The following is a 55210-nucleotide window of genomic DNA, read 5'->3' as shown; positions in this document are numbered from 1 at the left end:
GTCTCACTCGCTAAAGGGTGTGTTTGGTGAAAAAGCCACAATAAACTTGGTTCAAGGCGCTGAACACTATTCAACCCTAGTACAAGCTGAACTGTAGTTCACACTCAAGATTGACGCTTTTGGAGTTGTACAGATTCTGGATAATATACTGATTTCGTTTAAAATAGGCACTCGAAGGAAGAGGCGTCTTTGGCTCGGTCACCTCGGCTGGAGGCAGTCGGATGTTCGACCGGATTCATCAAGAAAATGCATGCGGCATCGCCCCGAAATTCGACGTATGAAATTCATATGCGGCAAGATCCGTTATTTCGGTCAATCGATGGCTAGTGGGTCTGGACAGACTTTGTTCGAACTTGGCGGACTTCTACAGAGATTTGGTATCAACCACATCCATAATGCGGAGGGAGATATCATGGGTTATCAAGATTGACGTGGGTGCGGAAACCCAGGAAGTTTTGAGTTCCTAGTGTCACAAATGAGTACGTTAAGTGGTACGGTAAGGATCAATCTCAACAGACTTCCCCCAAGAGAACTTTCTGAGCGAACAGGTTACACACATGATTATCGAAGTTCGTCGCTACACACTAAAACCCGGACGTCGCGAGGAGTTTATCGAGTTCTTTGAGCAGGAGAACCGTGTTGCACTGCGCGACGCCGGGATGCTGGTCTTTGGTCCTCTGCGGGATCTGGACAATCCTGACAAAGTCCACTGGATGCGGGCATTCTCGTCGCTCGAGGAGCGAGACAGAATCAAAGATAGTTTCTACAAAGGACCGGTATGGAATGAGCACATCGAGCCCTTGGTAATGCCCTTAATCCTCCATTTCGAGGCGGATGTGACCGAAACAACAAACGGGTTTGAGAGTTTCGGGGGTGGCGTATCTCTCTGAATTCCCGGGCCCACAATCCGAAGGGCTCACAGAAGAGAACGAGACACGCTCCGCAACACCGATTGTTGCCACTGGCGTGTACGCGGTGAGTGGCGATAACCCGAAACAGACCGTGATCGCATGGCAAAATTACGTCGCCAATACACACCCAACTAACCGGAAGCGAAGACGACATTAGATTTCGAATGCAAGTCGCCGCTGTCCCGCAGTTCGTGAGTTCGACAGGCCTCCTTTCTCGCTAGTGCAGCGAATGGCAGCAAAGCGGGCTGCGACTGCAGCAATCGAGCACCATGCTCAAGGTCGGCTCTGGGCCGTCCTCGTGATCAGCTACTATCGAGGCAGGGGACTTTGCCGCAACGGCCCCGAGGTCGGCTTCGAGCCCATTAGCAACGGTTGCTGCACGATGCACGAAGGTCAGCTTTTCAAAGATCGCTATTGACTTAGAGTTACTCTAACCCGCTACCCAATGGTGAGAGGAGCACTTGCGAAGATGAGAATTGCTGAAGCTGTGGAAGCCTGTGGGCTATCAATCGATTGCCGACAACTCTGAGGTCCGGATAGCGGTTATCCGCGACCAGTTTCAGCATCGTTCGGCGGTCGAATTTGGCGTCAGTGCAGACCGGATTGTGATTTTCGAAACCTATACCGAAGCCGCTCAAGCTGTTCGCCAAGCCACTGTCGACGCCTACGCTAGCGTCGGTCGAGCGCATGGCGGCTTTATCGAGCAGAACCCGGAATGGGGTCTGGAACTGATCCTTGTGCCAAATTCGGAAAAACCTCCTGCGTTTGGGTCATTCGCTTTTGGTTTGAACGACACAGAGCTTCTGAATGAAGTCGATGCAGCTCTTTCGCGATTCCTCGGGACCGATGCCCACCGGAAGATGGTCGCTTCTTTTGGTTTCTCTACTGCCGAAGTTGATATGGTGGCTGTCTGAAACGTCGAAAGCTGACTTTGGCCGCGGCACGCAAAGACCTGCCCTTCCGCATCGATACTGCCCAAATACCTTGAAACGAGCCCAGGGGCCCCAGTGCTGCCCGATGCGCGAATGGTGGCTTTTGAGAGGCTTCTACAAAAGTTGCTTGACCTCCATCGCAATGTTGCAAGCTAACAGTTCAGCAACGAACAATAGAAGGGTGTTGTGTCTCGACCGTTTGCGAAAAGCCACTTTTGCTGTGGCACTACACCCACAATGTGTGAAACACATTCTTCACCAGACCTATGCCGGCAAGCTCCCAGTCCGCCATCTTGCTGACCACCTGATGGGTCCCATCTTCAAAACCTTGCAGATGAAAGATCAGGGGATGTCCATTCCATCAGAAATCAACTCAACCGATGCTGCCTTACGAAAACTTTGCGACAGAGCCGTCATCAGGATCTGTTGCGAAGTTTTGACTGGCGACAGCGATAGCATTGTACCGTCGGGTTAAGCGGCCAGCTCTGCAAATTGACGAAACGGACAGACTCCGGGCGTGATTTGACCTTTGCGGATCATGTGTGCCACTTCGATTCCGTCGAGGGTTGCCGCCGCTGAAGCGAACGCCTTGAACCCTAGCATTGGCCGGGTGCGTCTTTTGATGAAACGATGGTCCTGTTCCACGATGTTATTTAGGTATTTCCGCCTCACCATCTCAATCGGGATCGGGCAGCCAAAGCTTTTCAGCATTTTGTTGATCGCCTTGATACCAGCTGTGTTGGCTCCGCTTTTGTCGATGACAATCTTTCGCGGTAGACCATTGACCTCCAACATCCGGGCGAAGAATTTGGTGGCGGCAGGCTTGTTCCGACGGTGTGAAAGCATGAAATCGAGAGTTTTGCCGTGTTTGTCGACCGCTCGGTAGAGGTAAACCCATGATCCCTTTACTTTAATATACGTTTCGTCCATTCGCCAGGAGCGGTCGCATTTGCCTTTGCGGCGGCGTGCTGTTTCAGCGATTGCGCAAGAGTATCGTGTTACCCAGCGGTTCAGCGTGGTGTGGTCGACGGAAACCCCGCGCTCTGCCATGATTTCTTCCAGATCGCGGTAGGAAACGCCGTATCGAACGTAGAAGAATACTGCGAATAGGATCACATCTTTCGGATACTGCGCACCTTTGAAGGAAATCATGAACTGGCTTTCGATTTGATACGACCGACGAGTCATTCACTCGTTAATTCCGAAAGCGTCAATGGCAGAAAGTTTGCAACGGAACCGCCAAGATACACGCCGCGCAGACCCGTAAACACCAAGCCCTACGGGGCGCGTGCCGCGCGTGTTGACTGGTCTGCTTTCCCGGCGTGTTCGGGAGCCGCGAATTTTCAACAGGAGACAGACATGAAATACATTCGCAAAAAATCAAAACAGCTTCGCAAACTAGCAGCTCGCCGCCTAAGAGCCGTGAGAAAACAGCTTCAGAAAATCGACTTGAGCCTCAGCATCGAGGTCAACTTGCTGGTCATCAAGATCACTTTTACGGCCAAACGCCGGGAGCCTTAACCCCCGGCATGGCTTTGCCAGACAACAGCAATTTTGTTACCTCTCGTCGCCATTGACTGCCTTTTATTCGCCGCTGCTAACATTTGTTGTGGAAATCTTAAGAGCCATACCTTACATAGATTAGTGACATGACTGGCCCCTCTGCACGTAAGTGTACGGGTCAGTTCTCATTTTCAGAGCCTAAATCATTGGCACCTTACCACAAACCGTTCCTCACAACCGATCAGCAAATTGCTCTCCTTCGCAGTCGTGGGATGGCAATAACGAACGAAGATAAAGCTAAAGCGCGTCTTGCGCGCATTGGGTACTATCGGTTGAGCGCGTATTGGTATCCTAACCGAAAGTCCGTTCAATACCTTGATCCTGCTGACAATCGGACGAAGACCGGTATCCTCGATGATTTCCGCGATGGTACGACTTTCTCCGACGCTTTGGATTTTTACGTCTTCGACAAAAAGCTGCGTCTCATTGTGCTAGATGCACTTGAGCGGGTCGAAATAGGTATCCGCACCGACATTGCAATACTGCTCGGGGTTCATGATCCCTGGGCTCACCGCAACCCCACCCTTCTGCACGGTAACTTCAGCCGTCCGAAAGTTTCACTTGCCCGTATCGCGCAAATCCAGAGCCAGGCAGCGCAGACACCAAGGCCCACTAAACAGGCGATAGCGCAGGCCGTAGGTGTTTCTTCGAAGACCGTTAGTTTCGTCCTCAAAAATCCTGCCAAAGCCAGCGAGTCTAAATTGGACGAATGGTTGGCGCGGCTAGACAGCAAGTTCAGGAAGTCCAAGGAAGATTTCGCAAAGCACTTCAAAGCGAAATACCCAGGCGATGTTCCTCCAATCTGGGTCGCTGTTGAACTTTGGGATTTTGGAACACTGTCTCACTTTTATAGCGGTATGAAGGTCGCTGACCGGGACAGTATCGCTGCCCTGTATGGCCTCGCTTCGGGTGATGTTCTTGAATCTTGGTTGCGAAACCTCAACGACGTTCGGAACTTTTGCGCCCACCATTCGCGTCTGTGGAACCGAAACATGGCGGCTCAGCCTTCATGGGTTGGGGCAGGCGATGTTCCTGACTTGGATCACCTCGTCGGCCAGACACATAAACAAACGAGATTTTACACCTCGGCGGTGATGCTTCAGTTCTTGTTGAAGCGCATTAACCCTTCCAGCAAGTGGGGCGAGCGATTGATTGAACATGTCGCCACTTTGCCCAAAAACCCTTATGTAACGCTGGATAGTGCCGGGTTCTTCGATAAGTGGTTAGAAGAGTCCATTTGGAAATAAGAGCCGTTGACGCTGTTGAATGTCTGCAATGATGTTCCGGGCAAATCCCGCGCCTTTGGGCGCGTGACCGCGTGCTAGTCGGACGCCGGCACACCGGCCTCCGACCCGAACCAATCACATCCTTTCTCCCTTCGGCCTGGTGCGGTGAATCTGTCTCGTCCCGAGCCAGCTTAACCGCGGCCAAATGGTCGCCAGGACATGCTTGTTTCGGCCCACAGGGTAACGCCCGCTTTTGCAATAGGTCTGGGAGATCCGCGCGGGGCGCGCGGCTCGCATTGATTATTGGACAGGGCAGGGGATCGACGCGCTAACGCGCGCTCACCCCGGCCCTGGCATTGTCCAAAAGTGGGGCTGCTGTGACCGGCAGGCCGGTCCCATCATTCCTGTCCGCCCGCATCCTGCGTCGGGCCGGTCAAGAGGCAAGCGCCGCGCCGCGCGCGTCGTCTCCACGTCAAAAAACCCGGTTCCTCCCACGCGCAAGCGCGCGGTTCCCTCCCAATTTTTTGCCGCTCCGACCCCATGACAGTCCCGCCCCAGGTCACAGGCTGGGCTTTGCCCACCCTGTTCTGCCAGCCGATAGATACGCGATCTATCAGCCAACAGAACAGAGAGGTCGCGCCCATTGGCGGAAAGCTGGGAAACACCGGCAACCGCATCGCCACGAAAGAAAGAGTTGTTATGACTGAATATCGTCTTGGATCGTCCGAATTGGTACACACACCCGGCCTAGTTGCTTGGGCCATCAATGGTTATCACTTCGCAGATGATCGTCCGACACTGCTGAACAGCATGTGCCAGAGTTTCCCGACAGTCCCCAACACCGCCATCGAACAGCTTTTGTCCAAGGCCGTACCTTACACGGTCGAGGATAAAACGGTCGTTTTCAGCGTGGACGAATAGTCCTGATCTGAATCGACCACCGCGCGACCTGCGCACGAAAGGAGGTGAACACCATGAGCATTGAATTGATCGAACAGCGTAAGCGTGAAGCCTATGCGCTGATCAAAAAGGGAGGTCTCTCCGCCAAGATCGGCCTCGCCTTCTTGAAAACTCAAGCTGCCGCCTAAGCGGCCTCGCTCTACCCCGCAAGGGGTAGGGCACCAATAACAAAAACTTAGCTTTGAGACAAGGACTTGCCCAATGAGCAAACTCGAAACATTCACCGCACCGGAAACCATCGAAACCGTTGCACTGTCCAACCTGTACTTGTCAGACATCAACCCGCGTCAGGACGTTGCTGACGAAGGTATTGCCCTGCTGGCTGAAAGCCTCGTCACGTGTGGCCTGATCCAGAACTTGAGCGGACTGCGCGACAAGGACGGTAAAGTCGGCATCGTTGCAGGTGGTCGCCGTTTTCGCGCCCTCAACATCGCCGTGGCTGAACGCCCCGATCTGGCAAGTGTGCCAGTCAAGATCACCGATAACCCATTTGTTGCCGAGCAATGGGCGAACGCTGAGAACACGGCGCGAGAGGAACTAGACCCGATTGACGAAGTTCGCGCCTATGGAAAAATGGGTGAAAAATCTCTGTCTGTTGCCAAGATCAGCAACGCATTCGGCGTGACCGAGGGCCATGTACGCCGCCGCCTTGCTTTGGCTGGCCTGCCCAATCCCGTCTTGGATGCTGTTAAGGCCGGTGAAATCAGCCAAGGCATTGCCAAGGCCATGACCGTAAGCACCGAAGAAGAAAAGATTCTGGAAGTGCTGGAACGCGCCAAGGAAAGCCGTTGGTACAGTGAGCATGATGTAAAAGCTGCACTGACTTCGGAAGCGATCTGCAGCGAAAACCGAAAGGCTGTTTTCGTCGGTCAGGACGCTTATGTAGCGGCTGGCGGTACGATCACCACAGACCTGTTCGAGAATGAAACCCTGTTTAACGAAGGTGAAATTCTCGAAACGCTTTTTGCTGAGAAGCTGGCCGAAGAAGCGGCCAAACTGCGGGAGGCCGAAGGTTGGGAATGGGTTGAAACCCACGATGAAAGCTACATTCCGTATGGCTACACCGAGGGCCAGAACTTGCAGCGGCTCGAAAAGGTTCGTTTGGTCTACACCGAAAAGCAGGCAGAGCGATTTGCCGAGCTGGACGAGCTGCTACAGAACGAAGTCTTGGACGAGGATGGAGAAGCGGAGTTGGCGGCGCTGAGAAACCACACCGTTCCATTTTATTCCGACGAACAGCGCAAGTTTGCCGGTGTTGTTGTCTACGTTGACAGCAACGGCAAGGTTAGCACGTCATCCGCATACGTTGCCGCTGAACATGTGGCGGCTGCTGTTGAGGCCGGTGTGCTAGCCCCTGTCAAAGCACCGAAAGCCAAACAAGAAGCCAAACCTGCGTTCTCGCAGAAGTTCATTGACGACATGGTTGCGATCCGTCTTGGAGCCATTCAAACGGCCATGCTCGACAAGCCTGAGTATGTTCTGAGCTTGTTTGCCTTCTATGCGACACCGGCATCCGACCACACCAACATTTTCGGCCTCGGCCATGGCTGGGCAGAGCGGAACACGCCCGAGATTGACGACCAGTTCAATCTTGATCCGCGCCTTGGCGGTGAGCGCGATGACGCCGCCGAGGAAACCTATAACCAGTTTCGGGAAATGGCAGGTCAAGGCAGCGTCGAAGCCTTTAAAGCATTCCGTGATCTGGGCAAAAAAACCCGCAATGGTGAAATCACAGCATTTCTCGCGCGCCGGTTCACGACCCAGCGTCCCGACTTCATGGCTGAAATCGCGGCTGATGTTGGCGCAGACATCCGGTCAATCTGGACGCCATCTGCTGAAAACTGCTTCAAGCGGCTCAAGGGTGTGCAGTTGGATGAACTGTACAAAGACCTTCTGGATTTGCACATGGATACCGACGACTACCGCGCGTTCAGCAAGTCCAAAAAGGGCGAGAAGAACGAAGCGATGCACAAACTGTTCAACGATCCAGAACACCAGAAGGCTTTGCGCGTCACCGCCGAACAGAAAGCCAGAATCGACGCTTGGGTTCCTGAGTGCTTCTAAAACAATCGGGGCAGGGCGCATTGCGCCCTGTTCCAGACGGTGCGAGAATCGCCAATAAGCTGAGTTACAGACCGGAAATACAAGGACTGTTAGACATGACAAATACAACCGCAGTAACAAAGGTTGAAAAAGCCGCCCGCCGCGTCTGGAAGTCCGCGCAGATGTATATTGCTTTCCACAAGGACCAGAACAAACGCCAACGCGATGAACCGAAGTTTTGGCCGCCGAAGAACGGCAGCGCGTCAATTCATGGTGCCCCCGCCGAGCAAGAGGCGCTGGTTGTGGTCAAAGCCGCTGACCCAGAGGACACCCAGGATGTGCAAATCAAGCTGCACCCTAATCGGATCGTTGTGCGCCGCGATGCTGAAATCTGGTGGCAGGGGGTTGCTGTTGATGACCATTCTGTAACTGTCCGAATGGCAGACGGCACAATCATTGAGGTTCACCATGATGGTTCTGTCAAACGCCGTGCCGCCGAAGATGAAACCCATGTCGAAGCAGATGGCAGCATTTTCAAATGGACCGAACACGCTGAGACGACAATGACAGGCGACGGGATCGAGATGACCCGCCGCACTGAGGACCGAATTACTGCAATCACCTATGACGGTGTTGTCGATCGCGCACGCGACCGCTAACCCACTGAACACACAAACACCGTAAGAGGACGACGAATGATCGAAGCCAAAACGACCGATGGGGTCAACGTGAAATTCAAGCCGTCGCAAGTAATGGATTGGAGCGTCAACAATTCAGCGGAAGCGACGTTAGAAGACCCGGAGTTGGAAGTCGTGTTTTCGCGCGGTTTGACTGAAGAACTTACTCAACGCGTATATTTCTCGGAGTCTGATGCCGCGCGGGTGGCGCTGGCGCTAGTCAAACACAAGTGGCCGGAATGGTCGCGCCCAAGCTCCGACTAACATCCTTTTTCCTCTCGTGGCGAGAGTTACTGACCCGCTTCGGCGGGTCTTTTCTTTTGCCGGTGTCCAGGCTTTGAGGTTCCTTTGGTGTCCCTTGGCGCCTGGGGCTTGCGCCCCATGCGCCCGCGCGACTGGCCGCTTCGCTTTGATGGCCGCTACAGCGACCAAAGCCACCTATGCCGATTGTCCGTTGTCAGCCTTTTGGCCCGTGAACGCCAACTCAAGCGCGTCATCTGGCAGAGGTCGTTGCAACGCCTTGGCCTCGTCAGCAGATCCGTTCAGCCATATCTCAAACTCTTCTTCAGTTCGCAGCAGCACCGGCATGGCCTTTGGATGGATCGGTGCAACTATGCTGTTGGGTTCTGTGGTTAGGAACGCCATCGCTGTGACTTGCCCTCCTGAAGCCTGCAGTTCGGCATCGGCCTTTTTCCGTAGACCGTCTTTTTCCCAATCCCATCGGCGCATAACTCCGGCAAAAGCAAATGGCGGTCGTTCCGTCTCGCCAGCAAGACGAAACCAGCTCGCCGCCTTAATCGGTTTGCCTGTCGCTCCGGGAATCTTCTCGGTCGGGTGGTATTCCGAAAACGAGGATGCAGGGACAAGGCATCGTTGGGATCGGTCGTTTATGACATGCTCCCAAGGCCAACCGTCGAGATTCCGAACATTTGTCAGCCACGTCTCGTATTTTTTGTTTTTGAACCTGACCTTCTTCCAGCCCCACCGGGCGATACGCAATGATCTGTCACCAGTGTCATCAGCAGTCACGATCACCGATTGCCCATCTGGAAAGATTGCCGGTTGCGCCGATGCGTTGCCCAGCTCATCACGCGCGGCAGGCACGTCGAACAATTGCCGCATGGCTTCTTGCGTGGTCGTGTTCGAATACAGGTTGCACATTCAGACAGGCTATGCGCGCAGTTCGCTTTGGACAAGGTTGCGCGTGTTCTTTATCTGTTCTCATTATGCCTGCTTCGAATCCACCAATACGCGCGCATCCCGGCAAGCCGTTTCGCACCATGAAGGACGCGGCTCTGTCGCACCAGGTCTTGACCCTACGGTGCAACCTTTGCCGCCGCCGAGTGACCTATCTCGCCTCTGATCTCGTTGAGATCGTCGGCCACGACTGGCCGCTCCATATCCCCCCGTTTGCATGTCATAAGGATGGCCGGGAATACGTGCAGGTCGAGGTTTGGAACCCACGAGCTGAAGACATTGGCCGCGTTCCCGTTCGTCGCCCTGGCCGCGTCATACAAACGTGGCAAACAGTCATGCTCGGAGATTGACGGATACATTGAAAATCCGGCCCTTCGCCTCCGCCGACAGGAAAGGGCGGCTTGCGCCACCAATGCGCCTTTAATCTTTGTTCCGCAGGTCATTCCGTTTCGGGAAGGCCACCAGCTCGCGGATCTGCGCACTGCGCTTGTGTCAGATCGACTTGCTTGCGCCGCGTTGCACAATGGTCATGTGTATCGCGCGCATCCGCCCCAGAAGTTCTTGCCTTTAACTCGGTCTGACAGCCTCAAACCCGTTGCCAGTGAAGATCCTCGCTCACGTGTTTCTTTCAAGATGAACATAAGCGGGGCAGTCGTGGTAGCCGCGCAGCCCCCGTTCCGGGCGCTCCGCTTCAACAGGTAATTTCCCCTGCGCCTTCAGCGCATTCCTCGCGGGACAAATTACCTGCTGACAACCCCTTTATGCCCGCTTCTTCCATGTTCATCGAAACACTCAAAAGCGAGGATCAAACAATGGCAACTCAAACTCTGAAACTGAACGTCAAAGCCGGTGAAAAAGATGGCAAGAACTTCTGGAACAAATGCGGGGTTCTCTTTGTAATCACCGATGACGAGAGCGGCGAAATCAAGTCGATCACTGTCAAACACGATATGTTCCCCAGCGTTGAAATGGTGGCCTTCCCGAAACGGAATGACGAAGACGATCAAAACTGAGGGAAGGGCAGGGCGGCGCAAGCCGCCCTTTCCTTTGCTCCGGCTTCGGGCCGGACCCAAAACCGCATTTTGGGCGCTTTTGGGGTGTCGCAACACTCTGCTGTTTCACGCTGGTTGACCCAGCGTAATCACAACTAAGTTTCACTTTGCATTTATGGTTGATCAGTGACACCCGCGTATCTACTCATACGCGAGTCAACAATATTGACCACTCTACGAAGCCGCCACGGCGCTTAGGCTCCTTTGACCCCCTCAAGGCGGCCTTGATCCTTTCCCCCAACCTCGGATCGAGCTGTGGCGGCTTGCACACCGCTACAGCTTTGTACAGTAGGTAGCGCTACACACGCTGCGCTGTTTTTGCGAACCTGACCTGAAAGCATCTACGATCTAGTCCAACCTTCATCCAGCTTTTCAAATACCTTTTCCAACCAGTTGTCGTACCAATACCATTTGCCAGAAACTGTGACACCGTATCCCTTGCCAGGGCTCCGCGCGTCGAGTTGATTGACCAGCTGCGTATGGTCGTAAAGGCCAAAATTTGCGTGACCAGCTTCTTTGGCCTTCTCGACAATGGCGGATGGCAAGTATTTGGGCCGCTCTGTTTCTTTCAGCAAAACGCGCTCTACGTTCGTTGCCTCTGGTGACCCTGCCTTGACGAATTCATAGGCAATGTCTGATTTCGATGCTTTGCCCGCGACCTTTGGCACGAATGCAACCCGATAGCGAAACTTCGGATCCGCTTGTTCTGCTTCACTTAACCCGCCGTGAAATTCGTCCATTGCAGTTACGACGTTCTGGGGCAGGTCTTTTCGGATCAAACTGGATCTCTGCCCGCCGTCAAAAGTGACGAACTGAAGTGCAATAGGCAGGCGCTTTTCTAATCCAAATTCCTTTCCGAATAGGCTCTTGATCGCGTCATTAAAGTTAATGCAACAGGCTTGGAGTTTAGCGCTAAGCGCATCGTCTATGCGATTCGTTGATTGATGCTCGATCTCGTGCCGGATCTCCGACAGGAACTTGAGGTTGTCAACGACGCCGCGTTCGAGAGGGCATCCGCCGTGGGAGATGCACTGTCCAAGCTCCCAGTATTTGTCGGCCCCGTGCTTGGTTTTTTGCACTTCGCCGTTCCGCTTATATCGATAGTCTACCCCTTCGCGTTTGTAATAGGCGTGCATAAGGTAGGTCCACGCGATGATGCTGGTGACAATGAACAACTCGGCTCGGAAAAAAAGACCCGCGCTGTTGAAGGTATGGACAGCGGCAATCATGGCTTCACGCGCTTTGATAAGCAGCTCGTCACCGCGTAGGTGAAGCCCCGTTGCGGGGTCAATATCCGGCCATGCCTCCAAAAATGCGTCCAGTTCCGCATCAGTTGCTGCCTTAACCGTGACGTGCTTTTTCCCATTTTCGATGTCAGAAATACGCGCTTGGTTGATTGATCGCGTTGGCCGCGAAAAGTAAGCGTGAATATCTTGTGGTACATAGTCTTTAAGCAGCATTGCCTTAACTATGGAAACTTCCCATTTTTTCAAAGGCTTTCTCGGTCTGCGGGCCAATGGTCTGATGCCTTATGATTGTCTGTGTTCTAATGCTTTTTGGTTCTGCAATTCTAAGCTGATTAGGGCAGCTTCTCGGGCCAAGGTCAAAGGGACAATATGAAAATGAGTTGCCGGGACAGTTGGTGATGTGAAGGTCAATGTCATCTGACATTCAACACTGCGGGCAAATCCCGCGCCTATGGGCGCGTGACCGCGTGCTAGTTGTAGCGGCTTGAGATTATCCGAGCTTGGGCGCGAGATCATGGGCATTTTTGGCTCAGATTATTTGAGACCCAAAATCTCCACTGGCTCACAATAATTGCGACTGAGCGCAGATTATCTGAGACGGGTTCACATTGCTGAGACTCAAATCCATTGTTCGTTAGTTTGAGCCACCAAGCCTAAGCGCCTGCCAAAGTGAAGGGTCGCGTACCAGCTTTGGTTGACGCTTTTCACCTGCGTAGCGAAGTCTCTGATAAGGTGTGTTGTGGTCATGCAAAGCCCACCAAGTCAGCCCAATCCCTTTCGGAATCGCACCCTCGTACACAGCAGAGGCCCATTGCGCGCGATCTTGAGCCGAAACTCCGCTCTTTAAGGGGCCTTGGACTGGATATGGGCCCCAAACCCCAAACTCGGTCAACATGACGGGCACCCTCTTTGATCTGGAAAACGCAGCGGCTGCTTTGACATCCTTTGCGACCTTGCGCGCAATGGCTTTATCAAACGTCATACCGCCAGGACCCGTTTTATGCGTGAAGTCGTGTGGTGCGTAATAGTGGAACCCATAGATAACCTTCTTGCGCGGTAGTTTTTTCATGAGTTGCGAAGGCTTACGCTGCCGTCCGATAACACTCTTGTAGATACCCTCGACAATGACGACGCGATTTGGGTCGGTCTGCTGAACCGCATCTACCAGCGCCAAATGACTGTCGTACCACTGTTTCAGAGCGCTCGACCCTCTGTTGTGGTATTCAGGCTCATTCATGACGCTGAAAGCAAGCTGGCTGCTGCTGATCGACTTGGCCTCAATCGCTGCATCGCGAAGCATCTGTTGATAAGTTGCTCTGACCGCGTCCGATTTCTCGTAGGCATCGTAGATTAGGCTGGTTCGCAGACCTGGAGCATCCCATCCGCCAATTTGGTTACGTGATTTGAACGCAACGACAAACACAGCGTTTGGAAAGCGAGAGGACAAGGATCGAACCTGAGACGTAACTGTCCTCATGCGGGATTTCAATTTGTTGGGGTTATATCGGAAACCGTTGTTGATTTGCAGAACATCATCAATGCAGATCACGTAAATGATGTGTCGCCATCCATCTGCCAAAGCTCGGGACATATCGGCATTGGTATTCGCGCCTTGTCGGCACTTTGACCAATCACCCGCTGTATTCAGCCCGACTCCTTTTAAGCCACTTGCGAGGCCCGGCGGGATACCGTTGGAGGACCACACATCCGCTGTACCAACGAACGGAAAGGCCAGGAAGGACAATAAAGCAAAAAGCCGTACTACGAACATTTTCAACTCCTATAATCTGCTGAGAATTACCTGGTTTGCTCAAAAAGGTCGGCGAAATAGACAACGATGGGAGGAGCTGATGAATTCAGCTTGATTCGATACAGCCCGAGCTTGATCTTGCCTTTGCCACGAACCGACAGCGTTTGGCCTGACCACTGATACACGCGCTTGCCGTTCACCTTGACGAGAAAATAGCCATCGCTTTTCTCCGACCATCGGGCATCGACTTCAATCTGGTGCCACCTGCCGCGAAGCTGAGAACTGGGAATAATCGTTTTGACGAGGCTTTCATAATTCCAGTCGGCGCTTTCAACTCGCTTGCGCGCCATCAAGCCACCGTTCTTGACGTAGAACTGGAACGGGTGATACTTGCCGCCCATCGCTGAAAATTGGGTCACAATCACCTGCTCAGATCCAGCCGTCGAGAAGCCTTTCGGGAAATACATACCCCAAGAGTATTTGCTAACTTTGCCAGGACCATAGGCATTCTCTTGCGTCAGCTCGACACGCTGGTTGTTGCGTTTGCAGTCGTCCCACTTTTTCTCGCGCCCACAGTCCCCATACCGGAGTTCCATGCGAACGGCCTTTGGATAGACGCCTCCAGGAGGGCTACTAACTATTTGCATCCCATAAGGTTTTGCATTCGTCCATTTTTCTCGCTTCGCACCTCTAAATCCTTTGCGAATGACACCTTTTGGCCCTTGGCCAGACTTGATCTCGCGCACAATTTCTTCTGAGAATACCGGTGGAGATGAGGCCATGTACGCGGTGAACGTCAGAACAATACCAATAAACAACGAACAATATCTGCTTTTCATTGAGCCCCCCTGCTCAATTTATTCTGACGATCCTAGCACCAATGGATCCAAAAATCTTCCTCGATACAGAATGCTGGGGTTTCAAATGAACAAACAACCCCTGCTACGCACTACTGCAACCAGAAAAACGCCCGTTATTCTGGCGGTGACGATGTGCTGCGGATTTCTAGCTTCGCTGCACCAGAAAACCTGATCCGGAAACCTATGACCGCATTACCCCTGTAGTTTAGCTTTCCTGCCACCGGTCTCACGACGCTGATCTGAGTCTCAGCAATGTGAGCCCGTCTCAGACAATTTGCGTCCAGTCGCAAGAATTGTGAGCCAGCGGAAAATTATGGTCTCAGACAATCTGAGCCGAAAATAGCGATGATCTCGCGCCCAAAGATTTATGATCTCAAGCCGCTACAGCTAGTCGGACACCGGCACACCGGCCTCCGACCCGAACCAACCACGTGCGAACTCCCTTTGACCTGGTGCGCCGGAATCTGTCTCTCTGAGCCAGCTTGCCGCCGCGGTCAAATGGTCGCCTGCCCATGGTTGTTTCGGCCCTTCGGGTAACGCCCGTTCGCTTCGCCTTTTGCAATAGGTCTGGGAGATCCGCGCGAGGCGCGCGGCTCGCATTGATTATTGGACAGGGCAGGCGATCGACGCGCTAAAGCGCGCTCACCCCGGCCCTGGCATTGTCCAATAGTGGGGCTGCTGTGACCGGCTGGCCTGTCCCATCATCCCTATCCGCCCGCATCCTGCGTCGGGCCGGTCAAGAGGCAAGCGCCGCGCGTCGTCTCCATGTCAAAAAACCCGGTTCCTCCCACGCGCAAGCGCGCGGTTCCCTCCCATTTTTTTGCCACTCCGACCCCATGACAGTTGTCGGGCGACACATAGTTTTACCATTGCCACGCCGCTAAGCCATTGATTTTGAACCGGGTGGAGGCGGGCCGTTACACTGACTTTGCCATTCACGACTCAAAGGTTTTCCATTGCTGAACGCGGCCGTTCGTTCTCGGCGCAGCAAATACCAGAAGAGCCCATAGCTGCCGTCGACCGAGCTTCGGACTTTCGCTCCTGCGGCAGGTCGCGAACCGCATTTTCCAGGCATTCGAGACTGGATGGCCAACGGCGGGTGAGCGGACTTTGCCGCCTTTTGCTCCTGCAGCTATTGCTGCCGCAGAAAACGCTGCGCTCCCGCAGCGCGAGATTTTCTGCATCGCGGCGAATTTACGGTTTGCGGTCATTCAGCCCTGTGGAAATCGGCGGAGCTCAAACCGCCTTTTCGCCGCAATTAAGTGGGGCAAACGAGACGCGGACAAAGCGCGCATTCGCAGCGGATGCTCGAAAATCAGATATGTCAGGACTGCCTCGACAACGTTATTCCGCTGCCATGGACATTTCCAGCATCCGAAAGCATTCAACGATCCAGGCAATGGTCTTCCGAATTGCGGGGGTGTGGGAAAAGTCCTGCTGGACGAGTGTCCAATAGTCTTCATGCAAAACTTCAATATGCCCGGATAGACGGACAAGACGTGGATGCGCATCACCTTTGAAGCACGGCAGGACCGCAACCCCAACGCCTGCGGCGGCTGCCGCTGCCATCAGGTCGGTATTCTCCATCCGCGCCGCAGGGGAGCGGCCTCGCATAGTGTCCTGCAACCATTCCATTGTCATGTAGTGCTCCTGCTCTGACGTGAACCCAAGCCAAGGCAAAACCGCCAGTTCAGAGGTGGAGAGCGGTAGGGTGCGGTGGTGGCTGAACGCAGCAGCACCATAGACCGCAGCATTGACTGAACCGACGCGGCGCGTCACGCCCGCTTTAGCATCCGGGAGGTCATGAAATAGAAAAACATCTGGGGCTGGACCTTCCTCGTGCGAAACAGTTTCCGACACCATTAGTTCAATTGTCGGTCCGTCTTTCAGCAGGTGAAGTCCCCGTGCCAAAACGGCGGCAGAGGTTTGGCCTGCGGCAACACGGACCAATTCGTTTTTACCCGTCGCTAATTCCAGCGAGCGTTGTTCGACCCGCAGTGCCGCGCTTTCTACGATGCGCGCATCGGGTAGCAGGTTGGCTCCGGCAGGCGTCAGCCGGTGTCCGTCATGATCCCGCTCGAACAGCGGCACTCCAATATCTTGCTCAAGCTGACGCAGCCGCCGAGCGACAGTCGGCTGCGTAACGCCAAGACGCTCTGCTGCTCGCCGCAGGCTGCCCTCTTGGGCGATTGCAAGAAAAATGCGCAAGTCTGACCAATCCATGAAACGTATATGTAACGCATGGCACGAAATTTCGATATTATTTTTCCGCTTCACCTGTGGAACCAAGTAGGTATTCGCCACCACGCAGGTTCCCCATGTCAAAGCCTCTTCTTGTCACCCTTAGTGCCATGTCCTGCTGGGCCTTGCTCAGCGTTGTCAGTCGCATTCTGCTTATGCGGTTCGAATTTGATCCTTGGATGTTCAGCTTTATTCAACTGTGTGCAGGCGGGGCAGCGTTGATCGTTTTCAGCGGGCGGTGCCTATTTGACCTTACGAGCTTCAAGCGCCCGGCAACCTGGGTACTTGGTACGCTCAGAGTTTTATCCGCCTCGCTATTTACCACGGTCCTGGGCTGGATTTCAGTGCTTGAAGCGGGGCTGATCGGGACGCTTAACCTGCCGGTGATTGCCCTAGCTGTGTGGGTTCTAAACGGGCAGCGGGTTTCCTACCGAGAAGGTGCCGGGCATCTGCTGGTGCTTTCAGCCATCGTATATCTAATCGCTGATCTTGACGGAGCAATACGTGACATAGTCGGCTGGCTCATGGTTTTGAACGCAGTTTGTCTGGCTGCGATCACGCTCATCTCCGAACGCCATCCCGACAATATCAGCGATAAACCCGGCACGCGGGCCAGATTTACCGGTGCAGTCTTGTTGGTGACAGCGGCATTGTTTGTGCTAGGGCGTTTTGTTCAAACGGGTCCGTCTTTCGGTACGGTGGACTGGCCAATGCTGCTGTCTGGTGCCTTTGTCGGCGTTTGCCTGCGAGCGCCCGCGATGTTCTTTGTTTTCTGGTCGATCCGCCTAGTTGGGGCCTTTCGCTACACTGCGTCGGTAGTTTTGTTGCCCCTGGTTGGTTTTCTGTTCGAGCAAGCGGCAATATTTGCAGGTCTGTTCGAAGACTTCCGTTTCGAACTTGAAACACTTATCGCGTCGGTAGTGGTGCTCTGCGGAACAGCGCTTGTTCTTGCCGCCAAAGAAACAGCGCCAAAAGCGATCCGAAATGGTACAACTTCATCCGAGTGACCATCGGCAAGAGCGGGCATTTCTACGCTTTGCGGCACTGTGCAAGATGGGGCTCTACTAAGGAATTCGGCACGGACTGCGGGTCCAGCTTAACCATCCCCAAATGCAGCAGGCAGCAACACATACGCTGCTGCTATTCTGCTACTACCTGATGTAACCCCATTATCGGCTACAGCTCATCGGGCTCTGTCGGGCACCTCTTCCGGCTCACGTTCAATCAGGGTTTCAATCTCTTCCATGATAGGATCAGGCAGAGCGCCGAAGCCAATAGCTGCTGCGAGATCTTCGATCTGACCAACGGTGCGCGCGCCTGGAACGGGGATCACCCGGCCGCTTCTGGCCCATAGCCAGCTGATCGCGCCCTGCGCCAAGTTCCTGCCGCCAGTTGTCAGCAACTCCCGCACGGCCTCCAGCTGCGTGAGCATGGCAGGGTTCGGCCGCGCGTCGGCAAAGTAGCCGGTTTTCGGATTGGACGTGCTGCGAATGTCGTCGGCGCGCATGACGGCATCCGGCCCGTATTTGCCGGTGAGCAGCCCCATCGCCAGTGGTGAACGGATCAGCGCTGTCAGACCGTTTTCCTGCGATGCCGCCTGAATGCGCGGCGGGTTGACTAGGACGTTCGCCGCATGCTCGACCGCCAGAAACGCCTTGCGCGGCGCGACTGCGGAGACGCTTTCCGCAAAATCGGTGCTCCAGCCGTAGGCGCGCAGCTTGCCAGCCTCCACGGCCTTGTCCATTTCGTCGAACATGGCCTCAGCCTGCGGAACGGACAGGCTGTTCTGGTGCAGCAGCAGCAGGTCTATTCTGTCCCGCCCCAGCCGCGACAGGCTGCGGTCGATGGCGGGCAGCACCGTTTCCGGCGCAATCTCGTCGCCGGTAAGCTGTTTGCTGTCCTCGTCGATGGCAATCCCGATCTTGGTGGCTATCAGCGCATCGGGCCGGTCTTTGAGCGCTCGGGCAAGCAGCCGTTCGGCGTGGCCCGCGCCATAGGCGGGAGCGGTGTCGAAAAGTCTGATCCCCCCGGCCAGTGCCGCGTGTATGGTGCGGATGGACTCCGCGTCATCGGAATTGGCGTAGCCCAGCGGCTGATCGCCGGAGAACATCGGCCCGCCGATTGGCCAGCATCCCATGCCAAGCGGGTTTATCTTATGATCCAGAAAGCGCATTCCAAAAAACCCCTCTAACAGCTCACCCATAGGACCATCAAAGCGGCTTCCTTTCCATGAAACGTTTTGCAATACTCATTTCATGGATGAAATGAAGCTGGATTGGGATGATCTACGCCTGTTTCTGGCGGTGGCACGCGAAGGCGGGCTGGCCGCCGCAGCTGCATCGACCGGCAAAAGCCCTCCGACACTCGGCCGGCGCATGCTGGCGCTGGAGCGGCGGCTGGGCCGCGACCTGTTCCGGCGGTTGGCACGCGGATACGAGCTGACCACGGATGGCCGCGCGCTTGTGGAAACAGCCGAGGCACTGGAAAGCCGAATCCTGTCTCTTACCGCAAAGGCCGCAAACTCGGTTCCTACGGTCAAGATCTCGGCCGGAACCTGGGTGACATACCACCTCTGCGGTAGAATCCCGGAAATCACCGGTCCTGACCGTATCAGGCTGCGGTTCATCGCGGCGGATGAGATGGTGGACATCGGCCGCCGCGAGGCCGTCATCGGCATACGCAACCGCCGCCCGGAAGGCCCCGGCTTGGCGGGGCGCAAGTTGGGTCGTGTGCGGTTTGCTGTGTATTCAGGCGCGGGACCTGATGCGCCTTGGGCGCGTGTCCTGGGCACAACGCCCTCGGCGCAGTGGGTAGAAGCCAATACCGGAACGGAGGTCGGCATCGAGGTCACCAGTCCGCGCACCGCTCTTGACCTTGCGCTCGCAGGGCAGGCCCGTCTGGTCCTGCCCACCTTCATCGGCAGCCGGATGGATGTGCTAACGCAGATTTCGCCGCCGATCCAGGAACTGGAACACGATCAATGGTTGGTGCCGCATCATGAGGACCGCTATTTGCCCGAGGTGCGCAAGGTGATCAACCGCGTCGACAGGGTTTTGCGCGACACCTGCTTGCAGCCGTGACGCTAACTATCCCATCCGGGCTCTCTTCCTCGCTGCGACATGCATGAACGGCTGGTTTTCACGCCGCGCAGCCAAGCCGAAAATGATGCGGTCGCGGCGATTTTCGTGCTGCGAGCGCGCGCAGCAAGATTTTGACACTTCCGCTGTGGGCTCAGAGCGGACATACTCTGCGGGACGCTTCGATCAGTGAAAGAGAGCCCTTACCAGACCTTCATCGGCGGCTTGAGCTTCGCACGTGCAGCAGGTCGCGAACGGCGCAAATTCGGCGATGCAGCGAATTTCACCGAACCAGTCGTTCGCCTGTCGTCGCGTTTCTGCTAGTCGGCTGAGATCAAAAATTTATCGTCATAAGTAACCATCAATAAATCGTTGAAGGAATTAGCTGATTGTCGCCATATCGCTTCTGGCCCATATTTCATTCATGACGAAAATGATGCTTTTGGTACTGCTGTTTTGGGGCGGCGTGACAAGTGCCCAAACGTGTAATGGGCGCTACGCTGATGCCGACAGTCTCATCAAGAAAGCCTATTCAAAATACGGCACGTTGTATTCTGGAGGACCTAACTACGAAAGTGTTGGGCCGACGTTAGAGATCTACCGTTTGCTGATGGGGTTGCCGGACAGCGGCATGGCAATCCCGCGTGAGTACGGGGCGCCATTCGTTGACCCACCAGGGGGGCGAGACCCGGTGTTCATTCATGAAACACTGGCACGGTCCTTGCCACGCATCCATGATCCGAACTTCCAACGCGATGGACCAGAAGGATCAACGGACAGTGAAGTTCTACTAAATTTGCTAACAACCATAGGGCCATTTCCGGGGTGGTGGCTGACGCCGAATGCGTCACATTTAACCGAAATAGAACGGGTAATCGCAACTCATGCAGAAGATGATGTGCTCGATTGGTTGCTCACCGTGCAGGCCGCATCGGCACGCCCGCATACGCTGTCATGGGGGTTACAGAACACTGTCCGGGATGGGCGTGCGCAAGCTTCACGAGGGGTATTAACCCATGCGCTTGCACAATATGGGCAAACCGAGAGTTTCCCGTGGTTTATTGCCGTGCTGTTCAGCCGCGAAGATCATCGATGGGAATACAGATTGTCCCAGGCTCAGAAATACACTTTGCGGGCCGTCGAAGCGCGATTGAAGCAATTGGACCGGGCCGTGGGTGATTGTACCGCCGATGTTGCCGAGTATGTGGCTCACGCCATCGGAAGCTATGAAACGCTCCGCCAGTCGATCAGCCCTTATTTTAGGTCGCGTTCGGGATTGGTGAAAACACAGCCGTCTCCCGTCGTTCTGAGGCGCATGGCAGCCGTGCAGCTTGCTAAAATCATGGTAAGTCGGCAACCGTACCGACATTCTTGGCTGGCGCCAGAACCGCTGCGCGCGTTGGCAAATGACCCGAAGTTTGATCAGTGGCTGAATGTCGGATTGAGCTACCGTGCTCAAACCATAGAAGACCTTATAGAAATAAACAAAGATGTAGCGCTGGCCCCCAAAACAATCAGATTTCTCAACATTCTTTCGATTGACGATCTGTTGAGATTTGCCCGCAGTAGACAAGATTTTGACATCGAGCGCCGCAACATTATCACCGCGGCTTTTATGCGCCTCTTTGCATTAGGCCGCGATGACGAAGCCGTCTCCTTGATGGACGAGCTTGTGTTCCTCTGGCCCGAGCGAAAAAACACGTTGAGAGAAGCTTGGCATCAGGATGGTGAAATAGGCTACCGTCTCGCGCGCATCGTATTGGCTCTACCCGAGCCGCGTACGTTGTTGGTACCGGAGTGGAACGGATGGCGCGACCAAGGATCCTTCGAAGACACCATGCAAGACGATTTCAGACTTGTTGCTTGGACAGAAGCGCGCAGATCGCGCGACTTACCTATTTCCATACGCACGGGGGGCTTTCTCGAACGTGATTTCAGGGTCTGGATGTCAGCAATCGGCAGCAACTCTTTTGCGGGTTGGTCAGTCCAACGGCGCGCTTACAGGCGCGGGATTACGTTCCCAGATGTTTTGACTGATGTGCAGCCTATTCTTCCAGAACGAAAGGGGCTTTATCACCAAGAAAACCATGGCCCCGCCGCGTTTGCTGGTTGGGATGAACTCTCGCAACTTGGGCCGGAAACAGGGGTTGCCAACCGCATTGGGCAAGAGTTGATCCGCAACGCTCGTTCACGCACCTCCGGGATATTGAGAGGTTATTTTGCAGATAGGGAAACGCTTGCTTCCGAGATGGAATTTGTGATCAGGCAGGGCCGCCGGATGATCGATGGCAAGATGAATGGCCGCCCAATTGGGCAAGTTGCCTTTGAGATTCTTCATGGGCCTTTGGCGAAAACAAAGGCCGCTGCCCGTACAAATTATTGGTATATTTGCAGAGAAAGGTGCGAACCTTGACAGAACTATTACCACAGTCCAGCGCATCGTGAATTCGTACTTCCAAATTTTTTGCAACTTACCTGAATGGCCAGTTTTCTCACCACACGGCGGCATCGAAAACTAAGCCCATGCGGCATACTTCGTGCTGCAAGCGTGTGCAACGTCTTCAATAAGGGCTCATTGCGGACATTCTCTGGGATGTCCCCCAACTGGTCGACTGAGCCCATACCTGCTGTCGACTAGGCTTCTATTCTTTGCATGTGCGGCGCGACGCTAACCGCGCATTCTGGATGTTCGGTGCCAGGTAACGAATGGTGGGTGAGCGGACAGAGCCGACTTTCGTTTTCTGAGCTTCGCTGACGCAGCATCGGTTCGCAGGCACGGCACATCTATTGTTGCGGCGCGGCGTGCGTCACCGATCCGGTCATTCGCGAGCGTCGTTTTGACTTGAACCGAGACCGTACTTTTGCAGCAGCTTGATCCGACAAACCAGACGCGGAGAGGCTGTGTGGAAACGCGCGGAATCCAATCTATTTCTGAACTTTTGAGTGTTTGCAGGGTCGTTTGCCTAGATTTTCATTGCCGGTCTCTGAACAACCTTGGAGGATGTTTTGGCTCGTCCAAGTCGATTGTACCGGTATTTCGGCCAGTTTTTGATCGTAGAGACCGCCTATGCCTTCATCGCGGCGATCAAGGCAGGCGTTCCGATCAGGTTCATGACGCGGGTCATATTGTAAGCAAGGACGTGCAGCGCCATTTCCGTTGCGACGTTCTTCAACCTGCGCATTTTGAAGTGTGTCGCCCCCATCCATGATTTGATCGTGCCGTAGGGATGCTCGACCGTCATGCTGCGCACTGCGAGTTGGGTTGGATCTTTGGCCAGCCGTTCCTGGGCGCGCTCCAGCACGTCTTCGTGTTCCCATCTTCGGATACGTCGCTGCTGGCTTTTGGTGCATTTGTCTTTGATAATGCAGCTCTCACAGTTGTTTGCCCAATAGACCCTGATGGCCTTGCCGTCTTGCGGCCCAGTGAAGCGATACGTGAGCCGCTGCTGAGCCGGACAGATGTAAGTGTCTGTCTCCGCGTCATACGCGAAGTCCGCCTTATCGAAGTGGCCGCGTGCCCGCGCATTTGAGGTCTGAGGCTTGGGCACCACGACCGAGATGCCCGCCTTTTCGCAAGCCAGGATTTCCTCGCTCTTGTAATAGCCCTTGTCGGCGACGGCCTCAATCTGGTCAGAGGCCATCGCATCACGTGCGGCGGTTGCCATCATCGACAGAGCGTCACGGTCGTAACCGTGCATGGTCACTTTATGGGCGACAATCAGGTGGTTCTCGGCATCCACTGCCGTTTGCACGTTATAGCCAACGACGCGCGGCATGCGGGGTGTCGTCGCCATGGACCGCGCGTCCGGGTCGCTTAAAGAGACCAGTGTTTCCCCACTCTTATCCATCCGTTTTTCAATGGACCGATATCGCGCGGCTTCTTTCTTGAGATGTTCCACCTTGCGCAACGCACGCTCCATGCGGGCTTCCGGTATCACGCCGCCGGTTTGTTCAAACACCTCATCCGCACGATCCAACTCACCGATATAGCGTTCAATAGCAGCATCAATCTCGCTCAGCTTCTGGCGCAGCTTGCCGCGCGTATAGTTCTTGGCCTTCGCATTCATCGCCTTAAACCGACTGCCGTCGATGGCAACGAGCTTGCTGTCCAGCAAGTTCATGCCGCGACATAGAGCAACGAACTGCTGGCAAACCTTGCGGATTGCAGGGCCGTTTTCAGGGAAATTGATCTCCCAGATCAATTTCTGATCCCTCAAACTCCTTGCGGAAATCAGCAATCGTTTTGAAGTCTGGTTGAAGGCGACCCGTTAACCAAATTAACTCCGGATTGCGGCCGCATTCCCGTTCCAAGCGCCGCGACGACTGGATCTGGTTCAGATACCCATAGACATAAATCCGCAGCATCAAACCGGGATGATACCCTGGGCGGCCAGTCGCAGAGGGCGAAGTTTGGAAACCTAAATCTGACAAACTGAGCATGTCGACGAGTGCATCAATCGCCCGAACCGCGCTCTCATCGGCGACATAATAATCCAAGCACGCGGGCAATAGTGCCGCCTGCTGCCGATCAACACCCTCAATGAAGTGACCCATCAAACAACTCCGAACTGCTCAACGCAATTATACCAGAAATCACTTAAATCAGGGAGTTTTCACACAGCCTCCGGACAAAGCTGCCTTTGGGAATTTGCTCAGATAGCGATCTGCTGACCGGATCCCAGTTCTTTGCTTTTTCTTACGCTAATTTCTAATTATCGGTTCGCGGGGCGCATGGGTGATAATTTCTGGTGCGTTTGAAGTAACGATCGCGGTTTCCCCAACCGCCATAGATAGACCGGTTTCACGGTCATTCAGGATCATGTGTGTGAAGAATGTCATGTTCTCTTCGAGCACAAGGGGATTGCCCTTAAAGATCAAGGGTTGTTCCATCCATGTTGGTGGCCACATTGCACCCATCGTGTATCCAGCAACGGTAAGCACAGAATCATGTTCTCCGCGGTCTTCAAGAACGGTTTTGTAGGTATCGAATAACTCTCCAACAGTTCTGCCGGGGCGCAGGATCGCTTGAACGGCGTCCAACGCCACCACGGATGTCTCGTGCATCTTAAGGTGCCGGTCCCGTATTTCGGGGCCAGTTAACACGACCCCCATGCATGCGACATGGTAATGTCGGTACGCGAGCCCAAGTTCGAGTGTAACCTGATCGTTCTTGCCCACATGTTTGCGTCCGCTTGTATAGCGCAGGTTCAGCGCTGAATCTCCGCTTCCAAAGGGTGGGATGTGGGCTGGTAAGTCTGCATCATGTCGAAAAAGTGTGTCATAAAACGTGGCATAGATATCGCCTTCGAACGCGCCTGGGTATGTTGCATCGATCACTTTTTTCATGACCGTGTCCATTACTTCGCCCGCTTTACGGAAATAGCTTAGTTCTTTCGGGCTTTTGACCAATCGTAGTTCTCTGATGAAATCGGGTGCCACCGAAAGCTCACACCAACCCTCCAGCTTTTCCTGGGTTTCAAGAAACAACCGCGGTGTCAGTCCCATGGTATCCACTTGGATGCCGATCCTTTTGCCCTCCATACCCAGTGCGCCCAACATGTCGCGGATGTGATCGGCACGGGATAATCCGTCTCCATCGGGTGAAATTCGCACATCTTCGCAAATTGAAGAATAAGAGAGATTTCCCAAATCAGCGGGCCTGGCCAGATGGGTCAAAGACCCGTCTGTGCCAATATACATGCATCCAAAAATACAAAACCCGTCGGTCTCATAGCCGCTCAACCAATACATATCTTCTATTTTGAAAAGCAAAAGACCGTCTAGACCAAGCTCTTGCAATCTTGTCCGGGTTCTTTGCTGGCGCTGAGAGAATTCCTCTCGGGTGAAGTGAATATAGGGTTTGGGCATGGTTCCACCAATTCTATTCAAGGCCATTATGTGTGGCGTAATCGGAGTGAATGTACATCAGGTGGAAGCAATGGCAACTTGTACATATGTGGCGATAAATAGTTTGTGGGAGCCGGGTATTTAATATCTCATTGTCCTGAAGATTGGTCTATAATGGGATGTACCGGCTACTTCTCCATGTTGCAGAAATAGGCCAAGCCTAACCTGCTGGGTGAAGCAGCCGGTACATCCCATTATTAACGAATGCTGCACTACTCGTAAACTGCGGCAAAGCGCGTTATTCGGACATTGGTAATGAGACTGTTGTCGTGGGCCGCAAAACTTAATGTGCATAGTGTTCCAGTCAAACCCAGGGTAATTTTTGCCTGTCCTTGTGGTACGGCAACCGGTCTTGGGCTGCGGCAACAGCAGACTTATCAATAGGCGAATACAAAAACTCAGATCCACTACCCGCGCGTGCCAGATCAGAGCCGTTTGGAGAAATGACACAGCTGCCTCCGAAGAAGTCCATGCCATTCTCATGCCCAGAGGAATTTGCATAGCAAACATATACGCCATTCTCAAAAGCGCGCGTTGGTACGACTTTTTCAGACACTACGCCCCATTGCGCGCCCAGTGCGGTGGGGACAGCCACCAGATCTGCGCCTTGCAAGGCGACATGGCGTAGATTCTCGGGGAATTCGACATCGTAACAAACCAGAATTCCTATTTTGAATTCTCCGAGGGTGAACAAGTCGCAACCATAACCGGGGGCAAAGTGGTCACCCTCAAAGCCGGGGGGAAGCAGAAGTTTCCGGTGATGCCCGATGACTCGCCCATTTTTGGCGATGCACTGGGCGCTGTTATATAATGCGTCAACCTGACGCTCGGAATATCCATACAAAATCGCCGTGCTATGTCTCTTGGCCAGGTCGGCTACGGCTATGGCGAAGGGGCCGTCAGAAGGTTCCGCATGTTCGGCCACCTTGTTTCCGATATGATAGCCACTCTGGAAAAGCTCGGGTAAAACAACCAGGTCGCATGGCTGATTAGCATGTTCCTCCAAAGTTTGCGTCAACCATGTCAGACGCGCCTGCGGACCATTCAGGTCCGCAGGGCTTTGAACCACTGCAACATTGAGCGTTCCGGACATCAATTACCCTTTGCTGAGCAAGATTTCGCGAGGGTACTGAGTGATGTAATCGGCACCCGTTTCGGTGACAACAATAGAGTCGCCGATCCGACCGGCTGTCACACCGTCAACTGAAATCCCGCCATCGACGGCAAAGGTCATACCCGGCTGCAAAATGGTCTTGTCGCCCTCTTTAAGCTCCGGAGCTTCCAGATAGGCCACACCGATGGAGCGTCCCGTTCTGTAGCCTGTCTCATAGCCACGCTCACGATAAACCTCGTTGGCTGCAGCGGCGACATCCTCGGCTAAAACACCCGGGCGTATTGCAGCAATGGCCGCTTGCTGGGCTTCGATCGCAGCCAGTTGCACCTTGCGGTCTTCGTCTTTGACGTCACCGATGTGGAACATCCGGTCAAAGCCAAGTTTATACTGTTTGAACTGGGCCATGTTGCAGAAACAGAAATAGACCGGATCGAATTTTTCCAAGGTCTTTACACTTGCCCGACGGTGCACCATCGAGGCATCCTTGCCGCTTTGCATGATTTGCAGATTGTGGATCATCGGTGAAACAAATCGGTCCCAACCTTTAGCGGTCAAAAAGTCTGCGGCCTTGCGCGATCCGGCATCGATCACGGCCAGAGCAGATTCAAATTCGCGCCCACCTTCACGCAGGCTGCCATGCGCCGCTGCCATCATGGCCCCGGCGATCTGGCCGGCCTCTTTCATCACTCCGATTTCAAACGGCGTTTTGATCGTGCGCATTGCGCCGAGAACCGGCGAAATGTCATTCAATGCAACATCGGGATAGGTTTCATCCAGATGATTGCGGACAATGGCCGGAACAGAACCTTTTTCGATCCAGATTTCGGACGGATTGTCGCCCAAGGCTCCGGCAAGGGCACGACCCCAGGTGCGTTGGCCGATATCTTCCCAGACCCGAACATCTTCTACCCAGGTCATTTCGCCGACCATTTCCGATTCCATCAATGGGGTGATAACAATCGGTGCATCATCCGCATCGACTACCAGCATGCTGGGGCGGCCAAATTCAATGCCGAGATAACCCCAGAACCCGGCCAGATAGGCCATCGAGCTTTCGTCCGTAAAGACAGCTTTCTGAATGCCCTTTTCTTTCATTCGGGCCTGAAGGTTTTGGGTGCGCACTTTTGCTTCTGCGAGCATGAGAGGTCTCCTTTTGTGAGAGTTTTGTTTGTGAATGCAGAACGGATTTTCTTGTTAACGAAGGTACGTTGGCAGGTATGGAAGCTAGCTCTGTAAAGCTGTCAGCACCAAACTGCCTGGAAAAGAGCCCCCGCCCAAAGGCGGGGACAGTTCAGGAAGGATAATTACCCAAGCAGGCTTGGTAGGAACAAAGCGACCGGTGGAACGAAGGTCACAATGAACACCATCGGTAGATGGCCGAACACCAAGAATTTCATTGTTGGCCCGACGTAGGTCGACAGCGGTTGCTTGGTCACCCCACCCGCCATGTAAAGCAGCGGTGCGCAAGGTGGCGAGATATTCCCGAGACCGAGGTTGGTGCCAACGATTGCTGCAAAGTGAATCGGATCCAGCCCAATTTTTTGTGTAACAGGCAACAGGATGATTGCAGCCAGGACACCACCAGACACATCGTCAATAATCATTCCCATGATCAGAAGCAGCAGGTTGATCAGCAACAAAATGACAATCTTGTTTTCCGATATGGATAGCAGGATGTCAGCGAATTGGGTTGGAACCTTTGCCAAAACCATCCCACGGCTCATGATGAACAGAAAAAACAGAACCATGATGATTGCACCAGTCAGACGTGCAGCCTCAACTGTCGAATTGAACAGATTGTCAAAGGGCAAAGTACGGAAGATCAGAACCCCGACGATCAGCGTATAGACCAACGCAACAGCGCCCGCTTCAGTTGGGGTTGCGATACCGCTGTAGATGCCGCCAAGAACGATGACCGGCATGATAATCGCAAGACTGGCGCGTTTGCCGGTTTTGGCGATGTCGCACAAGGTATCACGAGGCGACATAGGCTCCTCCACAGTGATGTTGTTATTCTTGCGCAAAAACCAGAAGTTCAACACACAGTATATCAGCGCCAACATGATCCCCGGGCCCATCGTCGCCAGAAAGCACTTTGCCACCGATTCGCGGATCGCAATCGCGAAAACAATCATTGGAATACTGGGTGGGATCATAAGGGCCAAAACCGAAGACACAGCTACAAGCGCGGTTGCGTGACCAGGCGGGTAGCCTTCCTTGATCATACGCGGGACCATAATCTTGCCGATGGCCGCAATCGCAGCGGAGGCTGAGCCAGAAATTGCGCCAAACATCGCGCAGGTCAGTACAGTTACGGCACCCAGGCCGCCTTTGAACCGCCCGACAAACGAGTTCACGAAATCCAGAAGTCGCTCAGATATGCCGGAAGCGCCCATCAGCGTGCCCGACAAGATGAACAGTGGAATTGCGAGGAGAGAGAACGCGCTGACTTGTGTATAGCCAAAGCCAGTGTGGAAAGAGACGTCCGTACCAAGCAGATACCCATATGCCAAGGCACCCACGCCGAAGGCAAATCCAACCGGAACTTCGATCAACAACAGGAGGACGACAAGGAGAATTGCAACAAAGAAGAATGTCATGTCATTCGCCCCCTTTTCCGGTGAAAAGCGCCCGCGCTTCCAAGAAGATTTGAAGCGTCAGATAGAAGACCATCAAACACAAGCCGAAGATCATGCTTAGATCCCAAAGGTATTTGGGCAGGCGCATGTAAGAGCTCTTGCGGTTCACCTGAATGTTGAAAGACGCAAAGTCGATGCCGTACTTCAAAAAAAACACCAAAGCGATCAAGCAGATAACTGAACCCAAAAGGCGCAAACTCAACAACACCTGTCGGTTTTGCGTTAGCAGCGTCATTACGCCGCCTTCAATGTGATCGCGTTCACGTGAGCTATAAGCCATCCCGATGAAATAGATCCAGACAGCCAGCATGGGTGCCATTTCTTCCATTCCCAGAAAAGGTAGCGAAATCACGTATCGCATGAAAACCTGAGCAGCCATCAACAAGCCAAGGGCAATCATCGCTACAAACATGATGACACGCATCAGCCAGGCCAGTTTGGCCTCGAAATTGTATAACCACCCCAATGAGCGATAAACGGGCGCACCGCTATTATTGTGAATCGGAACCGGGATTATCGGTTCAGGTACAGTGATGTCACTCAAGCTGTCAGTGTGCAAAATCTCTTTTGACATATCTTCCCCTCCCAGAGAACAAAAGTGCGCGCAGGATGGCTCCTGCGCGCACAATGCGAATGCCTACTCGATCCCGGCAGCTGCCTTGATTTGACCCATCACCTCAGCACCAAGGATGCCTTCCATGTACGGATATTCAACGGCAACGACTTTCTCGCGGTATGCCGCAAGTTGTTCTGGCGTCAGTTCGATGACCTCGATCCCAGCTTCCTCAATTTGTGCAAACCATTTTGGGCTTTCAGATTCAGCGTTCTCCCAGGCCCATGTTGTTGCTTCGTCAGCCGCAGTGCGAACCCAGCCCTGCTGTTCTTCGCTCAAGCCTTCAAACCATTGTTTGTTGGCTGTCCAGAACGTGTGTTCGAAGTTCTCGCGCGTGAACACATAAGCACTGAGAACGTCTTTGAAGAGCAACACTTCAGAGGGTGGGGAATATGCACGGCCATCGATCGCCCCGGTTTGCAGAGCTGTGTGCACTTCGGAGAATGCCATTGGGACGGCTGAAAACCCGGTGGCCTGATAGCGTTCGATTGCCATCGGCATACCCGGAACGCGCATTTTGAAGCCTTCTGCATCTTCTGGGAAATTCACTGGCGTATCAACGCCGTTGCGAACGACAAAGCCGGTAAAGTCAGTTGGGATTGTACCGAGCAGCACCATATTCAGATCACTCATGATACCGTTATAGACATCCATCATCACCGAACCCGGGCCATAGATTTCTCGGCCGGATTCCCAATCATTCGCAACGTATCCGAGTACGGATACATCCCAACGTGGATCAAGCTCAGAGTGGTTCCACGACATGGTCATTTGAACAGCGCCTTGCGCGACCTGCTCGACGATGGAGGTCCAATCTCCAAGGTCACCACCAGGATGGTAGTCAACCGTCATCGAGCCGCCGGATAGTTCGTCGAGACGGGCCGAAAACTGCTCCGACACTGAATGAAAAATATGTTGCGTGTCCATTACGTGGCCAAGAATGATCTCTTCTGCCTGAACTGCTGGCGCTGTCGAAAGTGATAGTCCCAGCACGACTGCGCTGGTCTTTAATAGGGTATTCAAATGCATGAAGGCTCCTCCCATGGTGACGCATTTTCGGGCATTTTCCGTTTCGTGACTCGATTCGGATTGCACCACGTAACTCATAAGCTGTATACACCTAAAGAGTCAAACGGCAACAATAGATTCGAACAAAGGATGTTTAGCGCTTATGTGTATGCAGCTTGGGGAAAATTTACTCGAAGAAGAACTTTTCGATGAGGGCCGCCATGCGCGCGCTAAAATCGGCTTTGTTCTCCTCGCCACAGAACAAACCATCGAAGACGATATGTTTACCTTGCGCCCTGATGGCATAGGGGTGCATTTCGCGAGGGCAGCGATACCCGACTCCATTACAGTTGAATCCCTTACATGCCACGCAGATGACCTGGCACGCGCTGCTGAGACGATCCTTCCTGATGGAAGCTTGGATGTGATTTGCTATGCCTGCACATCTGGAAGTCTTGTAATCGGTGAGGAGAAAGTGTTTGCCGAACTGCGCAAAGGGGCGCCAAATGCCAAGACTACGTCACTTATTACTGCTGTTCTCAATGCATTGCGTGCCGTTGGTGCAAAACGCGTAGCGGTTGCAACCCCCTACCTTGATGAGATCAACCGACAGGAAGCCGATTACATGGCCGCTGCCGGATTTGAAATTACCAACATTCGGGGTCTGAACCTGGAAAAAGACAGCGATATGATCCGGGTGCGGCCGGAGATTCTGTCAGAGTTTGCAGCCGCAGTTGATACACCGGACGCCGATGCATTGTTCATCAGCTGCGGAGCGCTGCGGTCGTTGGAAATCGTAGACCAGCTGGAGCGGAAGGTCGGGAAACCTGTCATATGCTCAAACCAGGCCATGATGTGGGATGTTCTGCGCCGCGCTGGAATCAATGATAGGATTGAAGGATTCGGCATACTGTTGCGAGACCATTGATGAGGCACTTCACCGAGGGCCTTCTAATTGCAGCTGAAATTTACTAATGATACCGATGATTTTGTTGGGGGTAGAAATGGAAGCGCTGGAAATTGATCAGGACCCGGCAGACGTGAATGAGCCAAGGTCGTCGGTAGAGGCTATGCAGTCTGAAATCATCCGGCGCATCTGCTTTCGAGACTACCCACCTGGAAGCCAGTTAAAAGAAGCAAAACTGGCGAAGGAATTCGGGGTTAGTCGCACACCGGTGCGTGACGCCATCAGCCGGATCAATCATTTGGGATTGGTGGAGACCCGTAACGGTGTTGGCACCGTGGTTATTGAACTCTCAGATGAACAAATCCGACATGTCTATGAAATGCGTCTTCACTTGGCGACTTTGATCGGAGCAATGTCCCCGAAACCGATAGCCAACGAGGACAGAGCCCAGGTTGCAGAGTTGTTGGCCGAGGCCATTGCGTTGAGGGAGAACTTTTCACCGAGGCGATATGTGGAATTGAATCATAAGTTGCACAATCTTGTTACCGATCTGATCGGAAACTCGCTACTGAGAACCTTCTGGCAGCAAGCTTATTACCAAGCTGCCAGTACCTGGTACCGTATAGCCACCCTGGCCGAGACAGATGCTGCATCCGGCCTTGTGCTAGAACTATACGACTTGAAAGACGCTATTCAACAAGGTGATCCATCTGCGGTTGGCTTCGTGCAACGCATTCACATTGGGTATGGATTTCAGCGGATCGAAGAGCATCTGCTGATGGCAAGTGCCGATTGCAGAGACCCATAATGGAGCGATTGAGGCACAAACTTGTAGTGAGCCGCAAACCGCCAACACCGGACATAAGTGAAAACGCAGCGAAAGTTCAATTTATCCGCAACCTGTGAATCTGTTGCTTCAAAATTGCCGCGCGGCGGGCGAATGGCCGGAAACGACGCTGCGCCGCATCGTGGAAATTTACGCTTGCGCAGAATACTCGGTGCTGCGAGCGCACGCAGCGAGAATATCCAATTCACAGGTTGGGCTCCTTGCCGACATTCTCTGCGACGCGCCCGAGCTGGTGCATTGAGCCCTGAGCTGTCATTGATCACACTTCAGCCCTTTGCAAGTGCGGCACATCGCTAACCGCACTTACCGGGCGTTCAGGACCAGGTGATGTATGGCAGGTGATGCGGGAAGAGTGTGGGTTCGCTTGTCATCCAACTCATTACAGGATCTGGGCCGCGCGGACATTCATGCGGCGCGCGTCGAAATCTTGCGGAGAAGCGTATCTATGTCCCGGCTACCCCCTGAATCGGAGCAGAGACCATGCAAACTGAAATCGTCAACACACCCGCACACGAGCGTTTCAACAACTTGCCGATAGGCGACAAGCTGGACCAATTCGAATGGTTCGAAATTATGCCCTGCCGCAATGATGAAAGCGAAGGCTGCGCCGTCCAGTGCAAAGCCGGAGAAGTCGAGTTTTGGAGCATTCACGGCCGGAAGAACGAAGGCACCGAGGACGAGCCTGAGTTTCTGGCAACCGCTGTTCATGACGCATGGGATGTAAATGCGATTGTTAAGATCGCGCGCCAGATCGCCATGGAAACCGGAAAGGGCTTTCTGGCCGGTGACATCGCCTTTGGACAGTTTCCCCGGCAGAACGGCCAGCTCGTGCCAGTGGTCGAATTCACTGAGATTGCCGAGGATCTGACATTCGCCATCCACGAAGCCAACGAAGGCGAGATCCCAGACGAGGACCAGCGCGTCGATGATTTTGACAATCATCCGCTGGCCGATTTGCGCGAGGCGTTTGTCGATTACTCCGACTATTCGGGTTCTGATCAACTCGACCCTTATCAGCCCGAAGCCACCACCCACTGAAACCTTATAAAGCCGGGAGGCCGCTAAAGCGGCCCCCGCCCTTTGCCCGATGGAGAGCAGAAATGCAGCAGCTTGATTTGATACCGATGGCACCGACCGAGAAAGGAACACCAGGCGCAAGCTGGTGGGCCGGTGCCTGGGAATGCCGAAATCATGACGGATTTTTTCAAACCCGAGAGCAGGGGCGGGGACCGTGGAAATTCGTGATCTACGGATTTGGTGCCGACGATGTTTCTGTCTACGGCGTCAACCCGTTTGGCGAACTGATCCACCAACGCGTGCAAATCGACGGGCAGGACCGCATCACCATTCTTGGCCGGAAATATGGCCGGGATAACTGGCAACACTAAGCCGGGCGAAGCCCGAAAACTGAAACCGAAAGGACTGCCAAATGTTTGCCCATTGTTTCCGTTCTGGACACATTGAGCTTTCTGAGCATCCCGACATCGAGGGAGGGATTTGTATTGGCGAGGGGACCGAGGACGAGCTGACCCGCAAGCTGGATGGACGCGCCCGCATGTCATGGAATGACACATGGTTAGTCCCCGGAGTGCCGGCGGCTGAAACCGGGGATGAGGCGCTCGATGCCACCATTCTGTTCAAGTCTCGGATGGTCGAAGCGCTGCCAGAGGCCGGGTAGGTGCGCCGCCAGTTCACCTTGCCGGGTCTCGATCAGACCCGCCGAACGCGACGCGTTTTGATGCACGCGGCTGATGTAGGTCAGGCCCCCGGTATGATGCCCGGATGGCGAACCGCCAAGGGGGGCATTTCAAATGCGGTCAATGCGGCCATGACGCCGGATGGTGTTTTGACATGACCGATACTGAAATCCGGCGGGGCATTCCGTGCCCGGTCTGCAACCACCAAAAGGAGGATTCCGATGCTTGAGAAATGTGTTCATCACACCATCGACGTTGCTGTTGCCGGTGCCCTTTTGATGGCCGCCGTATCAGCGTTTTACTAGCACGCCGAACAGCGCGCCACTATCGAGGTTTGGAAGTCTGACCGCGCCGCCCGACTGACCGTCGCGCGGGACTGATCACGTCCCGTCAGGGCCTTCTGCTTTTTCTATCATCGGCCATCCTAGCGAGGCCTGGATAGCCTGCGCCACATCGGTTGTGCAGGGCCAGCCCGTCCTTTTCTCGGTCGCAGGTTTTGGCGATGATCTTGAGCGCGGAGGGCAGCGGCGTGTCAGCGCCGACCAGCTCAATGAACCGCTTTTTCGGGTACTGCCCATACCGCCCGCAGGTCTTGCAGTTGATCCGGACCACTTCAAACGGATAATCCCAAGCCCTCACAACGTACAACCCCCGGTAGTGCAGTTTTCACGCGGTCTGAAAAACTTCAACTCTTCCATTCTCAGCATCTATCCCACGGGTCCGTTCAGAGCCAGCGTTAAGGTTGGTCGCTCGGTTCTCGCTCGCGCCACCCAACGCGAAGCCGTGCGTCTGTCACTCTGCCGAGATCCCGACCGCGACACCCTGACCTGTGCTGCGATAGCCGGTCAGCTCGACGGGCCGCACGGCTGCAGCCCTGCCGAAGTGTTGGCGCACTGACCTTACCGGCAGAGCTGATGCCAACCCATCGGCACCCGCCGCCAAAGCGTCGGGAAGTTGAGCGCGCCCAGGCGCGCGGAAAATGCAGATCGCATTTAACGTGCCGGAAAGTGACGGGCGCTGTTCGGGCAGCCCACGCGTTGCGTGATTGCCCTGCGCAAGTCCACCGGCACCCACGCCTGTTTAAGGAAAAGGGGCGGAACCCTTTTCCCGGCGTGGAAATTGACTCCTAGAGCAAAGTTGCTCCGATCACGATTTGAGAAAATACGTATTTCTAAAATCCCATCGGTTTACTCTAGGAGATTATGACAGGATAAGGTGGTTGTAATACAAAATGCCTTTTGCTATTTTCTGAGACATGAGCAAGACCAGCGACACCACCGTCTTTTCCGTTCGGCTAAGGTCTGATGCCTTAGCGAAACTCGACGTTGCTTGGAGGTCTCTGGGATTGCGAAGCCGTAACCAGGTCGTCCATCGTCTCATCTATCGACTGATCGGCTACCTCGATCCGGACCCTGCATTAGTGGATCTGTGGCAGAAGCATCTGCGCCAGATCCAAGGCGGATATACCAACCTCAACCAGCTCGCTAAGTCCGCGAAACGCGGCACCGTGATCTGGACCGACGATGACCGTCAAGATGTGGAAAACCTGCACCGCGCAATCATCGAGCACCGGCGCGATCTGAAAGCACTGATCGTTGCGGCCCGTGCGAACCGTCAGCCTGACTCGGCTATTCGACGTCTGCTAAAGGATGACAGTTGGGAGACTGATCAATGACCATGGCGGCGAGAGATTTGACTGCCGGGGACCTGATGGAACTCGCATTCCGTGATGCTCAAAAAGGTGCTGATCGATCTAAGCAAATCAATCACCAGTTGCAGACTGCCAAGCGGATGAAGTTCATGGTTTCGCGGGGTTCATCCGTCAAAGCGCGGCTTGGCGCTGTGGTTGGAAAGCCCGAGGCAGTTGTGAAGAACGTCCGCAAGGGTGGGGTGAAAAACGCTCAGGAACTTCGCCGCCAGATCAATTATCTGACCGTTAGGGCAGAGGGGGTTTTGGACATTCGAGAGAACGGCGTGACCCCGATGAATGCCGAGGAAATCTCGGATTTGATCGAAGAATGGGACACGGGTTTCACGGGCAAAACGAACTTTGGTTACACTCGTCATATGATCGTATCCTTTCCTGAAGGCACCTATCCGGACGCCGCACATCAGGCCGGTTTGGAGTTCGCTGACCGCATGTTTGGAAGTGGTGATTTTGGCGATAAGTGGGACTATCTGACGGTGTTCCACAACGACACAGATAACCCCCATGTCCACATCGTTGTCAACAACCGTGGCGTCGAGCATGGGCAGTTGCTCGCCATGGGAATGAGTAGCGAAATGAATATCGACGTGCAGCGGTCTATCCAGGCCGAGGTCGCCGAGGAATACGGAATCGAGCTGACTGCGACCACGCGCCTTGAGCGCGGTTTGCGGCAGGAAGTCGAGACAGACACTTGGAAAGTTCAGGCCGGTATGTCGGTTGTTGAAAGCACCCCGGAAGTCGAAGTTACGGCCCGTGACAGGGCTGCGGATGTAATGACTTTATCCATCGCAAGAATGTCCGATCTGTTTGATGAGCGCGCCAACGCCATCAGCGAAAAGATCGAAGAGTTTGCCATCAAGCTCATTGAAGGAGAAGAACCTATGGTATCGAGAATGGAACATCTACTGGATCAGGCCCATCATTTTGATGACTACGGTGAGCCGGGAGGCCCCGAATACAAGTCGCCTGAGCTGATGCACGAGCTGCGTCAGCACATCGCATTAGGCGGCAATGAGGAAACAATCAGCCCCGATCTGAAGGCCCGTGTAATCCAGCATATTGACGATCACCAACATATCGCGGAGAGCGGTGGAACCCTCTCGGCGATGGCTGATATTGTCGATCATAAAGACTATCAATCGTCCGAAGACTACTCGCCGCCAGCAGTTCGCTATGACGCCTACATGCGCGATACGCTGGGCGAGGATGCCAGTGACAATTGGTCTAAGAAGTCTGCCGATATTCTGCAGTCCATCGAAAAAATGGAAGGACTGGCGCGCGAGGTCGAAGATCCAAACTTGCGCGTTTCAATGGATATTCAGATAGGTGAGCTGAAAGGCGACGTTGCGAATATGCGGCCCAACGATCCTGACCTTCAAGCCTTCATCATGGAGGACAGGCGTTACTCAACGCTGATGGACACCGCTGAAATGGATACCTTGGATTATCCGCAAGCCGAGCAATGGGTTGAGATCCGCAGGGAAGTCACTGACACGGCCAGCAGCTACGGCCTAGATGGCGAGGCGTTTGTTGCTCGTTTTGGCAACCATCACAACGTCACATTAGGAACAACTATGGAATGGCGTAGCGACGATATTTCGACCGCAGCGGCCCACTTCCAGGCTCAAGGTTTGCCGGACAGCCAGGACCGTGCCGAGGCCGTTGTCGATGAGCTGCACCAAATAGCCTCTACCAAGATCATCGCAATTTCTGAGGAACTTTCGGACGTTCACGCCCATGCAACGCACCCGCTCTTGCAAGGGCGCGGCGACGATACCGGTCATGGCTTGGAGGACGATGACGGACACAGCTTATAAGGATTACACCCGGTCTGCCTGATGCGCGCGCCAACGCCATCTGCAGGACCATCACAGAGTTATCCATCAACTCGAAAAGGAAAAACTATGGTTTCGCGTACAGACTATCTTTTGAACGAAGTCGAACACTTCGCACCCTATGCCAAGTTCGACCAATCCGCGCCCCGAGAAGATCGCGTTTCTGAGCAGATCGACATCATCACGAAAGAGCAACGGAGTATGGGGTATGACAATGCCGCCATCGGTGGCCGACTGGATGACATCGAGGACCAGGCCAACCGCCGTGTTGACGAACACACCGCCCAAGCTGATCTGGTCGAGGAATTGAAAATCGAACTGGAAGCCGCCGAGAGGTCAGGGGAATCAGTTGACCAGGGCGACATGCAGGCTTTGGTTTCCCGTCATATGACCGACGCGCAGGAATACGATCTGTACCATCCATATTATTCGTCGCTCGCGGATCTGAGTGGTGACAAAGGTTTTCAGGATTCCGACGACTACCAGTCACCGGGTGATCGCTATGTGCAATACATGCAATCAGCTTTGGGGCTCGCCGGTTTTGAGAACTACGAACAACAGACCAAGGACATCGTAAACTCCATCGACAACATGGAGGCTCTTGCCCGCGAGGTCGAAGATCCGCACTTACGTGCCGCCATGGACGTGCAGATCGGCGAGTTAAAGGGCGATGTTGCAGAATTGCGCCCATACGATACTGACCTGCAGGCATACGCTGTTACTGATGACAGTTACACCACATCCATGAATGCGGCCGAGTTGGATAACCTGGACCCGTCCGAGGCCGAAAAATGGCTGGCTGTGCGTGATGACATTGTGGCGACCGCCAACAGCTTCGGTCTCGACGGAAACAAGTTCCTGGCCCGCTACAACGATCATGACAGCGTTTCAGTCGGCACAACGGCGACTTGGAAAGACGCGGATATTTCCACCGCTGCTGCCCACTTCAACAGCCAAGGCGTTCCGGACAGCTACGAGCGCGCCGAGGCCGTTGTCGGTGAGCTGCACCAAGTTTCATCCAGCAAGATTGCCGCTGTTGTGCATGAGATTGCTCATACCCGCGAACAGGCCGCCCACGTTCATGAAGATGATGGTCACAGCCTTTAACCACGGAGGCGAATGATGTTGGCAACAAATCAAAACCATTGTGCAGTGCCTTCAACTGCACAGCTTGCGTCGATGATGGGGCATAACAACCCGCCCCCTGAGAAGGTCATCAAGCCGTCGCCCGACAGTGTTTTCGGGCTTCGGGCTGCATGGCTTCGGTTCGCGGAAAAGAGGGAGTTAGTTCGTCTTGCTAAGCTGCACGTTCGGATCGAGCGGAAAGAGCAAGCTCTGAAGGATCTGCGAGCCGAGCGCACCAAGATCATGAGCAGGTGTATCCGTAGAATGCGCCGAGCATCTGGTAAGAACTGAAGGCATCGAGCCACGATTCAAAAAGGCCACCTTCGGGTGGCCCTTTTTCTGTTTAGCCCAAACTTGAACTGATTTTGCGGCCTTCCAGCTCCGATAGCTCAAGCTGCTTGATAAGCCGCCTCCACTCTCGTCCGGCCTCTGTCCATGCTCCCAGGGACCACATAGACGGCAATTTTCTTTCCAGTTCACGCCAATCTTGATAGGACCCAACATAAGTCAGGCTTGGGCTGTCCGGATGCACGGAACACTGCCACCGCCCACGTTCACTCGTTTGATAGACCTCAAGGTAGTTTGGCTCTGGTGCCCACCATCAGTTCGTAGCCGAACAGGCAGCGTCGTCTCAAAATTCAAGCGGATCTGCGTGCTGATCGTGCCTTTCGCAATGCCCCAGCCATCATAAATAAAGTGCGGAAATGCATCATGGCTTGTTTTGATAGTATCGGTGCCTCGAATAATTCGATCTTCAAGGATACTGCGGGCGCACTCAAAACTGGTGTAGTGCGCAATCTCGTGCTTTGGGTTTTCTTCTATTTTCTCAAACCAATCCGGTTTGCTGTTCACTCCGAACATCAATCGCCCAGCCTGTTCGCCGCAGCCTTGATCTTCTTGTCTGTGTTGTACTGGCTCAGCGAGTACACAGCCCAAATAGCGGCTGGAATCCAGCCAATGAGCGTCAATTGCAGGAGCAGGCAGAAAAAGCCCTGAAATGGGCGATTGATCGTGAAGAACACCACAAACGGCAGCAAAATCGCGAGTATCAATCTCATCTGAAAAAACCTTCTGATAGTTAGACCGCTATGTTCTCACAAACATGGTTAAACGCAGATTTACTTAAACAGCACCCCCGTCAAGCGGAGGCGCTACTTTCAGGCTGTTTGGCTCTCATTTTCTCCACCGCCATGTCTTTTGCGGACCGGCTTTTTCGTTTTGCAACGGTGCGCTGCGCATCAAAAGCAGCCTGAAGTTCCTGATCTTTTTCCGAAACCTCTTTCACCGGGGCAGGGGCCGGTTTCGCATCAGCCAGCGCCTTTGCCGTGTCCCTGGCTTGCTCTACAGCCAGATCGAGGTGTGTGCCTTTGATCTTCGGACTTTCGCCGCCCAAGAACTGCATGAAATAGGGATCTTCAAAGTACCTGATCTTGTTTGCAATCACCGGCATCTTACCCTCGCGGATCAGCACAACTTCATTTTCAGGCAATCGGCCAACGTGTTCAGGCCGGAGCAGGCGAATGCCTTCCTCGCGTTCCGATATGCTGCCCATTTCCATTTTGCCGAGCGCCCGAGACTTCGATTTGCTCATTACTGTTTTGTCACCGATGGATCTGGACACGTGTTCGCGTACCTCTGAATCTTCGGACGCCGCAAACATTTGCGTCCCGGCGTTTGCCAGCATCGCCCGTACACCTTCATGCCCATAGATATCCTGCAGGCGTGACAGCGTTTGCGAAATCACGATGATACGGCCCCCGAACGATCGCATCGTGTCGTAAGCCTCCACGACGCGCTCAAGGTGGCCGAGGCGCTGAAACTCATCGAGCAGGATCAGAACCTTGAACGGTTCATCGTCGCCCGGCTCAACGGTTTCGATTGTGTTCACCAGATCGAGGAAGAACAGGCGAATGAGTGTCCGGAACTCTTTGACCTTTTTCCCCGGCACAGAAAAGTAGATCGAGGTGGGGCGCCGACGCAGATCCTCAAAGTTGATGTCATTGCCTTGCGTCGCTCTTGCCACAGACGGGTTGCGCCAGAGCTGAAGGCCGGAGTTGTTCATAACCGAAATCGTTGACCGGAGGATTTTGGATTCTTCGGCTGCAAGATTCAGGAACTCATCTGCTGCCCGGGCATAACCTACTTCTTCAGCCATTTTCTCGTAATCCTTTTGCTTGGTCGTTTTGACCAGGCGCAGGATCTCGGAAATGTACGGACGGTCCCGCTTGATCGCCAACATCGCCATGGCGCAGAACATGCCTTCGACGCCACCCAAGAAGCCCTGGGCGGATGAGCTGGGCGTGTCGAACATCTGTGTTGCAACCTGAATCACTTCTTCCCAACGCCGGTCCAGGTTGTCTGCGCGAGCTGCGCGGCGCAGCGGGTTATAGCTGTGGCTTTTTTCGGGGTTCTCTGGGTCGAACACAAAGACCTCATCGCCCATTGCCGCCCGCCGTGCGCCGGTCGCTTGAAATATTTCGCCCTTGATGTCGAGAACAACGCAGGAGCCGTTGAACCGCAGAATATTGGGGATCACAAAACCGCTGGTTTTACCCGAGCCAGACGGTGCAATGAACATCGCATGTGGTTTCTGTACGCTTGGACCGGGCTTATAGAAGATCGCGTTTTTCTCTTTTGGTGGCCCGAATTTGGCAAAGACGATTTCGCTGTCCAATTGTGATTTCAACTTCAGAGGTGCCGCGTATCCTTCTGTGACGAGCTGAGGCGCTTTCGCAAAAACCGCATCGCCGTATTTAGTCGACGGGCCGCGCAGTGTAGCGGCCACAAATGCAAATGTCAGAACGCAGACGGTCACAACGGCCACAAGCCCGATGACCTGTTGTTCTTCTGCAGGTCGTGCCATGAACTTTTCCGGTATCGCCCAGATGTCCAGCCCCCGGAAGCCTTTCGTGTTGAGGTATTCGATGACCAGGCCGACCACCAACACTGCGCAAGCCGAAGTAGCGACAAAGCCCATTGTGCCGGCTATCGCTACCTTCTTGCCTTTTGGAAGATCCTGAAACTCACTCATTCGTCTTCACCCTTTTCAATAAGATCATCTGGTTCAAAGCCGTGTTTCCGTAGGATGCGCCGCACTCCTATGGATGTGCCTTCGCAGATAGTCGCTATTGAGATTGCAAGCATTAAGCCAAACCCTGCCAATTGAGGGCCACCGAAAGATGCGGCCCCAATCCCAACAATTGCGCCGACACCTAACGCGCAGAATGAAAGAATGCGCAGCGACTTGGCGAATAGAGCAAGCCTATAGGCTACGTCTTCATCAGCCATCGGCCCGCTCCCGCTTGAAAAAGCACCGGACGCCCGAATCCACGCCGACGACACCAACCATTTCCCAGCCGTCTTCCCCTAACTGCGCAAATTGATCACCTGAATTTCCCCCGATGGTCATCATCAATACGACCCGATACTCGAATTTCTTCACCTCGATTCTCCTTCAGTTAAGTTGGTCAGCAGTCATCAGGGGTGGAAAGATCACGCCGTTGACCTTCCGTTCGTCTCCGATTTTTTTCATGTGAACGATCATGTGAATGGTGGCCCTGATATCATCGACCACTTCTGACTTTTGAACGGTCGGAGATCCGCGCCGCACCATTTTGCTCATCCGCCCGATGGCATCGACGGGCGAGTTGGCGTGCATGGTGCAGACAGATCCGTCATGGCCGGTGTTCACCAGTTCCAAGAACATATTCGCGTCGTCACCCCTGATTTCCCCGCAAACGAGCCGGTCAGGCCGGAGGCGTAGCGCCGATTCTAGTAGTTTTGTCGGGGATCGAGGGCCGTTTTCTTCGGAACGATCAGCAAGCAAGCCAACGAAGTTTGGTTGCTCGATGTCCAGCTCTGCCACTTCCTCAATTGTCACGATCCGTTCGCCTGGATCGACGCGCTTCAGCATCGCATTCAGTACGGTGGTTTTTCCGGAAGATGTACCACCAGCAATAATTACGTTCCATTTGCTTTGCATCGCGAGGTCGGCCAGCTCGTCAAAGCTCATCGTGCCCGCTGCGAGAGCCTGCCGTGCATTCTCAAGTGCGCTGTGGTCGTTGTTTTCAGCCAATGCGGCCTTTTGACTGGCAAAGCTGAACGCGCCCAGGTCAACGCTTTTCACGCGGAGCAGGCGGACCGCCACGGACCCGACGCCGGTTGTCGCGGGCGGAATGACAACCTGCACCCGTGCTTTGCCTTCCTTTGTCGGCACATTTGCCGTCACAATTGGCTTTTTTTCTCCGAAAGTAACGTCACTGAACCCAGCCACACACCGCCCGATATTCTCAACATCATCCTTGGTCAGAGTGATGTCTGTTCTGGTCATGTGGGTTGTGCCCATTTCCTCAACCCAGACTGTGCCGTCCGGGTTCACGGAAATCTCGCTCAGGTTTTTGTCATGTAACAGATGCTCGATCTGTTCGGTGTAGTATTCCAGAAGGCCATTGCCGTTTCGCCCGCTCATCAGAAGCTATCGAACACCACGTCACGCTGCAGGATGGCGTTGATACGGCTTCCCTGATCCACGTAGATAGTTGGCGTAATCCGCAAGTAATCTTCCAGTGCCGCTGCTGTGGCATTCTGCAAGTTTGATCCGACCTGTGTTGCCAGATCCGTTTGTACCGAATTGCTGCTGTCGTTGTCGGCTACCAGCGCGACCGGCGCGATCCCGATGATCGAGAGCAACGCGGCAGTCCCAAACCGTTCACCGAAATGCGTATCGACACGTCCAGTTGCGCCAGACCGGCCCTGACCATCTGTCCCGGCTGAGCCAATTTGCGCAGACAAGCCATCTGGCGTGATAACCCGGCTCCAAACGACAGCGATCCTTGTTTGCGCCAGCTTTGTATCAGCGCGGTATTCGCCATAGAGTTTAGATCCGCGCGGCAAAAGCAGCCTTGTCCCGTCCATTGAATAGACGCCACGCGTGATCGTCGCCACAACACTACCCGGCAGCTCCGAGCTTACGGCCCCACCAAACACAGCGGTCAAAACCGTGCCCTGGGTCAGCGTGCGCGACGGATCGTCAATGATCGAGGCCCCCACGATGGGCGGATATTCTTCGACCAGATTGTTTTGCCATGTCGTGTTCGGGTTTTCCTGATAGCCGCGCTGTTCTTCAGGCAGGCGTGTATTTTCCGGCTGGACCTGCACAGGCTGTTGGGCCGGTTGCACGGGCTGGAAAATGATCGGCTGCGACCCACTGTTGATGGGTTGGTAATTCTGTTCCTGAGCCGCTGCACTTGAGGCCAGCGTGACCAGGGCAAGGATGAGTGCTGTTCTGTTCATGGGCTTTATTCCTTTTGATTTTGAGAGGTTGCCCCGTTCAGGCGCGTTGTTTGAACCAGAGGTAGCCGATGCCGAGTGGCGCAATGAAAATGGCCATGGTCCACAGCATGAAATTCACCAAGAATTTGCCCACGAACAGGAACATGGTGCTGGTGACAAGAAAGGTGTCGCCAAGAATGAAGCTGCGAATGCTGTCCCAAACGATTTTCGCAAACGGGAACAAAGCCGTGTTCAGAACAAAGACTGTCAGGGCACCTATGATGGCGATGATGCGTTGGTTCGCATCCAGAGAAAGGTTTGGTTCTCGGGTGAAGGTGACAACCACCGCCATGCACAGAAACAAAACCCCGATGAGGTAAGCCCGGAACAGCCACCGCCTGTCCAGCGGCCCTAGAACTTGTGCGACAAAACTGTTCATCATCAGCTCCTTTAGTTTCTGCCATATGGGTTTTCATCGAACACAATGCCGTCCGACTGGTTTTGGCGCTCGCGCATCCGCTTGAGTTCTTCGAGCCTGCGCCGTTCGTCCTCAGTCAGACCTTGCGTTTGCAGGTGGCTCATACTGGCAAGTGCGCGGGCTTCAGCGTCAGCTACAGCCTGGGCAAGCTGCGTCTGAAACTTCTTTTCCCGCTCATCAAAGCTGACCTGCAGCCGCTCATAATTCAGAGTGACCGTCGCGATTTCACTGTCCTTCTCAGACAGGGCAATCTTGGCGTCGGTCAGTTCGCCTTGCAGGTTGGAGATCCGACCATTGAGCTGGTCGATACTGTTCAGGGCTTGTTTCAACCCTTCGGCATCGACCTGCACTGGCGCTGTTTCGGGTGTCGCCACAGCTATGGCCTCGGGCAATGCGTCTGGTTCTGGCTCGTCCACGTCCGGCCCCCGTGCAGTAAGCAGGCCATAGCGTTCCCCACCGCTTTGTTGCAGAGCATCGACGCGGACACCTGCGCGGCTGTTCTTGGCGTCATCGCCCATCACAAACCACACGAAACCTAAGAACACGGCACCGGCGAGAGCAACGCCAATGAGCTTCTTTGGCTCAAACTTCTTTCGGACACGTTGGGGCGGCTGTTCAGCCGCCGCACGTGCCGCAATTGTGTTTTCGCGGTTCATTACTTGGTGCCCCCCGGTTTGACTGTTTGCGAGGTGATAGGTCTACCAGTCTGGCCGCGTGCGCTTGCCTGTTGGTAATTGTCGCCATCGTTGCGAACACAAATCGAGTCATCCTCGATGCGCAGCGTCCAAAGATCGGAAAGACCCTGCACTTGGATAATGCCGCGCTCTTTCACTGTGGTGTTTACCATCAGCTCCCGACCGTCAGGCAATACACGGAAAATACCCGGTAGTTCCTCGTCCTGCGGGATTTGCATGTACGTATGAACACCATCGTCCCAAACCGCCGTGGGTGCGAAATCTGCTTTGCCCGACCGCGAATAGTTTTGGTTCACGAACCGCCCGGTTGGCTTGGGTTCGCTTCGAGCCACCTTGCCACGGGTCGTCGTGGTTCCACCTTTATTGTTGTTATAGAAGGTGACTCGGAACGGCACCCTTTTGCGTTCAGCGGTAGTTTCAGCAGGAACCAGATAGAAGTTGTACGAGCCGCGATTGGTCAAGACCGTAAGGTTCGAATCCGAGTTGAGGATTTCCGGTTTGAACGCGATCACGCGGCCTTCCTGCAGGCGGGTGATCTGAAAACTTTCAGTGTCGCCCGCGCCGATGCTGCGCACGGTTTCGCCCTGCGGAAAGTGAACATAGGTGATCAGGCGTTCACCCACAGGAATGCGGTACACTTGGTTCTCGACGTAATGGAAATGCGTAATGCGGTGATCCGCGTTCTTTCCGTCTGGTGTCGGTGTGATTTCCGCCAGAACGGAGATCGAGAGAGCCAGGACTGCGGCAGTGGCGGTTGTAAGTGTCTTAATGGTACGCTGCATCAGATGTCTCCCATTGCGTCTACGCGGTAGTTGGTGACAGTGAAGCCAAATGGATTTTCCAGAAGCTCATCCATCGACGTCACGATTTTTTCCTCAAACCCGTAGGTCACTGTGACCACGTACCGAGCGGAGGCGATTGGTTGGTTTGGAATGACCAGCGACTTGCGGATCTCCACCTGGACCGTTTCGTCGTTGACTGGTGACACGCCCAGAATTTCGGTCTGCACCTTTGTCTTAGGCGTATAGATTTCGTCCGGATGGTTGTCGTTCGAACCGTCCCAAAGATCGCGATAAGACGTTTCGGCCAGCTCATCAGAGCGGCGCAAAACTGACTTCAGGCGCTCGTTGTTGTCCTGAACGTCATAGGTTTCACGATCCTGCACGTAGTTTGCGGCTTCGCGGAAAGCCATTGCCTCGGAGGGTTCGAGTTCCTGGACTTTCTCCGTCAGCAGGACCGGCAGTTTGGAATCCGGGTCGATTGAAAAGGGCACCGCGCGGATTTCCTTCAAGGGCAGGATCAATGCCCAGCCAATAATGGACGCGACGCCCATTGCCATACCAACTGCTCCGAACACCTGCCATTTGAAGGCATCGCGCCGAGCGCCCAGAAAAAGTTCTTTCTCGTGATCTGTCACATGTGACATTTGCTCTGTACCTCAGTTTACGAAGATTTCTTGGGGTTTGCGCGAGCGGCTTGAATGCTCTGCCGGTAACGGTCAGCGGCATAGCTCTGGCGCGCGGCGCTATCCTGATTGCGGGATCTGTGTGCAATGTCCCGACGCGCCTGCATTGCTCGGGATGCGCTGTCACGAACCCCGGTGCCGTCGCGTGCTGCGGAGGCGATCGCGGCTGCAGTCTTGCCCCCTGCAACTGTGCTGCGTCCGGCATCAACAGTCGTGCCCATCGCGTTTCTAGCAGCCGCCGCCATCCCGGAGGCCACGGCAAGTCCTGATGAAGCAGATACGATTGCTCCCGATATACCCCCAGCTACTGAAGGTATCTGTGTGAGCATCACTATTGAGATAATGCACACAGCCAGAAAACGACCACTCGCCGTCATGTTGTTCACGTCTTCTACCGTGCTTAGTTCAGCAACAAACAGCGTTTGAATCAGGGATACGATCCCTGTCAGCACAACTATGACCATGACGAGGCCCACAGTCGTTTTCGCCCAGGCGGCAAAGATATTAGCCGTTGCCGAGCTGAGCAGTGTTGCAATGAAGATCGGCGCTAAACCAAGGAGTACCGCCATGCCTCCTTTGGCAATCAAGGCGATCCCTGTACCGAAGGCGACAATGATTGCTCCGACCACCCAGAGAACAGCGCCGGTTATGCTTAGGCCCCACGTGGCATTTTCAATGGCGGTTTGCCCCATCGTGAAGCATTGGTCGGCTATATCATCAAGCGCCTGCCATACGTTCGTGGTCCCGGTCAGGGCTCCGGCAATACTGTCTGGCAGGCTTTGAATGCCATTGTAGACCGGTTGGAAGTACGACCAACTTGATGCCATACCAATGATGATTGTCGCTCGAATGATCCAGCCAATGTAACCACCGAACCCGATTTCTCTGATTTGAAGTACGCCGTTGATCAACATCGCAACGAAGATCAGCGCGGCAATTGCCCAGAGGGCGGATGCAAGATCCGCCGCCAGGCTGTTATAAGCTTGCTGCGAAAAGTTGTTGATCGCAGTTTCAATCGAGCTGACAAAATCTTGGATCACGGCCCACATGCCTCCTGTAACACGGGACCGAGATTGTTCAGCCTAGCCTTTTGCTCCTTCTTTAGGTCCGCATTTTGCGATGAAGGTTGACTCCAGAATTCGGGTTTATCCGCACCAACAACATTCATTGCGGCGGTACGGCTCATGTTTCCGAGCGGGCATTCCGTATCAAACTTTTCACCGGCTTTTCGCAACCGGCATTGTTCTGCCGTATACTCATGTGCAGCGATTATCTGTTCATTGAGGATCGCGACTGACCAATTGTTCACCAGATATTGTTTGTCTGCTGGTTGGCCCGCATCAGCCATACGGGCTTGATCTTCATCGACAAACTGTTTGGCGACGTTGTTGACGCCTGTATTCCCGAAACACACCCGATACTCGCCAAAGGGCCAATCAACATTTGGCGTGGGACGCAGTTTTACCTGAGCCGATGCAGCCCCCAACATAATGGCAGCGGCTGCAATGGTCAGGGCGAAAGTGGTGCGAAGTTTCATTGTGAGGTTCCTCTTACGTAATTGCTCAGCGTCGAAAGATCTGCTGCGGTTGCAGCCAGATCCGTGCCCGACGCCAGAGCATTAGCCGAGGTTGCGCGCAAGATTTCAATTTCAACTTGGAGGAGTTTCAGAAGAACCGCCGTGTTGTAGTCGATTGCATCCTTCAAATCTTGTTGCTGACCGATTTCACCGCGCAGCTTTTCGGCGTCTTCAGAGAGTTTTCCCGCCATGTCGTAGCCCTGTTCACCCAGAGCGGACACCATCAAACCTGCTCCGCCACGCTCAGACAGAATGCGCCGTGCCGGTACGTCTGAAGCGCTGAACTCTTTCAGAATGCCATTGTTCAGCCCCAGGCTGATTGACCGGCGTTCCATCGCCAACCCTGCCACGCCCGGAAGATCACCGATCGTGTCTTCGGTCGCGTTCAAAGCGTATCCGAGCGTGTCCGCCGCGGAAGCCAGTTTCAGAAAGCTACGGCTGTTAAACTCGTCCAGGTCCGTAAGGCCAGAAATGGCCTTGAAGGAGTTTTCCAGCATGGCGCGCTGTTGTTCCAGCTTTTCATACTGTTGCAACAATTGCTCATACTGGCGAACCATTTCAGCAACTTCCCGAGCGGAGTTGGCAGCGTCCTGTGTAATGGCGGTAGCATCCACGACCGGCACACCCTGGGCCAACGCCGCGACGGGCAGGGCGGCCCAAACGGCGACAGCCACAGTGGTGCGGAATTTCTTCAGGGTGTTCATCAGACAAGCTCCATGTTTTCAGGGGGGGTCATGCGCTCAAAGTCGCAGGCGCATTTGCTGCGATAGCCCGAATAGGTGTTGGTGCAGGCGGCAACAGCGGCCAGAACAACGAGGGCGAGGATAAGGCGAGATTTCATGTGATTTCCTTCCAGAAGTTGGGGTTTTGACGCCATTCCGGATCAGGGAACGACTTGCCGTCTGATCCGCTCAGAACACGAAGCAGGGGGCCGAGTGCGCCGACATCGACATCGAGCCAGACACTCTCATCACCCTTTTTCATGAGCATCACGCGGTCGCCAAAATGCGCCCGCAATGCGCCCAGCTCTGCATCGTTCAAACCGATTGCCCGGTAATCCGCTTCATTGCCGGATCGGGACGGGAACAAGAGCTGCGTGCTGGTGTTTTCCAGGATCGACTTACTGGCCGCTGACGACAGGATGTGATCGGGGATCTGCGTCATCATCATCATCATGACGTTCAGCTTCCGATACGTGGTGTAAGCGTTCTTGAGGATTTTCGCGCCGTAAGGATTGCCAGCGATCACCCAGGCTTCATCAATGACAAAGACAGTCGGCACCTTAGAGGCACACCGGCGCTCGATTTGGCGCATGACGTAGCTTATCCACGCCAACCGGACCAACTCGTCATCCAGAACCTCGGAAATGTCGAACACAAGATGCCGGTCGCCAGAGGCAAACGGATCTTTGCCACCTTCGCCAAACATCCACGACAACCGCCCGTCACCTGCCCATTCGCTAGCCCGCTTGAACAGGTTCTTGTTGTCGTCAAAGGCTCTGAACCGATCCACCAGTGAATCGAAGTTCTGAAGCTGTGGGGGCAGGGTGGCGTTGGCTTGGCACGCCTGCGTGATCTCATCTTTCTGTTCGGCGGTCAGCTTTTCGTCATAGCTCATCAAGGCTGTGACCCAATTTGCCAGCCAGCTTTGCCCAGCCTCATCCGTTTCCGTTTGGAAAGGGTTCATGCCGGTGGGTTCGCCAACCCGAACGCGAGTGTATTGCGCCCCAAGTGCCCGCATGGGGGCTTCCATCGCCCGGTCTTTGTCAAACGCGATGATACGCGCGCCCTGCGCAACCGCCATCGTCGCCAGCAGCATTGCAATCACGGTCTTACCTGAGCCGTTTGGGCCGAGAACGATGGTATGGCCGGATGGTAGGTTTTCAGCGTCTGAGCTGGTCTTGGGCAGGTGCAACGAAACATCGTAGCTGTCGCCATGTGTGGTCGGGAACGTCGCCAGTGGTCCAGGCCACGGCAGCTTGTTCTCAGGCAGACCCTTTGGCCGCATGTGAAACGCTACCATGTCAGCAAAGTTCTGGTCTGTGATCAGTTCTTCACGCGCACGGAACGCGAAATTGCCGGGGTGCTGCGCGAAATACACCGCCCGCGCCGACATCGCTTCGCGCTTCACTGTGCCGCCCGAAATCTGAATTTCACCGATGATATGCTGTTCGGCTGTTTTCAGATCTTCCTCAGTCCCGAACACGCAGATCGAAAGGTGGTGCTTTCCCAGAGACATGGTGCCCGAAGCAATGCCATCGGCCAGAATGGACAAGTCTTCTTCCAGCGACTTCGCTTTGTCACCAGCCGAACGCATCTGACCCGATTTGCGGCGTTCCATTTCTTGCGCCTGCGAGCGACTGATCGGCAGGAAGGATTGCGAAATCACAACATCAACCGGCAGGTCCAGTCCGTCGAAAATGCCGGGGAATGACGCCATCGGATAGTTCTTCAGGGAATAGACGCGAATTGACCGCTCCTGGTCATCGCCAGACATGAGCTTGGCAGTCTTGCCCTGAAACAGCACGTCCTCTTGCGGCATGTTGAAGGCAATCGGCTCTGCAATGTTTGTATGAACGATTGGCTGATAGCGCCCGTTCAGCAGCATTCCATAGTAACCCAGCCAACGCCCATCGCTGAGCTTCAGCCGGCTAACTCGGCTTTCGCCCAGCGTGCCCGCCAGTGTGGTGAACACACCGTCGAGCTGTTCCATCATTTCGCGGCGTTCCTCGTCGATCGTTCCTGACGACATGCCGAATATTTGCTTGGCGCGTTCATCCTGACGCTTCTGTAGAATGGCGCTGATGATGATTTTGCGCTCTTTCAACTCTGCATCGAGCGAGGCTGACCGCATGGCTTCTGCCACTGCACCAGCAAAGCCGGTTGTGTCCGTGATGACATGCCCTGTCTCAGCGGGAACGGTCACTCGATGAACGTAGAATGCGACCTCATTAGGAGTGGTCCGCAATACACGTTCGAAACGCTCAGCCAAAAACTCGAACTCGTTTTCGTCCAGAGTGTTTGCGTTGATTCCGGTAATTTCGGCAGCGGCGATCAGTCCGCCGTTGCGCGTGGAAATGACCTCATCGTCCACGACATAGCCATATGGCAACATCTGAAAGAGGTGCATTTCGTCCTTACGCCAGCTCGGCTCAAGCAACGAGCGGGCCAGGGTAAACAGATCCTTTGAAGCAGGCTTAGGCACTATAGAAATCTCCCCCGTGGTGCTGACGGTTTTTGGTGCGTGGTGTCTTGGAGAGCGTCACGGACAGGATGCGGAAGAATGCCGGTTCCCATTCGTAAAAGAGGCGCAGCCCGGTATAGAAAACAAAGCCCGCAATGATTGCTGGCGCTACTCCGAACGAGAAGAACGCAAGCATGGTCATACCCGCGATCACCAGCAGATAGATCACGGGCAGGCCGCCCCATTCTGCGGGGCGGCTCAGGCCGCGAAAGACCGTATTGCGGCGAGCCATCAATCAGGCTCCGATGAAGGTGTCAGCAAGGCCGATAACTGCACCGACAACGATTGCGATCACGGGGCCTTTCAGCGAACCCCAGCCGAACACGTAGGCGAGACAGCCCCAGATGAAGCCGACAGCGGCAAGGCTGACGCCAACGACCTTCGAGTCGGCCAGTGTCTCGTCGATGAAATCGCCAATGGCATCCTGCAGCCAGCCAGCGGAGGCCGGTGCTGCGCTGACGATGGTCATTGTTAGCGCAAAGAATGCCACTTGTTGGATGAAGTGGTGCCGTTTCATGGGGGGTCTTTTCATAGTTCCTTACTCACTTTGCTTAGGATGATCCGCACGTAGTCGCGGGTTTCGGTGAAGGGGGGGATGCCGCCATACTGGACGACGCGATGGGGACCGGCGTTGTAGGCGGCGAGCGCCAGTTTCCAGTCTCCAAACTCACGGTACTGCGCTGCCAAATAGCGAGCGCCACCGTCGAGATTTTCAGCGGGGTTCTTTGGGTTCACGCCCAGGTCTTTTGCCGTTCCCGGCATGAGCTGCGCGAAACCGATGGCACCCTTGGGTGACAGGGCATCAGCCCGATACCGGCTTTCCTGCCAGACGAGTGCCATGAACAACTCGGTCGGAACGTCATGCCGTTCCGCCGCTGCGTGAATTTCTTTGACGATCCGTTCCTGCGACCAACCACCAGAGGCTTTGCGAGGCCGCGGTGCTTTTCCTGCAATCTCGATCTTTGCCGTGCGCTTCGCTTTGGGCGATTGCGGTTGCTCGTCTAGCTCGTATACCCGCATCTGGATTGGTTTCACCACGCCATCAACGATTTCTGCCCGCGCACCGTTCAGGAACACGCTGCCATCGGGTTCGTACTCGATGACCTGGGCGCTTGCGCTGGTCGCCACAACGGCAGTGGAGACGACAAGGAAGGGCCGCATTGCTGCAATCATTTGGATTTCTCCTTTGCTTGCGTTGTCGGGAAAGGGGAGGCGTTCTGGTCGTCGCCGGTCGCGGCCACGTACTCATCGGTCCAGGACGGCGGAATGCTGACAGCATCCACCAGCCAGCCTGCGAGACTGGCGTATTCTTCACCACCCAGGGCCGAAGTCTTGCGAGCGATAGAGCGCGACAGAAACGAGGCAGCAACGCCATGCTGCAGCAACAGCGAAATCAGAACGCACAGATCATGCAGATGATATTCGAGGTCACTGCCGGAGCGAAAACCACCGCTATAGAACACTTCACGGGGTTTGATTGGTGACGCCGGATCATATCCGATGGTGACAAAGGCAGTGTGCCCTTGCGGAGTTTCAACGCGGCGTGTTTCAGCCAGCCGACGATCAGGAAGAACCTTGCGCGCAGGCTTGTTCATGACAAAGCTCCCTGCGCATCAAGTTCCGCTTGTCGGATCTGCATTGCGAAATCCACGTCAAGTCGCAGCTCATCGACCACTTCAAGCGGCATAACGATGTCCAGCCAGATACCCTCACGGATCAGGTGAACGTGATAGGTGGCATTTGGGTAGACGAACCAAAGGGCTTCATGCCGGTTCAGAACGTCGCGCGCGGTGTTGGCGTCGATTGTGCCTGACAGGTCGCAACCGAATTTCTGGGTTGCGTATGAGCTGGCATAGTCCGCTCGGCTGCTGCTTTGGATGAGCGCAGCGGCCTTTTCCGGTGAAGCAAAGCGGAACAGCTCATTCGGACCCAACGCCTTGTTAACGTCTGCGTGCAGCTTCAAGGCTTTGTAGAGCCGATTTGCACGGACATACCCAAGATCATTGAGGACATGGAACATTTCGAGCGCGATCCCGAAAGCCGTGGCGCGGGCATCGCTTTCCAGCCAGTATTCGCGCATTGCGCGCTTGATGGTTGACCGTTCTCCGGCAAGGTGGCGGATTACGGTGAGAATGTCCTTGCGGGCTTGCTCGAAGCTCTGGGCGGCTGGCACCCAGCGCCGATCAATCTTGCTTTCGATAGTGTCGAAGGCCACTGTGATCACCTTTCCGCCTTTCAAAAAATAGGTCAGTAGTTTTTACATAATTACTATTATGGGGCTCGGAGTCAGATCATCTGAGCAGCAGGAAATTCGATGCCGGGACACAGCACTGAGCCCTTCGCGGGCTTCGTAGACAGCCAGCGTCAGCTTGGATCAATCAGCCTGAAGGTATGACCAAAGTGTCGGGGATGTCCTGTTCGCCGCTGTCGCCGGTCAGTGCTGTGCGGCCGAAAGCTCAGACGCGTTGTCTGAGTTCGCACCCATTGACTCTGGCGCGGTGCTGACCAATCTAGGATCGGCATCTAGGACTACTGTTTTTACCATAGTACAGTTCTCTCTTGATGTTTGAGGAATGCCCGGATGGATTTGGGGCGTTTCTTGTCCTGTCGATTGTTGGCGCAATCGACAGGACTGCTTATTTCTCAGTGGTTTCGTTCTGTTGTCATTAAATCGTTGCTTGGTCCTTTCCTTCAGCCGCACCAGGACCGGCGTTTGCCGCCGGAGTATGGGCGCGCGAGACCCTCGGAAATCAGGATGGCCCCGACGTCCTGCCCAGCCACACGCCCAACTGCCAGGAAGCGGTCATGCACGTCCAGATCTGGTTGGATGACCAGCTCTATCTGGTCCGCCGACTGGATGAGCTCTGTCAGCCTTGCTTTCGCTTCCAATCCCAGAGTCTTTTCCGCACGGCACTGCGGCCGGTAGGTCTCCGGCGTATCGAAGCCAACGAGCCGGTATCGATCTTCGCCATGATCGAGAGTGTCACCGTCAACGGCAGTCACTTCGGACGCCCTAAGGGTCTTTGTTTGTTTTGACGGTTCAATCCAAGCAGCAATGAACAAAGACGCGAGTGGAGCACTGAGAAACAAGAGCCGTTTCATGTGCCCTGCCCCAGTATTTTGATGTGCCGAGTTCTCGAACGTGACCGATCAGGTTTTGGATTTCGCGTCCAGGGCCTGAGCTGCTTCGAGACCCTCTGGGGTAATCGACTCGATCGTGTAATCTGATTTGACGCAGAGAATGCGCCCGTCGCCAAATTCCTGGTGATGCTTAGGTTCTGGACCTATTAATTTGGTTGCCGTCATCCCGCCTGCGTGATTCATACCCGTGAGTTTCAGGGGTATA

60 protein-coding genes and 2 pseudogenes (1 of these 62 cut by a window edge) are annotated in these 55210 nt (G+C 54.4%); 23 read left to right on the top strand and 39 right to left on the bottom strand.

Annotated features, from left to right (window positions below; all coding sequences use genetic code 11):
- The 3 genes from AC2FJ5_RS15850 to AC2FJ5_RS15840 form a co-directional block, all read left to right on the top strand.
- Positions 1–97, top strand: partial view of an alpha/beta fold hydrolase gene (locus AC2FJ5_RS15850; protein WP_496699581.1) — the 3' portion only. 650 nt of this gene lie to the left of the window's left edge; 97 of the gene's 747 nt are visible here — the last part of the coding sequence; its start codon lies off the left edge, out of view; its stop codon occupies positions 95–97.
- Positions 98–557: 460 nt separating this feature from the next.
- A complete protein-coding gene (locus AC2FJ5_RS15845) occupies positions 558–890 on the top strand; it encodes an NIPSNAP family protein (protein ID WP_496770499.1) in 333 nt (110 codons plus the stop codon).
- A gap of 518 nt (positions 891–1408) precedes the next feature.
- The gene (locus tag AC2FJ5_RS15840) at positions 1409–1825 is read left to right on the top strand and encodes a type 2 periplasmic-binding domain-containing protein (protein WP_496793960.1); all 417 of its coding nucleotides are present in this window, start codon (positions 1409–1411) and stop codon (positions 1823–1825) included.
- Between the two features lie 489 nt (positions 1826–2314).
- On the opposite strand, the gene AC2FJ5_RS15835 is transcribed toward AC2FJ5_RS15840, so the two are convergent.
- Complete coding sequence (locus tag AC2FJ5_RS15835) at positions 2315–2995, bottom strand: IS6 family transposase (RefSeq protein ID WP_496794024.1); 681 nt, start codon at positions 2993–2995, stop codon at positions 2315–2317.
- Positions 2996–3202: 207 nt separating this feature from the next.
- On the opposite strand from AC2FJ5_RS15835, the gene AC2FJ5_RS15830 reads away from it, so the two are divergent.
- The 6 genes from AC2FJ5_RS15830 (at position 3203) to AC2FJ5_RS15805 (ending at position 8576) form a co-directional block, all read left to right on the top strand.
- Positions 3203–3364 (top strand): hypothetical protein, encoded by a 162-nt coding sequence (locus AC2FJ5_RS15830; protein WP_170638282.1) that lies wholly within the window; start codon positions 3203–3205, stop codon positions 3362–3364.
- Positions 3365–3618: 254 nt separating this feature from the next.
- Positions 3619–4653 (top strand): Abi family protein, encoded by a 1035-nt coding sequence (locus tag AC2FJ5_RS15825; RefSeq protein ID WP_496793958.1) that lies wholly within the window; start codon positions 3619–3621, stop codon positions 4651–4653.
- 519 nt (positions 4654–5172) lie between these two features.
- On the top strand, positions 5173–5553 hold the full coding sequence (locus AC2FJ5_RS15820; protein WP_496793957.1) for a hypothetical protein: 381 nt from the start codon (positions 5173–5175) through the stop codon (positions 5551–5553).
- Between the two features lie 240 nt (positions 5554–5793).
- Positions 5794–7656: a ParB/RepB/Spo0J family partition protein gene (locus AC2FJ5_RS15815; protein ID WP_496793955.1), complete on the top strand. Its 1863-nt coding sequence runs from the start codon at positions 5794–5796 to the stop codon at positions 7654–7656.
- Positions 7657–7751: 95 nt separating this feature from the next.
- A complete protein-coding gene (locus AC2FJ5_RS15810) occupies positions 7752–8294 on the top strand; it encodes a hypothetical protein (RefSeq protein ID WP_271952761.1) in 543 nt (180 codons plus the stop codon).
- 36 nt (positions 8295–8330) lie between these two features.
- A complete protein-coding gene (locus AC2FJ5_RS15805; RefSeq protein WP_170424889.1) occupies positions 8331–8576 on the top strand; it encodes a hypothetical protein in 246 nt (81 codons plus the stop codon).
- Positions 8577–8750: 174 nt separating this feature from the next.
- On the opposite strand, the gene AC2FJ5_RS15800 is transcribed toward AC2FJ5_RS15805, so the two are convergent.
- Positions 8751–9473, bottom strand: coding sequence for an SOS response-associated peptidase (locus tag AC2FJ5_RS15800; protein WP_496793952.1), 723 nt, complete (start codon positions 9471–9473; stop codon positions 8751–8753).
- A 155-nt stretch (positions 9474–9628) separates the two neighbouring features.
- Entirely contained in the window at positions 9629–9868 is a 240-nt protein-coding gene (locus tag AC2FJ5_RS15795) for a hypothetical protein (protein WP_496793951.1), read from the bottom strand.
- 453 nt (positions 9869–10321) lie between these two features.
- On the opposite strand from AC2FJ5_RS15795, the gene AC2FJ5_RS15790 reads away from it, so the two are divergent.
- A complete protein-coding gene (locus AC2FJ5_RS15790; RefSeq protein WP_496793950.1) occupies positions 10322–10522 on the top strand; it encodes a hypothetical protein in 201 nt (66 codons plus the stop codon).
- Between the two features lie 380 nt (positions 10523–10902).
- Here AC2FJ5_RS15790 and AC2FJ5_RS15785 read toward each other — a convergent pair whose 3' ends face one another.
- The 4 genes from AC2FJ5_RS15785 to AC2FJ5_RS15770 all read right to left on the bottom strand — a co-directional run bounded on the left by AC2FJ5_RS15785 (position 10903) and on the right by AC2FJ5_RS15770 (position 16641).
- Positions 10903–12021, bottom strand: a complete 1119-nt coding sequence (locus AC2FJ5_RS15785) for a DUF3644 domain-containing protein (RefSeq protein ID WP_496793948.1) — start codon at positions 12019–12021, stop codon at positions 10903–10905.
- Positions 12022–12442: 421 nt separating this feature from the next.
- Positions 12443–13579 carry a glycoside hydrolase family 5 protein gene (locus tag AC2FJ5_RS15780; protein WP_496794022.1) on the bottom strand — a complete coding sequence of 379 codons (1137 nt, stop codon included), beginning with the start codon at positions 13577–13579 and terminating at the stop codon, positions 12443–12445.
- A gap of 26 nt (positions 13580–13605) precedes the next feature.
- Entirely contained in the window at positions 13606–14397 is a 792-nt protein-coding gene (locus AC2FJ5_RS15775; protein ID WP_496793947.1) for a heparin lyase I family protein, read from the bottom strand.
- A gap of 1365 nt (positions 14398–15762) precedes the next feature.
- Positions 15763–16641 carry a LysR family transcriptional regulator gene (locus tag AC2FJ5_RS15770; RefSeq protein ID WP_496793946.1) on the bottom strand — a complete coding sequence of 293 codons (879 nt, stop codon included), beginning with the start codon at positions 16639–16641 and terminating at the stop codon, positions 15763–15765.
- Positions 16642–16736: 95 nt separating this feature from the next.
- Here AC2FJ5_RS15770 and AC2FJ5_RS15765 point away from each other — a divergent pair, with 95 nt between their 5' ends.
- Positions 16737–17666 (top strand): DMT family transporter, encoded by a 930-nt coding sequence (locus AC2FJ5_RS15765; protein WP_496793945.1) that lies wholly within the window; start codon positions 16737–16739, stop codon positions 17664–17666.
- Between the two features lie 176 nt (positions 17667–17842).
- Here AC2FJ5_RS15765 and AC2FJ5_RS15760 read toward each other — a convergent pair whose 3' ends face one another.
- Positions 17843–18832, bottom strand: a complete 990-nt coding sequence (locus AC2FJ5_RS15760; protein ID WP_496793943.1) for an aldo/keto reductase — start codon at positions 18830–18832, stop codon at positions 17843–17845.
- Between the two features lie 82 nt (positions 18833–18914).
- On the opposite strand from AC2FJ5_RS15760, the gene AC2FJ5_RS15755 reads away from it, so the two are divergent.
- Both AC2FJ5_RS15755 and AC2FJ5_RS15750 read left to right on the top strand, forming a co-directional pair.
- Positions 18915–19739 (top strand): LysR family transcriptional regulator, encoded by an 825-nt coding sequence (locus AC2FJ5_RS15755; protein ID WP_496793941.1) that lies wholly within the window; start codon positions 18915–18917, stop codon positions 19737–19739.
- A 421-nt stretch (positions 19740–20160) separates the two neighbouring features.
- On the top strand, positions 20161–22149 hold the full coding sequence (locus AC2FJ5_RS15750; protein ID WP_496793940.1) for a hypothetical protein: 1989 nt from the start codon (positions 20161–20163) through the stop codon (positions 22147–22149).
- A 652-nt stretch (positions 22150–22801) separates the two neighbouring features.
- Here the strand turns inward: AC2FJ5_RS15750 and AC2FJ5_RS15745 are convergent.
- The 7 genes and pseudogenes from AC2FJ5_RS15745 to dctP all read right to left on the bottom strand — a co-directional run bounded on the left by AC2FJ5_RS15745 (position 22802) and on the right by dctP (position 31038).
- Positions 22802–24290: pseudogene (locus AC2FJ5_RS15745) on the bottom strand (IS1182 family transposase).
- 147 nt (positions 24291–24437) lie between these two features.
- Entirely contained in the window at positions 24438–25604 is a 1167-nt protein-coding gene (locus AC2FJ5_RS15740) for a M24 family metallopeptidase (RefSeq protein WP_496793939.1), read from the bottom strand.
- A gap of 343 nt (positions 25605–25947) precedes the next feature.
- The gene (locus tag AC2FJ5_RS15735; protein ID WP_496793937.1) at positions 25948–26736 is read right to left on the bottom strand and encodes a carbon-nitrogen hydrolase family protein; all 789 of its coding nucleotides are present in this window, start codon (positions 26734–26736) and stop codon (positions 25948–25950) included.
- 3 nt (positions 26737–26739) lie between these two features.
- Complete coding sequence (locus AC2FJ5_RS15730) at positions 26740–27897, bottom strand: M24 family metallopeptidase (protein WP_496793936.1); 1158 nt, start codon at positions 27895–27897, stop codon at positions 26740–26742.
- 164 nt (positions 27898–28061) lie between these two features.
- Positions 28062–29357 (bottom strand): TRAP transporter large permease, encoded by a 1296-nt coding sequence (locus tag AC2FJ5_RS15725; RefSeq protein WP_496793935.1) that lies wholly within the window; start codon positions 29355–29357, stop codon positions 28062–28064.
- A gap of 1 nt (position 29358) precedes the next feature.
- Positions 29359–29970, bottom strand: a complete 612-nt coding sequence (locus tag AC2FJ5_RS15720; protein WP_496793933.1) for a TRAP transporter small permease — start codon at positions 29968–29970, stop codon at positions 29359–29361.
- Between the two features lie 63 nt (positions 29971–30033).
- Entirely contained in the window at positions 30034–31038 is a 1005-nt protein-coding gene (dctP, locus tag AC2FJ5_RS15715) for a TRAP transporter substrate-binding protein DctP (RefSeq protein ID WP_496793932.1), read from the bottom strand.
- 148 nt (positions 31039–31186) lie between these two features.
- Here dctP and AC2FJ5_RS15710 point away from each other — a divergent pair, with 148 nt between their 5' ends.
- The 6 genes from AC2FJ5_RS15710 to AC2FJ5_RS15685 all read left to right on the top strand — a co-directional run bounded on the left by AC2FJ5_RS15710 (position 31187) and on the right by AC2FJ5_RS15685 (position 34626).
- Positions 31187–31945 carry a maleate cis-trans isomerase family protein gene (locus AC2FJ5_RS15710; protein ID WP_496793931.1) on the top strand — a complete coding sequence of 253 codons (759 nt, stop codon included), beginning with the start codon at positions 31187–31189 and terminating at the stop codon, positions 31943–31945.
- A gap of 76 nt (positions 31946–32021) precedes the next feature.
- On the top strand, positions 32022–32732 hold the full coding sequence (locus AC2FJ5_RS15705; protein WP_496793930.1) for a GntR family transcriptional regulator: 711 nt from the start codon (positions 32022–32024) through the stop codon (positions 32730–32732).
- A gap of 519 nt (positions 32733–33251) precedes the next feature.
- Positions 33252–33809, top strand: coding sequence for a hypothetical protein (locus tag AC2FJ5_RS15700; protein ID WP_496793928.1), 558 nt, complete (start codon positions 33252–33254; stop codon positions 33807–33809).
- A 62-nt stretch (positions 33810–33871) separates the two neighbouring features.
- On the top strand, positions 33872–34159 hold the full coding sequence (locus AC2FJ5_RS15695; protein ID WP_496793927.1) for a hypothetical protein: 288 nt from the start codon (positions 33872–33874) through the stop codon (positions 34157–34159).
- 41 nt (positions 34160–34200) lie between these two features.
- Positions 34201–34449 carry a hypothetical protein gene (locus AC2FJ5_RS15690; protein WP_496793926.1) on the top strand — a complete coding sequence of 83 codons (249 nt, stop codon included), beginning with the start codon at positions 34201–34203 and terminating at the stop codon, positions 34447–34449.
- A complete protein-coding gene (locus AC2FJ5_RS15685; RefSeq protein WP_496793925.1) occupies positions 34450–34626 on the top strand; it encodes a hypothetical protein in 177 nt (58 codons plus the stop codon). It begins immediately after the preceding gene.
- A 634-nt stretch (positions 34627–35260) separates the two neighbouring features.
- Here the strand turns inward: AC2FJ5_RS15685 and AC2FJ5_RS15680 are convergent.
- Complete coding sequence (locus AC2FJ5_RS15680) at positions 35261–35542, bottom strand: hypothetical protein (RefSeq protein ID WP_496793924.1); 282 nt, start codon at positions 35540–35542, stop codon at positions 35261–35263.
- A 181-nt stretch (positions 35543–35723) separates the two neighbouring features.
- On the opposite strand from AC2FJ5_RS15680, the gene AC2FJ5_RS15675 reads away from it, so the two are divergent.
- From AC2FJ5_RS15675 to AC2FJ5_RS15660, 4 genes are all read left to right on the top strand, one after another.
- Entirely contained in the window at positions 35724–36143 is a 420-nt protein-coding gene (locus AC2FJ5_RS15675; protein WP_496793923.1) for a hypothetical protein, read from the top strand.
- A 35-nt stretch (positions 36144–36178) separates the two neighbouring features.
- Positions 36179–37993: a relaxase/mobilization nuclease domain-containing protein gene (locus AC2FJ5_RS15670; RefSeq protein ID WP_496793921.1), complete on the top strand. Its 1815-nt coding sequence runs from the start codon at positions 36179–36181 to the stop codon at positions 37991–37993.
- Positions 37994–38080: 87 nt separating this feature from the next.
- Positions 38081–39118 carry a hypothetical protein gene (locus tag AC2FJ5_RS15665; protein WP_496793920.1) on the top strand — a complete coding sequence of 346 codons (1038 nt, stop codon included), beginning with the start codon at positions 38081–38083 and terminating at the stop codon, positions 39116–39118.
- 15 nt (positions 39119–39133) lie between these two features.
- A complete protein-coding gene (locus AC2FJ5_RS15660) occupies positions 39134–39427 on the top strand; it encodes a hypothetical protein (protein WP_496793919.1) in 294 nt (97 codons plus the stop codon).
- A gap of 216 nt (positions 39428–39643) precedes the next feature.
- Here the strand turns inward: AC2FJ5_RS15660 and AC2FJ5_RS15655 are convergent, their stop codons facing one another.
- The 23 genes and pseudogenes from AC2FJ5_RS15655 to AC2FJ5_RS15545 form a co-directional block, all read right to left on the bottom strand.
- Entirely contained in the window at positions 39644–39997 is a 354-nt protein-coding gene (locus AC2FJ5_RS15655; RefSeq protein WP_496793917.1) for a hypothetical protein, read from the bottom strand.
- A complete protein-coding gene (locus AC2FJ5_RS15650) occupies positions 39997–40194 on the bottom strand; it encodes a YqaE/Pmp3 family membrane protein (RefSeq protein ID WP_496793916.1) in 198 nt (65 codons plus the stop codon). The genes AC2FJ5_RS15655 and AC2FJ5_RS15650 overlap by 1 nt, the downstream gene beginning before the upstream one ends.
- 80 nt (positions 40195–40274) lie before the next feature.
- Positions 40275–42167 (bottom strand): type IV secretory system conjugative DNA transfer family protein, encoded by a 1893-nt coding sequence (locus AC2FJ5_RS15645; protein WP_496793915.1) that lies wholly within the window; start codon positions 42165–42167, stop codon positions 40275–40277.
- Positions 42164–42424 (bottom strand): hypothetical protein, encoded by a 261-nt coding sequence (locus AC2FJ5_RS15640; protein ID WP_496793913.1) that lies wholly within the window; start codon positions 42422–42424, stop codon positions 42164–42166. The genes AC2FJ5_RS15645 and AC2FJ5_RS15640 overlap by 4 nt, the downstream gene beginning before the upstream one ends.
- Positions 42417–42578 (bottom strand): hypothetical protein, encoded by a 162-nt coding sequence (locus tag AC2FJ5_RS15635; RefSeq protein WP_496793912.1) that lies wholly within the window; start codon positions 42576–42578, stop codon positions 42417–42419. The genes AC2FJ5_RS15640 and AC2FJ5_RS15635 overlap by 8 nt, the downstream gene beginning before the upstream one ends.
- A 12-nt stretch (positions 42579–42590) precedes the next feature.
- Positions 42591–43604: an ATPase, T2SS/T4P/T4SS family gene (locus AC2FJ5_RS15630; RefSeq protein WP_496793911.1), complete on the bottom strand. Its 1014-nt coding sequence runs from the start codon at positions 43602–43604 to the stop codon at positions 42591–42593.
- A complete protein-coding gene (locus tag AC2FJ5_RS15625; RefSeq protein ID WP_496793909.1) occupies positions 43604–44428 on the bottom strand; it encodes a TraB/TrbI/VirB10 family type IV secretion system protein in 825 nt (274 codons plus the stop codon). The genes AC2FJ5_RS15630 and AC2FJ5_RS15625 overlap by 1 nt, the downstream gene beginning before the upstream one ends.
- Before the next feature lie 37 nt (positions 44429–44465).
- Complete coding sequence (locus tag AC2FJ5_RS15620; protein ID WP_496793908.1) at positions 44466–44846, bottom strand: hypothetical protein; 381 nt, start codon at positions 44844–44846, stop codon at positions 44466–44468.
- Positions 44847–44857: 11 nt separating this feature from the next.
- A complete protein-coding gene (locus tag AC2FJ5_RS15615) occupies positions 44858–45541 on the bottom strand; it encodes a hypothetical protein (protein ID WP_496793907.1) in 684 nt (227 codons plus the stop codon).
- Positions 45541–46362, bottom strand: coding sequence for a TrbG/VirB9 family P-type conjugative transfer protein (locus AC2FJ5_RS15610; protein WP_496793906.1), 822 nt, complete (start codon positions 46360–46362; stop codon positions 45541–45543). Before AC2FJ5_RS15610 ends, AC2FJ5_RS15615 begins: the two co-directional genes overlap by 1 nt.
- On the bottom strand, positions 46362–47006 hold the full coding sequence (locus AC2FJ5_RS15605) for a VirB8 family type IV secretion system protein (RefSeq protein ID WP_496793904.1): 645 nt from the start codon (positions 47004–47006) through the stop codon (positions 46362–46364). Before AC2FJ5_RS15605 ends, AC2FJ5_RS15610 begins: the two co-directional genes overlap by 1 nt.
- 17 nt (positions 47007–47023) lie before the next feature.
- Positions 47024–48085, bottom strand: coding sequence for a TrbL/VirB6 family protein (locus tag AC2FJ5_RS15600; RefSeq protein WP_496793903.1), 1062 nt, complete (start codon positions 48083–48085; stop codon positions 47024–47026).
- The gene (locus AC2FJ5_RS15595) at positions 48082–48582 is read right to left on the bottom strand and encodes a hypothetical protein (protein ID WP_496793902.1); all 501 of its coding nucleotides are present in this window, start codon (positions 48580–48582) and stop codon (positions 48082–48084) included. Before AC2FJ5_RS15595 ends, AC2FJ5_RS15600 begins: the two co-directional genes overlap by 4 nt.
- A complete protein-coding gene (locus AC2FJ5_RS15590) occupies positions 48579–49325 on the bottom strand; it encodes a type IV secretion system protein (RefSeq protein WP_496793901.1) in 747 nt (248 codons plus the stop codon). Before AC2FJ5_RS15590 ends, AC2FJ5_RS15595 begins: the two co-directional genes overlap by 4 nt.
- A complete protein-coding gene (locus AC2FJ5_RS15585; RefSeq protein ID WP_170642037.1) occupies positions 49325–49462 on the bottom strand; it encodes a hypothetical protein in 138 nt (45 codons plus the stop codon). The genes AC2FJ5_RS15590 and AC2FJ5_RS15585 overlap by 1 nt, the downstream gene beginning before the upstream one ends.
- A complete protein-coding gene (locus tag AC2FJ5_RS15580) occupies positions 49459–51825 on the bottom strand; it encodes a VirB4 family type IV secretion/conjugal transfer ATPase (protein WP_496793899.1) in 2367 nt (788 codons plus the stop codon). The genes AC2FJ5_RS15585 and AC2FJ5_RS15580 overlap by 4 nt, the downstream gene beginning before the upstream one ends.
- A complete protein-coding gene (locus AC2FJ5_RS15575) occupies positions 51818–52096 on the bottom strand; it encodes a VirB3 family type IV secretion system protein (protein WP_496671821.1) in 279 nt (92 codons plus the stop codon). Before AC2FJ5_RS15575 ends, AC2FJ5_RS15580 begins: the two co-directional genes overlap by 8 nt.
- 3 nt (positions 52097–52099) lie before the next feature.
- Positions 52100–52396 (bottom strand): hypothetical protein, encoded by a 297-nt coding sequence (locus tag AC2FJ5_RS15570; RefSeq protein WP_496793898.1) that lies wholly within the window; start codon positions 52394–52396, stop codon positions 52100–52102.
- Positions 52393–53037 (bottom strand): lytic transglycosylase domain-containing protein, encoded by a 645-nt coding sequence (locus AC2FJ5_RS15565; RefSeq protein ID WP_496793896.1) that lies wholly within the window; start codon positions 53035–53037, stop codon positions 52393–52395. The genes AC2FJ5_RS15570 and AC2FJ5_RS15565 overlap by 4 nt, the downstream gene beginning before the upstream one ends.
- Positions 53034–53459 (bottom strand): TSCPD domain-containing protein, encoded by a 426-nt coding sequence (locus AC2FJ5_RS15560; RefSeq protein WP_496793894.1) that lies wholly within the window; start codon positions 53457–53459, stop codon positions 53034–53036. The genes AC2FJ5_RS15565 and AC2FJ5_RS15560 overlap by 4 nt, the downstream gene beginning before the upstream one ends.
- Entirely contained in the window at positions 53456–54079 is a 624-nt protein-coding gene (locus AC2FJ5_RS15555; RefSeq protein ID WP_496793893.1) for a hypothetical protein, read from the bottom strand. The genes AC2FJ5_RS15560 and AC2FJ5_RS15555 overlap by 4 nt, the downstream gene beginning before the upstream one ends.
- 476 nt (positions 54080–54555) lie before the next feature.
- Positions 54556–54966: a thermonuclease family protein gene (locus AC2FJ5_RS15550; RefSeq protein WP_496793892.1), complete on the bottom strand. Its 411-nt coding sequence runs from the start codon at positions 54964–54966 to the stop codon at positions 54556–54558.
- Between the two features lie 48 nt (positions 54967–55014).
- Positions 55015–55210: pseudogene (locus AC2FJ5_RS15545) on the bottom strand (hypothetical protein); the annotation flags it as partial.

The organism is Ruegeria sp. CDSA221 (genome assembly GCF_059611825.1).
This window is presented reverse-complemented; position numbering and strand designations above follow the sequence as displayed.

Bases quoted from the DNA above. Each gene is read 5' to 3' on its own strand.
- AC2FJ5_RS15730 (WP_496793936.1), bottom strand. From the start codon at position 27,897: ATGCTCGCAGAAGCAAAAGTGCGCACCCAAAACCTTCAGGCCCGAATG.
- AC2FJ5_RS15550 (WP_496793892.1), bottom strand. From the start codon at position 54,966: ATGAAACGGCTCTTGTTTCTCAGTGCTCCACTCGCGTCTTTGTTCATT.
- AC2FJ5_RS15675 (WP_496793923.1), top strand. From the start codon at position 35,724: ATGAGCAAGACCAGCGACACCACCGTCTTTTCCGTTCGGCTAAGGTCT.
- AC2FJ5_RS15660 (WP_496793919.1), top strand. From the start codon at position 39,134: ATGTTGGCAACAAATCAAAACCATTGTGCAGTGCCTTCAACTGCACAG.
- AC2FJ5_RS15695 (WP_496793927.1), top strand. From the start codon at position 33,872: ATGCAGCAGCTTGATTTGATACCGATGGCACCGACCGAGAAAGGAACA.
- AC2FJ5_RS15665 (WP_496793920.1), top strand. From the start codon at position 38,081: ATGGTTTCGCGTACAGACTATCTTTTGAACGAAGTCGAACACTTCGCA.
- AC2FJ5_RS15710 (WP_496793931.1), top strand. From the start codon at position 31,187: ATGCAGCTTGGGGAAAATTTACTCGAAGAAGAACTTTTCGATGAGGGC.
- AC2FJ5_RS15615 (WP_496793907.1), bottom strand. From the start codon at position 45,541: ATGAACCGCGAAAACACAATTGCGGCACGTGCGGCGGCTGAACAGCCG.
- AC2FJ5_RS15585 (WP_170642037.1), bottom strand. From the start codon at position 49,462: ATGAAATCTCGCCTTATCCTCGCCCTCGTTGTTCTGGCCGCTGTTGCC.
- AC2FJ5_RS15575 (WP_496671821.1), bottom strand. From the start codon at position 52,096: ATGGCTCGCCGCAATACGGTCTTTCGCGGCCTGAGCCGCCCCGCAGAA.
- dctP (WP_496793932.1), bottom strand. From the start codon at position 31,038: ATGCATTTGAATACCCTATTAAAGACCAGCGCAGTCGTGCTGGGACTA.
- AC2FJ5_RS15700 (WP_496793928.1), top strand. From the start codon at position 33,252: ATGCAAACTGAAATCGTCAACACACCCGCACACGAGCGTTTCAACAAC.
- AC2FJ5_RS15805 (WP_170424889.1), top strand. From the start codon at position 8,331: ATGATCGAAGCCAAAACGACCGATGGGGTCAACGTGAAATTCAAGCCG.
- AC2FJ5_RS15780 (WP_496794022.1), bottom strand. From the start codon at position 13,579: ATGTTCGTAGTACGGCTTTTTGCTTTATTGTCCTTCCTGGCCTTTCCG.
- AC2FJ5_RS15560 (WP_496793894.1), bottom strand. From the start codon at position 53,459: ATGAACAAGCCTGCGCGCAAGGTTCTTCCTGATCGTCGGCTGGCTGAA.
- AC2FJ5_RS15740 (WP_496793939.1), bottom strand. From the start codon at position 25,604: ATGCCCAAACCCTATATTCACTTCACCCGAGAGGAATTCTCTCAGCGC.
- AC2FJ5_RS15650 (WP_496793916.1), bottom strand. From the start codon at position 40,194: ATGAGATTGATACTCGCGATTTTGCTGCCGTTTGTGGTGTTCTTCACG.
- AC2FJ5_RS15720 (WP_496793933.1), bottom strand. From the start codon at position 29,970: ATGTCAAAAGAGATTTTGCACACTGACAGCTTGAGTGACATCACTGTA.
- AC2FJ5_RS15640 (WP_496793913.1), bottom strand. From the start codon at position 42,424: ATGGCTGATGAAGACGTAGCCTATAGGCTTGCTCTATTCGCCAAGTCG.
- AC2FJ5_RS15610 (WP_496793906.1), bottom strand. From the start codon at position 46,362: ATGCAGCGTACCATTAAGACACTTACAACCGCCACTGCCGCAGTCCTG.
- AC2FJ5_RS15750 (WP_496793940.1), top strand. From the start codon at position 20,161: ATGACGAAAATGATGCTTTTGGTACTGCTGTTTTGGGGCGGCGTGACA.
- AC2FJ5_RS15630 (WP_496793911.1), bottom strand. From the start codon at position 43,604: ATGAGCGGGCGAAACGGCAATGGCCTTCTGGAATACTACACCGAACAG.
- AC2FJ5_RS15845 (WP_496770499.1), top strand. From the start codon at position 558: ATGATTATCGAAGTTCGTCGCTACACACTAAAACCCGGACGTCGCGAG.
- AC2FJ5_RS15785 (WP_496793948.1), bottom strand. From the start codon at position 12,021: ATGCTGCTTAAAGACTATGTACCACAAGATATTCACGCTTACTTTTCG.
- AC2FJ5_RS15655 (WP_496793917.1), bottom strand. From the start codon at position 39,997: ATGTTCGGAGTGAACAGCAAACCGGATTGGTTTGAGAAAATAGAAGAA.
- AC2FJ5_RS15820 (WP_496793957.1), top strand. From the start codon at position 5,173: ATGACAGTCCCGCCCCAGGTCACAGGCTGGGCTTTGCCCACCCTGTTC.
- AC2FJ5_RS15760 (WP_496793943.1), bottom strand. From the start codon at position 18,832: ATGCGCTTTCTGGATCATAAGATAAACCCGCTTGGCATGGGATGCTGG.
- AC2FJ5_RS15835 (WP_496794024.1), bottom strand. From the start codon at position 2,995: ATGATTTCCTTCAAAGGTGCGCAGTATCCGAAAGATGTGATCCTATTC.
- AC2FJ5_RS15790 (WP_496793950.1), top strand. From the start codon at position 10,322: ATGGCAACTCAAACTCTGAAACTGAACGTCAAAGCCGGTGAAAAAGAT.
- AC2FJ5_RS15595 (WP_496793902.1), bottom strand. From the start codon at position 48,582: ATGAAACTTCGCACCACTTTCGCCCTGACCATTGCAGCCGCTGCCATT.
- AC2FJ5_RS15605 (WP_496793904.1), bottom strand. From the start codon at position 47,006: ATGTCACATGTGACAGATCACGAGAAAGAACTTTTTCTGGGCGCTCGG.
- AC2FJ5_RS15690 (WP_496793926.1), top strand. From the start codon at position 34,201: ATGTTTGCCCATTGTTTCCGTTCTGGACACATTGAGCTTTCTGAGCAT.
- AC2FJ5_RS15565 (WP_496793896.1), bottom strand. From the start codon at position 53,037: ATGATTGCAGCAATGCGGCCCTTCCTTGTCGTCTCCACTGCCGTTGTG.
- AC2FJ5_RS15765 (WP_496793945.1), top strand. From the start codon at position 16,737: ATGTCAAAGCCTCTTCTTGTCACCCTTAGTGCCATGTCCTGCTGGGCC.
- AC2FJ5_RS15725 (WP_496793935.1), bottom strand. From the start codon at position 29,357: ATGACATTCTTCTTTGTTGCAATTCTCCTTGTCGTCCTCCTGTTGTTG.
- AC2FJ5_RS15670 (WP_496793921.1), top strand. From the start codon at position 36,179: ATGGAACTCGCATTCCGTGATGCTCAAAAAGGTGCTGATCGATCTAAG.
- AC2FJ5_RS15625 (WP_496793909.1), bottom strand. From the start codon at position 44,428: ATGAACAGAACAGCACTCATCCTTGCCCTGGTCACGCTGGCCTCAAGT.
- AC2FJ5_RS15735 (WP_496793937.1), bottom strand. From the start codon at position 26,736: ATGTCCGGAACGCTCAATGTTGCAGTGGTTCAAAGCCCTGCGGACCTG.
- AC2FJ5_RS15570 (WP_496793898.1), bottom strand. From the start codon at position 52,396: ATGAAAAGACCCCCCATGAAACGGCACCACTTCATCCAACAAGTGGCA.
- AC2FJ5_RS15590 (WP_496793901.1), bottom strand. From the start codon at position 49,325: ATGAACACCCTGAAGAAATTCCGCACCACTGTGGCTGTCGCCGTTTGG.
- AC2FJ5_RS15645 (WP_496793915.1), bottom strand. From the start codon at position 42,167: ATGAGTGAGTTTCAGGATCTTCCAAAAGGCAAGAAGGTAGCGATAGCC.
- AC2FJ5_RS15825 (WP_496793958.1), top strand. From the start codon at position 3,619: ATGGCAATAACGAACGAAGATAAAGCTAAAGCGCGTCTTGCGCGCATT.
- AC2FJ5_RS15810 (WP_271952761.1), top strand. From the start codon at position 7,752: ATGACAAATACAACCGCAGTAACAAAGGTTGAAAAAGCCGCCCGCCGC.
- AC2FJ5_RS15800 (WP_496793952.1), bottom strand. From the start codon at position 9,473: ATGTGCAACCTGTATTCGAACACGACCACGCAAGAAGCCATGCGGCAA.
- AC2FJ5_RS15815 (WP_496793955.1), top strand. From the start codon at position 5,794: ATGAGCAAACTCGAAACATTCACCGCACCGGAAACCATCGAAACCGTT.
- AC2FJ5_RS15830 (WP_170638282.1), top strand. From the start codon at position 3,203: ATGAAATACATTCGCAAAAAATCAAAACAGCTTCGCAAACTAGCAGCT.
- AC2FJ5_RS15705 (WP_496793930.1), top strand. From the start codon at position 32,022: ATGGAAGCGCTGGAAATTGATCAGGACCCGGCAGACGTGAATGAGCCA.
- AC2FJ5_RS15775 (WP_496793947.1), bottom strand. From the start codon at position 14,397: ATGAAAAGCAGATATTGTTCGTTGTTTATTGGTATTGTTCTGACGTTC.
- AC2FJ5_RS15795 (WP_496793951.1), bottom strand. From the start codon at position 9,868: ATGTATCCGTCAATCTCCGAGCATGACTGTTTGCCACGTTTGTATGAC.
- AC2FJ5_RS15755 (WP_496793941.1), top strand. From the start codon at position 18,915: ATGGATGAAATGAAGCTGGATTGGGATGATCTACGCCTGTTTCTGGCG.
- AC2FJ5_RS15620 (WP_496793908.1), bottom strand. From the start codon at position 44,846: ATGAACAGTTTTGTCGCACAAGTTCTAGGGCCGCTGGACAGGCGGTGG.
- AC2FJ5_RS15770 (WP_496793946.1), bottom strand. From the start codon at position 16,641: ATGGATTGGTCAGACTTGCGCATTTTTCTTGCAATCGCCCAAGAGGGC.